Annotated in this window: 36 protein-coding genes, 1 tRNA gene and 3 pseudogenes; 24 read left to right on the forward strand and 16 right to left on the reverse strand. The window is 65.5% G+C overall.

Going from position 1 to position 44,233, the window contains the following annotated elements; all coding sequences use genetic code 11:
* Positions 1 to 187: 187 nt before the first annotated feature.
* On the forward strand, positions 188 to 538 hold the full coding sequence (locus MJ797_RS02690; RefSeq protein ID WP_239331475.1) for a rhodanese-like domain-containing protein: 351 nt from the start codon (positions 188 to 190) through the stop codon (positions 536 to 538).
* Positions 539 to 724: 186 nt separating this feature from the next.
* Positions 725 to 1,546 carry an HNH endonuclease family protein gene (locus MJ797_RS02695; RefSeq protein WP_239331477.1) on the forward strand — a complete coding sequence of 274 codons (822 nt, stop codon included), beginning with the start codon at positions 725 to 727 and terminating at the stop codon, positions 1,544 to 1,546.
* Between the two features lie 380 nt (positions 1,547 to 1,926).
* On the opposite strand, the gene MJ797_RS02700 is transcribed toward MJ797_RS02695, so the two are convergent.
* A tRNA-Leu gene (locus tag MJ797_RS02700) sits at positions 1,927 to 2,009 on the reverse strand.
* A 113-nt stretch (positions 2,010 to 2,122) separates the two neighbouring features.
* On the opposite strand from MJ797_RS02700, the gene MJ797_RS02705 reads away from it, so the two are divergent.
* The 7 genes from MJ797_RS02705 to pknB are packed head-to-tail and all read left to right on the forward strand — an operon-like array spanning position 2,123 to position 12,274.
* A complete protein-coding gene (locus MJ797_RS02705; protein ID WP_239331479.1) occupies positions 2,123 to 3,634 on the forward strand; it encodes an FhaA domain-containing protein in 1,512 nt (503 codons plus the stop codon).
* Between the two features lie 6 nt (positions 3,635 to 3,640).
* Positions 3,641 to 4,171, forward strand: a complete 531-nt coding sequence (locus MJ797_RS02710; protein ID WP_239331481.1) for an FHA domain-containing protein — start codon at positions 3,641 to 3,643, stop codon at positions 4,169 to 4,171.
* Entirely contained in the window at positions 4,168 to 5,607 is a 1,440-nt protein-coding gene (locus MJ797_RS02715) for a PP2C family serine/threonine-protein phosphatase (RefSeq protein WP_239331483.1), read from the forward strand. The genes MJ797_RS02710 and MJ797_RS02715 overlap by 4 nt, the downstream gene beginning before the upstream one ends.
* A 10-nt stretch (positions 5,608 to 5,617) precedes the next feature.
* Positions 5,618 to 7,099 (forward strand): FtsW/RodA/SpoVE family cell cycle protein, encoded by a 1,482-nt coding sequence (locus tag MJ797_RS02720; RefSeq protein ID WP_239331485.1) that lies wholly within the window; start codon positions 5,618 to 5,620, stop codon positions 7,097 to 7,099.
* Complete coding sequence (locus tag MJ797_RS02725) at positions 7,096 to 8,550, forward strand: penicillin-binding protein 2 (RefSeq protein ID WP_239331487.1); 1,455 nt, start codon at positions 7,096 to 7,098, stop codon at positions 8,548 to 8,550. Before MJ797_RS02720 ends, MJ797_RS02725 begins: the two co-directional genes overlap by 4 nt.
* Complete coding sequence (locus tag MJ797_RS02730; RefSeq protein ID WP_374581271.1) at positions 8,547 to 10,307, forward strand: serine/threonine-protein kinase; 1,761 nt, start codon at positions 8,547 to 8,549, stop codon at positions 10,305 to 10,307. The genes MJ797_RS02725 and MJ797_RS02730 overlap by 4 nt, the downstream gene beginning before the upstream one ends.
* Positions 10,295 to 12,274 carry a Stk1 family PASTA domain-containing Ser/Thr kinase gene (pknB, locus tag MJ797_RS02735; RefSeq protein WP_305039670.1) on the forward strand — a complete coding sequence of 660 codons (1,980 nt, stop codon included), beginning with the start codon at positions 10,295 to 10,297 and terminating at the stop codon, positions 12,272 to 12,274. The genes MJ797_RS02730 and pknB overlap by 13 nt, the downstream gene beginning before the upstream one ends.
* Before the next feature lie 19 nt (positions 12,275 to 12,293).
* On the opposite strand, the gene MJ797_RS02740 is transcribed toward pknB, so the two are convergent.
* Positions 12,294 to 12,941: an aminodeoxychorismate/anthranilate synthase component II gene (locus MJ797_RS02740; RefSeq protein ID WP_239331489.1), complete on the reverse strand. Its 648-nt coding sequence runs from the start codon at positions 12,939 to 12,941 to the stop codon at positions 12,294 to 12,296.
* Between the two features lie 263 nt (positions 12,942 to 13,204).
* A complete protein-coding gene (locus MJ797_RS02745) occupies positions 13,205 to 14,968 on the reverse strand; it encodes an AMP-binding protein (RefSeq protein ID WP_239331491.1) in 1,764 nt (587 codons plus the stop codon).
* 401 nt (positions 14,969 to 15,369) lie between these two features.
* On the opposite strand from MJ797_RS02745, the gene MJ797_RS02750 reads away from it, so the two are divergent.
* Both MJ797_RS02750 and MJ797_RS02755 read left to right on the forward strand, forming a co-directional pair.
* Complete coding sequence (locus tag MJ797_RS02750) at positions 15,370 to 15,678, forward strand: cell division protein CrgA (protein WP_239312503.1); 309 nt, start codon at positions 15,370 to 15,372, stop codon at positions 15,676 to 15,678.
* Positions 15,679 to 15,980: 302 nt separating this feature from the next.
* The gene (locus MJ797_RS02755; protein WP_239331493.1) at positions 15,981 to 16,466 is read left to right on the forward strand and encodes a PH domain-containing protein; all 486 of its coding nucleotides are present in this window, start codon (positions 15,981 to 15,983) and stop codon (positions 16,464 to 16,466) included.
* Between the two features lie 39 nt (positions 16,467 to 16,505).
* On the opposite strand, the gene MJ797_RS02760 is transcribed toward MJ797_RS02755, so the two are convergent.
* The 8 genes from MJ797_RS02760 to MJ797_RS02795 form a co-directional block, all read right to left on the reverse strand.
* Positions 16,506 to 17,288, reverse strand: coding sequence for a rhomboid family intramembrane serine protease (locus tag MJ797_RS02760; protein WP_239331495.1), 783 nt, complete (start codon positions 17,286 to 17,288; stop codon positions 16,506 to 16,508).
* A 274-nt stretch (positions 17,289 to 17,562) separates the two neighbouring features.
* Complete coding sequence (locus MJ797_RS02765; protein ID WP_239312497.1) at positions 17,563 to 18,087, reverse strand: peptidylprolyl isomerase; 525 nt, start codon at positions 18,085 to 18,087, stop codon at positions 17,563 to 17,565.
* Between the two features lie 369 nt (positions 18,088 to 18,456).
* Positions 18,457 to 20,223 (reverse strand): FAD-dependent oxidoreductase, encoded by a 1,767-nt coding sequence (locus MJ797_RS02770; protein ID WP_239331497.1) that lies wholly within the window; start codon positions 20,221 to 20,223, stop codon positions 18,457 to 18,459.
* Between the two features lie 132 nt (positions 20,224 to 20,355).
* The gene (locus MJ797_RS02775; protein ID WP_239331499.1) at positions 20,356 to 21,639 is read right to left on the reverse strand and encodes a helix-turn-helix domain-containing protein; all 1,284 of its coding nucleotides are present in this window, start codon (positions 21,637 to 21,639) and stop codon (positions 20,356 to 20,358) included.
* Between the two features lie 710 nt (positions 21,640 to 22,349).
* Positions 22,350 to 22,877 (reverse strand): methylated-DNA--[protein]-cysteine S-methyltransferase, encoded by a 528-nt coding sequence (locus MJ797_RS02780; protein ID WP_305039671.1) that lies wholly within the window; start codon positions 22,875 to 22,877, stop codon positions 22,350 to 22,352.
* A 141-nt stretch (positions 22,878 to 23,018) separates the two neighbouring features.
* Positions 23,019 to 24,092 carry a phosphotransferase enzyme family protein gene (locus tag MJ797_RS02785; RefSeq protein WP_239331501.1) on the reverse strand — a complete coding sequence of 358 codons (1,074 nt, stop codon included), beginning with the start codon at positions 24,090 to 24,092 and terminating at the stop codon, positions 23,019 to 23,021.
* 194 nt (positions 24,093 to 24,286) lie between these two features.
* Positions 24,287 to 25,477 (reverse strand): WXG100 family type VII secretion target, encoded by a 1,191-nt coding sequence (locus MJ797_RS02790; RefSeq protein ID WP_239331503.1) that lies wholly within the window; start codon positions 25,475 to 25,477, stop codon positions 24,287 to 24,289.
* Between the two features lie 481 nt (positions 25,478 to 25,958).
* Positions 25,959 to 27,002, reverse strand: coding sequence for a YncE family protein (locus tag MJ797_RS02795; RefSeq protein WP_239331505.1), 1,044 nt, complete (start codon positions 27,000 to 27,002; stop codon positions 25,959 to 25,961).
* Between the two features lie 448 nt (positions 27,003 to 27,450).
* Between MJ797_RS02795 and MJ797_RS02800 the strand changes: the two genes are divergently transcribed.
* Positions 27,451 to 28,038: an exonuclease domain-containing protein gene (locus MJ797_RS02800; protein ID WP_239331507.1), complete on the forward strand. Its 588-nt coding sequence runs from the start codon at positions 27,451 to 27,453 to the stop codon at positions 28,036 to 28,038.
* Positions 28,039 to 28,152: 114 nt separating this feature from the next.
* Here the strand turns inward: MJ797_RS02800 and MJ797_RS02805 are convergent, their stop codons facing one another.
* On the reverse strand, positions 28,153 to 28,857 hold the full coding sequence (locus MJ797_RS02805) for a GAP family protein (protein WP_239331509.1): 705 nt from the start codon (positions 28,855 to 28,857) through the stop codon (positions 28,153 to 28,155).
* A 270-nt stretch (positions 28,858 to 29,127) separates the two neighbouring features.
* On the opposite strand from MJ797_RS02805, the gene MJ797_RS02810 reads away from it, so the two are divergent.
* Positions 29,128 to 31,029: a glycoside hydrolase family 15 protein gene (locus MJ797_RS02810; protein WP_239331511.1), complete on the forward strand. Its 1,902-nt coding sequence runs from the start codon at positions 29,128 to 29,130 to the stop codon at positions 31,027 to 31,029.
* Between the two features lie 461 nt (positions 31,030 to 31,490).
* Positions 31,491 to 31,727, forward strand: coding sequence for a DUF397 domain-containing protein (locus MJ797_RS02815; RefSeq protein ID WP_239310288.1), 237 nt, complete (start codon positions 31,491 to 31,493; stop codon positions 31,725 to 31,727).
* 77 nt (positions 31,728 to 31,804) lie between these two features.
* On the opposite strand, the gene MJ797_RS02820 is transcribed toward MJ797_RS02815, so the two are convergent.
* The gene (locus MJ797_RS02820) at positions 31,805 to 32,671 is read right to left on the reverse strand and encodes a helix-turn-helix transcriptional regulator (protein WP_239331513.1); all 867 of its coding nucleotides are present in this window, start codon (positions 32,669 to 32,671) and stop codon (positions 31,805 to 31,807) included.
* Between the two features lie 553 nt (positions 32,672 to 33,224).
* Here MJ797_RS02820 and MJ797_RS02825 point away from each other — a divergent pair.
* A complete protein-coding gene (locus MJ797_RS02825) occupies positions 33,225 to 33,785 on the forward strand; it encodes an NUDIX domain-containing protein (protein ID WP_239331515.1) in 561 nt (186 codons plus the stop codon).
* Between the two features lie 93 nt (positions 33,786 to 33,878).
* On the opposite strand, the gene MJ797_RS02830 is transcribed toward MJ797_RS02825, so the two are convergent.
* Entirely contained in the window at positions 33,879 to 34,580 is a 702-nt protein-coding gene (locus MJ797_RS02830; RefSeq protein WP_239331517.1) for a DUF4232 domain-containing protein, read from the reverse strand.
* A gap of 104 nt (positions 34,581 to 34,684) precedes the next feature.
* On the opposite strand from MJ797_RS02830, the gene MJ797_RS02835 reads away from it, so the two are divergent.
* The gene (locus MJ797_RS02835) at positions 34,685 to 35,545 is read left to right on the forward strand and encodes a thioesterase family protein (RefSeq protein ID WP_239331519.1); all 861 of its coding nucleotides are present in this window, start codon (positions 34,685 to 34,687) and stop codon (positions 35,543 to 35,545) included.
* Between the two features lie 265 nt (positions 35,546 to 35,810).
* Complete coding sequence (locus MJ797_RS02840) at positions 35,811 to 36,014, forward strand: cold-shock protein (protein ID WP_239310293.1); 204 nt, start codon at positions 35,811 to 35,813, stop codon at positions 36,012 to 36,014.
* A 1,069-nt stretch (positions 36,015 to 37,083) separates the two neighbouring features.
* On the opposite strand, the gene MJ797_RS02845 is transcribed toward MJ797_RS02840, so the two are convergent.
* Complete coding sequence (locus tag MJ797_RS02845) at positions 37,084 to 37,929, reverse strand: Dam family site-specific DNA-(adenine-N6)-methyltransferase (RefSeq protein ID WP_239331521.1); 846 nt, start codon at positions 37,927 to 37,929, stop codon at positions 37,084 to 37,086.
* Positions 37,930 to 37,974: 45 nt separating this feature from the next.
* Here MJ797_RS02845 and MJ797_RS02850 point away from each other — a divergent pair, with 45 nt between their 5' ends.
* Together MJ797_RS02850 and MJ797_RS02855 are read left to right on the forward strand one after the other, a co-directional pair.
* Positions 37,975 to 38,199: a helix-turn-helix domain-containing protein gene (locus MJ797_RS02850; protein WP_239331523.1), complete on the forward strand. Its 225-nt coding sequence runs from the start codon at positions 37,975 to 37,977 to the stop codon at positions 38,197 to 38,199.
* On the forward strand, positions 38,196 to 39,083 hold the full coding sequence (locus tag MJ797_RS02855; protein WP_239331525.1) for a hypothetical protein: 888 nt from the start codon (positions 38,196 to 38,198) through the stop codon (positions 39,081 to 39,083). Before MJ797_RS02850 ends, MJ797_RS02855 begins: the two co-directional genes overlap by 4 nt.
* A gap of 186 nt (positions 39,084 to 39,269) precedes the next feature.
* Here MJ797_RS02855 and MJ797_RS27350 read toward each other — a convergent pair whose 3' ends face one another.
* A complete protein-coding gene (locus MJ797_RS27350) occupies positions 39,270 to 39,485 on the reverse strand; it encodes a hypothetical protein (RefSeq protein ID WP_374581282.1) in 216 nt (71 codons plus the stop codon).
* Positions 39,486 to 39,671: 186 nt separating this feature from the next.
* On the opposite strand from MJ797_RS27350, the pseudogene MJ797_RS27355 reads away from it, so the two are divergent.
* The 5 genes and pseudogenes from MJ797_RS27355 to MJ797_RS02880 form a co-directional block, all read left to right on the forward strand.
* Positions 39,672 to 39,965: pseudogene (locus tag MJ797_RS27355) on the forward strand (tyrosine-type recombinase/integrase); the annotation flags it as partial.
* 89 nt (positions 39,966 to 40,054) lie between these two features.
* Positions 40,055 to 40,255 carry a hypothetical protein gene (locus MJ797_RS02865; protein ID WP_239331529.1) on the forward strand — a complete coding sequence of 67 codons (201 nt, stop codon included), beginning with the start codon at positions 40,055 to 40,057 and terminating at the stop codon, positions 40,253 to 40,255.
* A gap of 393 nt (positions 40,256 to 40,648) precedes the next feature.
* A pseudogene (locus tag MJ797_RS02870) lies at positions 40,649 to 41,458 on the forward strand (integrase core domain-containing protein); the annotation flags it as partial.
* A gap of 204 nt (positions 41,459 to 41,662) precedes the next feature.
* Positions 41,663 to 43,192, forward strand: a complete 1,530-nt coding sequence (locus MJ797_RS02875) for a transposase (protein WP_239331533.1) — start codon at positions 41,663 to 41,665, stop codon at positions 43,190 to 43,192.
* 405 nt (positions 43,193 to 43,597) lie between these two features.
* Positions 43,598 to 44,233: pseudogene (locus MJ797_RS02880) on the forward strand (CHAT domain-containing protein); the annotation flags it as partial.

A 44,233-nucleotide genomic window follows, 5' to 3' on the forward strand; every position in this document is an offset into this window, starting at 1 on the left:
CGATAGAAAACAACCGGGCCGCTGTCTTTTGCGCCGCCAACAATCGGCCGCGGAATCAGCGGCCGGGCCCGGGAGGCATGTTGTGATCTTTGTCGCGCCAGTGAGCACACGTACCACCGGGCACCGGTGCGGAACCCGGCACGCCGAGGCTCCGGCTCACGACGGGGACAGCTGACAGGATGGGCGGATGGGCGCGGACGAGGTACCTTCAGTCACTATTGATCAGATTCCGGTCAACCTGTCACCAACCGCCGAAATCCTGCTCCTGGACGTCCGAGAGACCGCGGAGTGGGACGCCGGACATGTCTCCGGTGCGCTGCACATCCCCATGGGTGAGCTGCTCAAACGCCTCGACGAGGTGCCACGTGAACGGGATGTGGTGGTTGTCTGCCGGTCGGGGCAACGCTCGGCCGCAGTCACGGCTCACCTGCACCGAGGCGGCTGGCGGGCCCGCAACCTCAGCGGCGGGATGATCGCCTGGAATGCGGCGGGGCGCCCGATGGCAACCAACGCACCGCATCCGCCAGCGGTGATCTGACCGGTGCTACGGCTGGCCGCCGATGATGGTCGCCACGTCAGGGTCCCGCGCGGCGGGACTCAGTCCGCAGCCTTTCCGTCAAGGAGGCGGTCCTCGCTGTGGACAGGTCCACCGTATCCGCGATGCGCGGACCCGCGGCGGTGGATACCGCGCGATCAGCGCACGCGTGACGGGAGAATAGGCGTCATGAACCACGACGGTCCCGCCGTTTCGGCTACCGGCCCGCGGCCGTCCAGCGGCCGGAACCGAGATCTCCGCCGGACGCGAGAACCCCGCCCTCGCGGAGCCCCCGGCACCGCGAGGGCGCTGCTCGCGCTCTGCCTCGGACTCGTCTTCGTCGCGTCCGCCTGCGGCTCGGCCGGCGACGCCTCAGCCGCAAGCGCCGGAGCGGTCGGTGGCGCCGGCCAGGGCGGGCAGGCCGCCGCCGGAAGCGCCCTCGCGACGTTACGGTCGATGCCGGTCCACGCCGCGACGAACTCGCCGCCGTACCGGCGGGACAAGTTTGGTGATCCCTGGCAGGACGTCGACGGCAATGGTTGTGACACCCGGAACGACATCCTGCGCCGGGATCTGACGCTGGTGACCGTCAGGCAGGGGGACCCGTGTATCGTCCTGACCGGCGAACTAAAAGATCCATATACCAACCGGACCGTCCGTTTCAACAGGGCGCGGGACGCTGCGGCTGTCCAGATCGACCATGTCATCGCGTTGGCGGACTCCTGGCGCACCGGGGCCGCCTCCTGGCCATCGGACAAACTGGTCGCCTTCGCGAACGATCCGGAGAACTTGCTCGCGGTCGACGGCCCAACGAACCAGGACAAAAGCGACGACGACGCCGCCCAGTGGCTGCCGCCGAACCAGGCGTACCGGTGCCAGTATGTGGCCCGTCAGATCGGCGTGAAAGCCCGCTACGGGCTTTGGCTGGAGCCGGCCGAACGAGACGCCATGGCCAAAACGTTGGCCAAGTGCCCAGCTCAACCAGTACTCGGCGGCAACCGCAGGAATTGACCGATCATTTGACAGAAGCGGCCGCGGGCGTACCAGCGAGCGGCACACACAGACACAGCCCCACACTCGGGGTCACTCAACGGGCATATGCCGACAACAAAAAACTCAAGGAACACCACGCCAGCACATCTGAAACGAAGCTGAGAACGACCGGCAAGAAGGACGTAGATCAAGGAGCGGTGTCCAGGTGGATGGATCGCGAGGCTGCGGAGGGAGGCACGCTGATGCTGAGTGGCGACTTTCCAGATCATCGACCACGATTGATCAGGCATGCCCCAAAACCGAAGATCCAGGCATCAGGGGGCCAGGGAAGTGCCAGCGCATGGACACCACCACCGGTGAAGCCGCTCGAAGAGCGGCAAGCACCAAGAACCAGAACGTGGGCGAGGGGGGAGTTGAACCCCCACGTCCGTTAGGACACACGGACCTGAACCGTGCGCGTCTGCCATTCCGCCACTCGCCCGAGTGCGACTATCACGCTATCACGCGCTCCAGGCCGCCCGAGCCGTGGGCCGGGCGGAGATGGAAGCATACGATCTCAGGGCTGGGAGAAGGCCCAGAGGAGGGGAGGTCGGGATGGGCGTGCTACAACGCTTCGAGCGCCGCCTGGGCGGCCTCGTCGAGGGGGCGTTCGCCAAGGTCTTCAAGGGCGGCGTCGAACCGGTCGAGATCGCCAGTGCGCTGGCCCGGGAGACCGACGACCGGCGTGCGGCCAGCTCCAACCGGGTGCTCGTCCCCAACGAGTTCGCGGTCGAGCTCGCCGTCGGGGATTTCGCCCGGCTCGCTCCCTACACCCAAGCGCTCTGCGACGAGCTGGCCGAGATGGTCCGCGAACACGCAGCCGAGCAGCACTACACGTTTGTCGGTCCCGTCGGCGTACGCCTTGCCGAAGCCGATGATCTTGACGTCGGAGTGTTCCGCATCCGCAGCAGTGTCGCGGCGGCCGACCCCGGCGCCGTGACCGGTCGACGCGGGCCAGCACGCCCGCGCTCGAACGCCCCGGGAGCACCACGCCTGTTGATCTCCGTCAAGCCCGGCCCGAACGGGAGGGCAAGTGGAGACGAGCGCGAATATCCATTGGACAGCGAGACCACGGTCATCGGTCGCAGCGTAGAATGTGATATACGTCTCAACGACACAGGTGTTTCTCGCCGGCACGGCGAGGTCAGGCGGATGCAGGATGGCCAGTTCGTCTACATCGACCACGGCTCCACCAACGGCAGCATCGTCAATGGCCGAGCGGCCAGCCAGGTGCGGCTTGTCGACGGCGACCAGATCGAACTGGGCGCGACGATCCTCGCCTTCCGCCGGGAGGACCCGCGAGATGCTGGTGCGAACCGGGCCGCGCGGCGTGCTCCAGCCGGACCCGCGGGCGCGGCTGGAGCACCGGTCCCATACCCCGCCGCCACAATGCCGCCAGCCACCGCGCCAGCCGACACACGCGGCCGGCCGCCGGACCCCTACCGCGGCGCTCCCGGTGGATACCCGCCCCCACCAGCCGACCCCTATCGTGGGGGCCCATACCATGACGAGCCGAGGCGGGAAGACCCCTACCGGGGCAGCCCATACTATGACGAGCCAAGGCGGGAAGACCCCCGCCGGGGCGGTCAGTCAACCGGCTACCCACCACCGACGGATGCTTACCGGGGCGGCAGGCGGCCCGAAACCGGCCAGCCCATGGGGGGACGGCAGACTGCCCCGTATGAGGATCCGTATGGTGATCATCCTCGCTACAACGACCCTTACGCCGGGAGGGAGGGTCAGTACCGCGGTGGCGCAGACCCTCGTGACCAGCGTGCCGTCCGCATGCCCGGGCCGTCTCCGGAGCCTCAGGACGGGTATGGCCCAACCGTGGCTGGCTATGGAGCACCCGTTGATCATCGTCCGCCAAATGATCGTGGCTTTCCCTCGAGTCACGGCGACCCTCGGCGCGGCGTCCGGCCGGTTGGTCCCGACGACGGCGTCGATATGCATGAGCAGGAGACCTACCGTCCAGATCAGCCACACCCCGGCGCACGCCGGAACCCACCGGAACGTGGGCGTCCGGCCGGCGCGGCCGCGCCGCCTGAGCCCGATCGCGGCTGGTAGGCCGTTGTGAACGGCTCCGGACCGAGCAGTCTGGTGCTGCTTGTCGTTAAAATCAGTTTTCTGGCGCTACTGTGGGCATTTGTCCTGGCTGCCGTCCGCGCGGTCCGGCTGGACGTGTTCGGGCCGACAAAACGCCACCAGCAGCACATCCAGGCGGCAGCACGCCCGCCCCGCCCGGCACCGGCACCGGCACGTCAAGCCCCACCAGCACCATCGCAGAACAAGCCTCCCAGCCGACGTTCGCGAGCACCGAGCAAGCTTGTCGTTACGAAGGGTCAACTTGCAGGGACAACGCTTCCACTCGGGCCCATGCCTGTCACCATCGGACGGGCGCAGGACTCGACTCTGGTTCTGGAGGACGACTTCGCATCCGCGAGACATGCAAGACTCGTCCCCCACGACGGCCAGTGGTTCGTCGAAGATCTGGGCTCAACCAATGGCACATACCTCGACCGCACGAAGGTGACCAGTCCCATGCCGGTACCTCTCGGCGCGCCGGTCAGGATCGGGAAGACCGTCCTGGAGCTCCACCGGTGAGCCTTAGGCTTCACTACGCCGTTCGCTCGGACGTCGGCCATGTCCGAGAAGGCAACGAGGATTCCGCCTATGCGGGCGCACGCCTGGTAGCCGTCGCGGACGGCATGGGCGGGCACGCGGCCGGCGAAGTGGCCTCCTCTACCGTGATCTCCCAGCTGGCCGGGCTGGATGAGGATGCCAGCGCCGACGACATTCTGGATGCGCTGGCGGACTCGGTGGACCAGGCCAATGCCGCGCTGCGCGCGATGTCCAGCGAGGACGGATCGCTGGAGGGCATGGGTACCACGGTCACCGCGCTGCTGCTGTCAGGCAGCAGTCTCGGCGTGCTGCATGTCGGCGACTCACGCGCCTATCTGCTCCGCGATGGTGCCCTCAGCCAGGTGACCCATGACCACACGCTGGTCCAGGATCTGGTCGACCAGGGACGGATCACGGCCGAGCAGGCCGACACCCATCCACAGCGGTCCTTACTCATGCGCGCCCTCGACGGGCGCGACGTCGATCCGGATCTGTTCATCCAGAACGCGGTCATCGACGACCGCTACCTGCTCTGCACGGACGGCCTGTCCGGGGTCGTGACCGAAGTGACCATCCACGAGGCGCTACAGCTGACCAGCCCCCAGGAGGTCGTCGACCGGCTGGTCGAACTCGCGCTCAAGGGCGGTGGCCCCGACAACATCACGGTCGTTGTCGCCGACGTGGTGGAAGACAGTCACGAGGACGAGTACCGCCCGCTGATCGCCGGTGCCGCCGCGGAGAAACGGATCGTGCCGGGAGCCGCGGCGGCCCGTACCGGCCCGAACCCGCAGTTCCCCGACCAGGACTCACCGGCCGCCAAGGGAGCCCGGATCGGCCGGCACGGTACCCATCGCCGCGACCCGGAGCCGGACGACGTGCCCGATGACGTCTCAGCCCGGCGGTACGTCCCCCGGCCGCTGCTCGCTGGTCTGTGCGCCGTCGTGCTCCTCGGCGCCGCCGCGCTGGGTGCCTGGTTCTACATCCACAGGCAGTACTACGTCGGTGTGGACAACCAGCAGGTAGCAATCTTCGAAGGTGTCGATGGAAACTTCATCGGGATCTCCCTGCACACGTTCAAGGAGCCCGCACAGCCGGCCATAGCACTGACCGAGCTCAAGCCGATTGCCCGCGACACGGTGAAGCGCGGGTACCAGGTAGGCAGCCTCGGTGAGGCCCGCGACTTCATCAAGACCCTCCGGGAGCAGATGATGTCGGCCATCGCGGACCCCACCCCGAACAGCACGGCACCGGCCGTGACAGCCAGCGCGGCACCGACGCCCACCGCGGGTGCGGGCTCCACCGGGGGGGCGGAGCCCGTCGGGAGCCCCCAGACAGGCTCCGGTGGCGTTTCAGCCCAACTGCTCTGTGGCACCACGTCCTTGGCCAGCTGCGCCTCGTCGCTCGCCACACCAGGATGACGCCCGCAGGATGACAGCTCTCCCCCCGCTCCGCGGCAAAGCGGTCGACCTCACCGGAACCTTCGCACGGTACCCGGTCCCGGTCGGAGCGCAGTTGCCACCGTACCGTCGGCGGGAGCTGTGGCTGTTGCTGTTCGCGGGCCTGCTCGCGACCGCCGCGCTGGCGGCTGTGGTGCTGGCGATCGACGGGAGCCTCACCCTGTCGGTGTTCACCTACGGCCTCGGTTTCAGCGCGCTGTGGGGACTTGCCCATCTCGCGGTACGGCGGTTCGCACCGGCCGCCGACCCCATCCTGCTGCCATTGGTGGCGGCCCTCAACGGCCTCGGCCTGGTCATGATCTATCGACTGGACCTGGCCAAGGCCGCCGCCGCCGTCCGGGCGGGTAAACACGTCCCGCCTGGGACCGCCCAGCTCCAGCTGGTGTGGACGCTGCTCGCCCTCATCGTTTTCGTCCTGGTTCTGGCCATCGTCCGGGACCACCAGACGCTGTCGCGGTACGCGTACACCGCCGGCCTCGCCGGACTGGTCTTTCTGCTGCTGCCCGCCATGCCGCTGGTCGGCGCGACCATCAACGGCGCCCGGCTGTGGCTGCGGATCGGCCCGTTCACCTTCCAGCCCAGCGAAATATCGAAGATCATATTGATGATCTTCTTCGCCGGCTACCTGGTGAACAAACGCGACGTCCTCTCCGTGGTCTCCCGGTCCTTCCTCGGGATGCACTTCCCGCGCGCCCGCGATCTCGGACCGGTCCTCGTGGCATGGCTGGCGAGCCTTGGCGTCCTGGTCGTCGAGAAAGATCTCGGGTCATCCCTGCTGTTCTTCGGGATGTTCCTCGTCATCCTCTATGTCGCGACCGAGCGGGCGTCCTGGGTCGTCATCGGCCTCGCCCTGTTCATGCTCGGGGCGGTGCTGTCCTACAAGCTGTTCGGGCACGTCCAGGTCCGGGTGGACGGCTGGTTGCACGCCTTCGACGGGGACAACCCCACCAGCAAATCGTTCCAGCTGGTACAAGGCCTGTTCGGGTTCGCGGCTGGCGGGATCACCGGCACCGGGCTTGGGCAGGGCAGCCCTCAGCGGGTCCCCTTCGCCAACACCGACTTCATCGTCGCGAGCATCGGCGAGGAACTCGGCCTTGCCGGGATCATGGCGATCCTCGTCATCTACGGGCTGATCGTGACACGTGGCCTGCGAGCCGCCGTGGGCGCCCGTGACCCGTTCGGCAAGATGCTGGCGACCGGCCTGTCCGCGTCATTGGCCCTACAGGTCTTCGTGCAGGTCGGAGGCGTCATGCGGCTCATCCCGTTGACTGGTCTGACCCTGCCGTTCATCTCCTACGGAGGATCATCGATCGTTTCCAACGCCGCCATCATCGCGTTGTTGCTGCGGATCAGTGACTCCTACCGGCGCCCCGCGTCGGCCACGCCAGCCGCACCGCTGTTCGACCCGACCGCGGTGGCCGACAGCCCCACGCAGGTGGTAAAAACAACATGAACCCACCCATTCGCAAAGTCGCTATCGCGTGTCTGCTGCTGTTCAGCGCGCTGTTGATCAATGCCAACTGGCTACAGGCCAAGAACGCGGACACGCTGCGGCACAAGCCTGGCAACGCCCGCCAGATCACCGAACGGCTCGAGCGGGAGCGGGGTTCCATCGCCGTCGCGGGCGGCCAGGCAGTCGCGAGCTCGGTCCCGGTGGACGACGAGTACAAGTTCCAACGGCAGTACCCGGCCCCGACGCTCTACTCCAACATCATCGGCTACTACGGGCTGTACACCTCCGCGGGCCTGGAACGCTCCCAGAACGACTTCCTGTCCGGTGAGGACCAGCGGCTGTTCGTCTCCAAGGTCTCCGACCTGGTCACCGGCCGCGAACAGCGGGGTGGGAGCATTGTTACCACGTTGGTGCCGCAGATCCAGCAGGTGGCAACCACCGCGCTCGGCAACCGCAAGGGGGCGGTGGTGGCGCTCGACCCGAAGACCGGCGAAGTCCTTGCCATGGTGACAAACCCGACCTATGACCCGACCCCGCTGGCCAGTCACAATGAGACGACGGCCAGTAAGGCCGCTCAGGCGCTCAACACCGACCCCGACAAGCCCCTGCTCAACCGCGCGACTCAGGAGACCTACCCGCCGGGCTCGACGTTCAAGGTGATCGCCGCTGCGGCGGCGCTGGCCGCCGGCCACCACCTCGAGGAACGCATCGCGGCCCCCGACCAGCTCCAGCTGCCGCAGAGCAGAACCGTACTGCCGAACTTCGCTGGCGAACGCTGCGGTGACGGCCAGACCGACACCCTCATCCACGCCCTGACGATCTCCTGCAACACCGCGTTCGCCAAACTCGGCATCGACCTCGGCCACGACGCCCTGCGAGCGCAGGCCGAGGCCTTCGGCTTCAATTCGACCGTGCCGGACTTTCCCCTGGCACAGGTGGCGAGCGTCTATCCGACCGCATCGCTCGACGGTGCGCAGACCGCGCAGTCGGCTATCGGGCAGTTCGACGACAAGGTCACACCGCTGCAGATGGCCCAGGTGGCCGCGGCGATCGGTAACAACGGGGTCATGATGCGGCCCTACCTCGTGGCCGAACTGCTTGGCCCTGACCTGAAAGCGATCAGCCGGACCGAACCCGAGGTCTACAAACGACCGGTCAGCGCGGAGGTTGCCGCGAACCTGAACACCATGATGCAAAGTGTCGTCACCAGCGGCACCGGCACCAAGGCACAGATCCCCGGAGTCGCCGTCGCCGGCAAGACCGGCACCGCTGAGCACGGCGACAACGAGCCCCCGCACGCGTGGTTCATCGGCTTCGCCCCGGCGGTCAACCCGACCGTCGCCGTCGCGGTGATCGTCGAAAATGGTGGCGGCGAACTCAGCACCGGCGGCGCGGTGGCCGCTCCCGTGGCCCAACAGGTCATGAAAGCCGCATTGGGCATCCGCCGGTGACAGCCCCGACACCGCCGGGCTTCGGCGAACCGCGCCCCGATGCGGCGGTACCGGCCGGCCAGTCGGTGGCGGCACCGCCGGCCGCGCACCCCTTCGGCGGCTCGGCGAAGGGCACCCTCCTCGATGGCCGCTACCTGCTGGAAGGACGCATTGCCACCGGCGGTATGGGTGAGGTGTGGCGGGGCCTCGACCAGACCCTCGGCCGTCCCGTCGCCGTGAAACTGCTGCGCCCCGAGTACGCCAGCGACGAGTCGTTCCTCGTCCGTTTCCGCGGCGAGGCACGCCACGCCGCCCGGGTGTCGCACCCGGGCGTGGCTTCCGTTTACGACTACGGCGAGGTCATCGTCCAGGGTGACCATCCGACCGCGTACCTGGTGATGGAGCTGGTCGAGGGCGAACCGCTGTCCGCGCTGCTGCACCGGGAGAAACGGCTGTCCCCGGAGAAGACCCTCGATGTCCTCGGGCAGGCTGCGGACGCGCTGCAGGCGGCACACGCCCTGGGGGTGGTCCACCGTGACGTCAAACCCGGCAACCTGCTGCTGCGTACCGACGGTGCGATCAAGGTCACCGACTTCGGGATCGCCCGCGCGGTCGACGCGGCGCCGCTGACCGCGACCGGCATCATGATGGGCACCGCGTACTACGTCTCCCCAGAACAGGCGTCAGGGCGGCCGGTGACACCGGCGAGTGACGTGTACTCCCTGGGCGTGGTCGCCTACGAGTGCCTCGCGGGCCGACGTCCCTTCGACGACCGCAATCCGATTGTCGTCGTGATGGCCCACCAGCAGGACGAGCCTCCGCCGCTGCCGCCTGATGTACCCGAACCGGTCCGTGGGCTCGTTCAGGCCGCGATGGCGAAGGACCCGGCCCGCAGACCGGCGTCCGCTGGCGCGTTCGGACGCACCGCAGCCACCGTCCGCCGGAATTTGTGGAACGCCGACGCGACCCGCCGAGGCGTCGGCCCGGGGCCGGTATCCCGGTCGGGCTCGGACACCACCGCCAGGCGCCCGAGCCCGACCGGTGCCCATGGCGGATCGGACACCGCGACAAGGGCGCCCACCCGGGAGCGGCCACCGTCGTGGACCCGTCAGCCATCCTGGACCACCAGCTCCCCCGCGGAGATCCGTCCCCATTGGGACCCGCGGGCCGGCGGGGATGTGGCGTCCCCGAACAGCCAGGAGCCACACGCCTACGGCTCCGGTCACGCGCCGGGGGGCTCCGCGGCATCTCAGCGGGCTCCCGACAGCGGCGTGGGCCCCACAGGCGGGACAGCCGCCGCGCTCTGGGATGCCCAGACCCACCGTGCCTCCTCCGCCACCAGCCAGCCGGACGCCCGGCTGCCAGACATCCACGCCTGGCAGCCCTCACCGCCGAGCCGCACCGCCGGCTCGGCATTCGATGGGCGGGCAGCCAGACGGCGGGCCGGCGGTGACCGGGGCGGCTCCGCGGCTGTGGGGCGACAAAAAATGTCACTACCCGTCCTGATCCTCCTGCTGATCGTCACTGTCGTCGTCGTCGCGTTGATCACTCGGACGATCGCCGGAAGTAGCGGATCATCCACGAGCGCGCCGCCACCGACCTGGGCGGTGCACGTGCCGGGGAGCGGAGGTGGCATCGTCACCGGTGACAACGTGACCGGGAACGGCCGGATGGCGGGGGACCGGATTACCGCGGCGACCACAATCGCTGGACGTTCACGGCAGGTCCGCGGCTATCAGCCCGGAAAACGGAAGGGCGAGTACGGGTGGCAGGCGTGACTGAGGTGTTCGGGACCGAACCTCGCCTGGTGGGTCAGCGCTACGAGCTGGGTGAGATCCTCGGTTACGGTGGTATGGCCGAGGTTTACCGTGGTCGCGATGTGCGGCTCGGACGCGAGGTCGCGGTCAAGACGCTGCGCGCTGATCTCGCGCGTGATGAGACCTTCCTGGCCAGGTTCCGGCGCGAAGCGCAGTCGTCCGCGGCGCTCAACCATCCAGCCATCGTGTCCGTCTACGACACCGGCGAAGATCTGATCAACGGCATGACCATCCCGTATATCGTGATGGAGTACGTGGAGGGCCGTACCCTGCGTGACGTGCTCCAGCGCGAAGGCCGCTTCACCGAGCGCCGGGCCATGGAAATCACCTCCGACGTGTGCGCCGCGCTCGACTACAGCCACCGGATGGGGATCATCCACCGGGACATCAAGCCCGCGAACGTGATGCTCTGCCTGGACGGCTCGGTCAAGGTGATGGACTTCGGCATCGCTCGGGCGACCACCGCCACCACATCGCACATGACGCAGACCGCCGCGGTGATCGGCACCGCCCAGTACCTGTCACCGGAACAGGCGCGCGGGGTGCGGGTGGACGCCCGCAGCGACGTCTACTCGACCGGAGTGCTGCTCTACGAACTACTGACCGGGCTTCCGCCGTTCCGCGGCGACTCCCCGGTCGCTGTCGCCTATCAGCACGTACGGGAGAATCCGCAGCCACCGTCCACGCATGACCGCGACATCACGCCCGAGGCCGACGCGATCGTGTTCAAGGCGATGGAAAAGGATCCCGACCGCCGCTATGGCACGGCCGGAGAAATGCGTGACGATCTGGAACGTGCCCTTACCGGTCGGCGGATATACGCGCCACCGCTCATGGGTGACCAGCTCGCCACCCGGCTGAACCCACCCGGGCCGTCAACGGGGACACAGGTGATCTCGCGTGATCACGATGCCTACTACGGGGACGCCTACGGTGATCCCTACGGCCAGACCAGCGGCTACAACCGAGCCGGCTCCGATTACCTCGATCGGCCGGGCGACGGTGGCACCGGTCCGCTCGACGGCGGCCCGCTCGGTGCCGGGACCCCGCCGGAACCCGAGCGGCGTTCGGCAGCCTGGAAGTACATTCTGGCCGGGCTGTCGGTCGTGGTGGTGTTCGTTGTCGTCACGTTGATGGCGACCAGGTTCCTCGGGGGCGGCTCGTCCACCGGCGGCACCACAAACACCGCGAATATCCCGGCAAACATCGTCGGACAGTCCAAGACGGTGGCCACGAACAACCTCCAGAACGCCGGTTTCACCAACATCCACTCGAACACCGTCCAGAGCGACGCCCCCAAGGACCAGGTCACCGCGGTTGACCCGCCGTCAGGTACCAAAGCGGCCAAGACCGCTGTGGTCACCCTCAGCGTGTCGGCCGGAGCCGGACAGCTTGTCGTCCCGCCGGTGGTGGGTCTCACCCAGAACGATGCGATCACCCAGTTGAAGGCGGCCGGGCTCACGCCCAAGGTCGCCACGTTCACCGACGCGACCACGCAGAAGCCGGGCACCGTCCAGTCCGCCGACCCGGACGTCGGAACATCGGTGGCCGCTGGCGACACGGTCACCATCTACGTGGTCAGCCAGCAGATCACCGTCCCCGATGTGACAAACCAGCCTCTCGACGCGGCAAAGGCCACCTTGGAGGGATACGGCTTCAAGGTGAGCCAGCAGTCCACCGCGAGCAGTCAGCCGACCGGCACTGTGGTCGCCCAGACACCGAGGAACAGTTCCGTCAGCCGCGGCTCGACCGTGACGCTGTATGTGTCGCAGCAGACCGACAACACCACGATCCCAACCCAGACAACCGCCCCGACGCCGACCAAGACGGCGTCACCCTCCCCAAGCCCGACACCGTCACAATCCCCGACTGGGGCATCCCCAACAAGCTCACACACGCCACGACTCGGCAACGGATTGCTGCAGTAGCCCCGGGCCGGACGCCCAGTCAGGCAAAGGCGCTCTGTCGCAGGGTTTCGACCTCGGCCGACAGCTGGGGCGCTACCGACAGCGCTGCGTCGTCCCCACAGACCGACAGCCAGCGGGCCAGCAACAGGTGACCGCCCTGGGTCAGCACGGACTCGGGGTGGAACTGGACTCCTTCCAGCGGCAGAGACTGATGGCGCATTGCCATGACAACACCACTCTCGGTGCGCGCAGTCACCTTGATCTCGTCCGGCAGTGTCGCGGCATCCACCGCGAGCGAGTGATACCGCGTGGCGATGAACGGCGACGGCAGGTCCGCCAGCACGCCCGCGCCGGCGTGATGGACCACCGAGGTCTTTCCGTGCAGCAGCTCGGGCGCCCGACCGACCGTCGCCCCGAACGCCACCCCGAGTGCCTGATGGCCAAGGCACACCCCGAGCATGGGCACTTTGGCCACGGCGCACGCGCGCACCATCGGGACGCTCACTCCGGCCGCCTCCGGCGTGCCCGGCCCGGGTGAGAGCAGCACCCCAGCAACACCGTACGCAACAAGATCATCAACTTCGACCTCGTCGTTACGGCGAACGATGCTGCCCACGCCGAGTTGCCCCAGGTACTGCACCAGGTTGAACACGAATGAGTCGTAGTTGTCGATCACCAGGATCCGCATTGACCTCTCCTCTGCCTGGCACCGGCCGGATGCCCCAGCGGAACGCAACGGCGTCAGCCGACCTGGTGTCAGCTCGGTCGGCCTCACCTGATCTCAGCAGAACTGACATCATCTGGCCAGCCTGATGACCCGCCGTTACAAGCACAGAGTGGACACCGCCGGTTGTGCCCGGCACTAGAAAGAGCCCACGCGGGAAGCGGCCCATGCCCCGGCACAGACGGACACGAACCGGCTCGGACGCCCGCCGGATGGCGGGGGCCCGGTCAGCCCTCGGCGGCGTCCCGCTCAGAACCGCCCTGCCCCTCCCCAGCCCCGGCTTTTTCCTCATCCCGCAGCGCCCGGCGCAGGACCTTGCCGACTCCGACCTTCGGCAACGGCTTCGTCCGAAATTCGATGATTTTTGGGACTTTGTACGCGGACAGCCGCTTGGCCGCATACGCCCGCACCTCGTCGACGGTCAGGGATGCGCCAGGCCGCAGCACCAGGAAGGCCTTGACCGTCTCACCGCGGTAAGCGTCCGGGACGCCGATCACGGCGACCTCGGCGACCTCGGCGAGCCCCAACAGGACCTCCTCGATCTCAGTCGGGTAGATGTTGAAGCCACCCGCAATAATGATCTCCTTTTTCCGATCAACGATCTCGAACCAGCCGCCTGAATCCATCCGCGCGATGTCACCGGTGAGGATCCAGCCGTCCGCGGTCAGCGTGGCCTTGGTGGCCGCCGGGTTCTCCCAATAGCCGGCGAACACCTGCGGGCCCCGCACCATCAATTCACCGGACTCACCCACCGGCATCTCCTTGGTGCAGTCCTCACTGTCAACAATCTTCGCCTCGGTGGACGGGACGGGCAGGCCGATCCACCCTGGGCGGGTCGCGCCTCCCAACGGGCAGGCGTGGGTCAACGGTGCGGTCTCGGTCATGCCGTATCCCTCGACAAGCGGCATACCGGTCGCCGACTCCCAACGCTGTTGTAGATCGGCGGAAAGTTTCATCGCGCCGGACAGGCAGCCCCGGAGCGAGGTGAGGTCGGCGTTTCTCGCCCGCGGGCTGTCCAACAGCGCCTGGTAAATGGGTGGGACCCCCGGGAAAAGCGTCGGACGATGTTTGGCAATGGCGTCGAACACCATGGTCACATCAAACTTCGGCAACAGCACGACATGCGCCCCGAGCACCATTCCCTGAATCATGCACAGCGTCATCCCGTAGGCATGGAACATCGGCAGCACCGCAATGAGTACCTCGTGCCCCGGACGGGCTCCGACGATCCACGCCCGGCCCTGTTCACCGTTCACGACGAGATTACGATGGGTCAGCATCGCGCCTTTGGCCGTACCGGTCGTTCCAGTGGTGTACAGCAGGACGGCGACATCGGACGCCGCAGCCTGGACCGATGTGCTCACCGGCGTGGCCCGGCCGGTCCTCAGCACGTCGAGGAAGGCGTGCGCCCGGGCATCCGTGGGCAGCTCCGTCACAACTTCGGCGCGTTTCCTGCGCGCCTTGGCGATCGGCAACCGGAGCAACAGCTGGTCCTTTTTGGGCAGAAAATCCGGAATCGAGGTGGCAATGACCTCCCGAACTTTCGTCCGGCCGGATCGGCGAGCCGCCGCCACCGCCGGGTAAGTACGGTCGAGACAGATCACGTACTCCGCTCCGCAGTCGGCGAGCTGATGGGTCAGCTCGGTCTCGGTGTAGAGGGGATTCGCCTCGGCCACAATCGCGCCGAGCCGCAGCACCGCCTGAAAAGCGATCACATGTTGTGGGCAGTTCGGCAGGATCAACGCGACGCGATCGCCGGCCCGGACGCCCAGCTTCGCAAGACCCTCAGCAAATGCGCCGACCTGCTGGGAGAGCGCGCCATAGGTCAGCGTGGTACCAAAGAAAGAAATCGCTGGACTTTTCGGAAATCTGGCCACAATATTCTCGAACAACTGGCTCAGCGTGATATCAGGGATCTCAACGTCCGTGGGGACACCATCGACGTAGGATGATTGCCACGGCTTGTCAGCATAGGTAGTGGCTTTGGTCACAACACTCTCCCGCTCGGTCGTCGATCCACCTGGCATCGCGGGTACGCTCCTAGGCTCCCCAGGGCCTCCCAGTACACGAAAAAATCATCATCGCGTACTCTCCGGCCACTCGTCAGTTTGCGGTTGGGCATCATTCTGGCAAGAAAACGAACAAGAAACATCCTAGGCGGGCCGGTATAATGCGCCGACCACACGGGCGGGACCCTGGGCACTCCTCGCTATGGGAGCTACGGAGCCGCGCGCCGCAACCGCAACCAACCGGGCCGAACCAAGCCGCCAGCCCCGGCAGATCTGGGCGGACAGGTTCGGAATGGCACGTTCGGCGGGGCCTGGCGACGGGCCTGTCTACCCTGTGGGACAGCTGGTCCGCGGTATCCCCGGCCAATGCCCGCGGCGGGGGGATGGCGGCCAGCCCACGAAGCTCGTCACGGTCCTCAAGGAGCCCCGAAGTGCCCGTTTCCCGACGTCGCAAGAAGAAGTCGACTACCTCGCCGCCCCAGGCCCCCCAGGTCCGCAAGCGCAAGCCGCCGTCTCCGCCGTGGGTAGGCGCAACGATCATAGCACTCTTTGCAATCGGGATCATCTGGCTACTGATTTACTACTTTTCCAACGGTGGCGTCCCGGGAATGGACAGCCTGGGCGCCTGGAACATCCTGATTGGGTTCGGTTTTGTCGTAATTGGCCTTGGCGTGGCGACGCAGTGGAGGTAATGCGCACCGGTAGTTCTTCCGGAGAGTTCCACGGCTGTCATTCGTCCCCAACGGTTGTCCACAATGTGGATATCCCATGGCGGGAACCCGCTCCCCGCGCGGGCACCCCTCAATTATCACGGTGGGTATCCGAAGGGCAACCGTGAAGAGTACGCGACGCATGACGACCGCTCGACCGCCGACTAGATGATTATTTTCATGTGGCCGCCGGGCAACGGAACCGTGCTCACGCCGAGCAGGCCGAACGGGATCCTGCGCCCGGCCCGGACGGACGGTGAGCGCGATGTACTGTGCTGGGTGACATGCGTGACGACGAATTCGGTGCCCACGGAGTCGACGCCAGGGCCGCCGGCTCACGCGCCTGGTCGCCGTCGTGGCGGCGGGTGATCCTCTATGCGGCGGCCGGGATGATCGTGCTCGCGATCGCGGCCACCGGCTCACTCGCCTCCCGGTTGAGTTCACTGGACAACCCAGGCCGTCTCCTGATCGGGCTCAGCGGTGCCGGCCTGCTCGCGCTCGCTGTGCGGGACGCCGTCGCCCGGCCCGCGCTGCGGGTGGACGACGGCGGCATCGACCTGGTGGACGGGATCCACCGGCGGCGGCTGCCCTGGGCCGCTGTGCTGCGGGTACAGGCCAGCACCCTGACGCACAACCGTCGTGGCGTGCACATCCACGTTCTCATCGTCGAGACAATCGATGGCCCCGTGCTGCTCAGCCGTCGCCAGCTCGGCGCCGCACCCGAGCGGATCGCCGCGGTGGTGGAGGAGATCCGTCGCCGCCACGGCTGACATCCGCGACCGGGGTGGCACAACGCCGCCGGCCAGCCATCACGTGCTCAGGACCGCGGCTGCCAGCAACACGGCGAGAATGCCGCCCACGGCGACCGCCTGCAACCAGGTCCGGCGTGGCGGCACGTAGGCATACACCACGCCGACAGACAGGCCAGTCACGAGACCGCCGATATGACCCCATTTGTCGATCCCGCTGATGGTGAAACTGATGATCATATTGATGCCAACGACAACGAGGATCGCCGACGTATCCGCCCGCAGCCGTCTGGCGATCACGTAGTACGCCGCGAAGAACCCGAACACCGCGGTGGATGCGCCGACCGAGAAGGTGTTCCAGCCGTTGACCAAATAACTGAGCGTGTTCCCGCCGACGGCACACACCACGAACAGCGCAAGGTAGCGCACCCGGCCGAGAATCTGCTCCAGCTGGTATCCGAGCAGGTAGAGCGCATACATATTGAGCAGGATGTGCAAGATACCCGCATGCAGAAACGCCGCGGTCAGCAACCGGTAGTATTCACCATGGATCGCTATTGCCAGACCACTGAGCTCGAAGTCTCGGGTGAAGGCGTTGTCGGTACCGCCGCCGAGTCCCGGCAGCCCCTGTAGGATGTACGCGATCACGCACATCCCGATGAGCATCTGGGTGACCAGCCCGGGACGTCCCACCAGCTGCCCACCGAGCTGGCTGCCCGGCCGCCGGGAGAAGCCGCCGGAACGGCGGTCCTGCCTGCCGGCTTCGTCCGGGCAGTGGAACCCGACGGCCGCGGGACGCATGCAGTCCGGGCAGATCGGGCGGTCGCACCGCTGGCAGGACACATAGGTTTCGCGCTCTGGATGCCGATAGCAGCGCGGGACGAGCGCGGGTCCGCTCCCGCCTGCCGGCGGACCGCCCGCGGGCTGGGCGGGCGGCGTCCAGCCGTCAGGCGGAGCTGGCGGCCCGACCACGGGACGCCAGCCATCGGGTCCCGATGATTGTTGTCCAGCTGGCTGGCCGGGACCGACAGCTCCGCCGTCCGAAGCTGCGGCAGCACCGGCCGGCTCCGACCAAGGTGATTTCATCATGTCGGCCCCGACCTAAGCCCGAGCCGCCCTAGACCGTACGGCGTTCGATGACGACCTGCTGCACCACCACATCGGTGGTGGGACGGTCCTGGGCACCCGTCGGCGCTTTGCTGATCGCGTCCACGATCTCGGTGCCGCGCGTGACCTCACCGAAAATCGTGTGCTTGCGGTCCAACCAGGTCGTCGCCGCCACGGTGATGAAAAACTGGGAACCGTTGGTGCCCGGACCCGAGTTCGCCATCGCGAGCAGGTACGGCCGAGAGAAGCGCAGCTCCGGGTGGAACTCGTCGGCAAACTTGTAACCCGGGCCGCCACGGCCGCTGCCCAACGGGTCACCGCCCTGGATCATGAAATCCGGGATCACCCGATGAAAAATCGTCCCGTCGTACAAGGGAGTCGTTCGCTTCTCGCCCGTCCGCGGGTCGGTCCACTCCCGCGTGCCGGTGGCGAGACCGACGAAATTCGCGACCGTCTTCGGCGCCTGGTTTTCGAACAGCAGAATCTCAACGTCACCCTGAGTCGTCCTCAGTGTGGCGTACAGCTCCTCAGCCATGAGTCTTCTCTTCCGTCGTGTCGGTGGTGGCTGATCGCCGGTAGCGGCGGGTATCGCGTCGCGGGTCCAACGACCGCCGTGTCCTTGATGCTCCGCCGATCGTATGCGTCGGAGCACGGGCCAACACGGCGCGATGGCGGCTCCATCCGAACAGCGAGGCCGACATGAGGGCGACATGAGGACAACATGCGGCCGGCATGATGGCGACACGACGCCGGCAGCCGGCCGCCCCACGCTGCACCAGGCGATTCCCGTGCCGTCGAGGCCACTTCCGATCGCGGCCGAGCAGACCCGGTCGCCGGCCCGGCCACGGCGGCCGGTAGCGGAGGCTCAACGCTGCGTGCGACCGCACCAGCAGCGGACTCAGTGTCAATCCCGACGACGTTCAGGACCCTTTGCAAGGCCGATAGTGTAGGCAGCTGGCGCATGTTCAGGCACAACCGGATACAGCGGACTAATTGGTGCAATTCGCTTATAACGTGATCCGGCTGGTGGACGCTGGTCGGGCTCACCCTTGTTCGGCCACAGTGAGATCGCTCGTTCGGCCAACGCCGTGATCGTCAGCGACGGGTTGACGCCGAGATTAGCCGCGACCGCCGCACCGTCGACCACATGCAGGCCGTCATATCCGAAGATCCGGTGGTAGGGGTCGATGACCCCATTGGCCGGGGAGTCCCCGATCGGGGCACCACCGAGGATGTGCGCCGTCATAGGAATATCAAGAACCTCCGGGAGCGTGCCACCCGGAAAGCCATCGACATGCTTGGCGATTCGCCGAGTCGCGTCATTGCCAGCCGGAATCCAGGTTGGATTCGGCTGACCGTGGCCCCGCGTGCTGGTGAGCCTGTAACGACCGAGCAGGCCCCGCCGCCGGACGAGGGTGAGCGAATTATCCCGCGACTGCATGACCAGCGAAATCATGGTGCGTTCCGACCATCGCCACGGCAGCGGTGAGAACAGCAGCGGCAACGGATGCCGCAGCGCTGCGCCCACAAACACCAGCCAGCGGGGCAAACGATGATCACCATCAGTCATGAGCGTGGCCAACAGCGCCATGGCGTTACTACCCCGACCATAACGGACGGGTTCGATATGGGTGTCCGCCGCCGGATAAAAGGACGACGTAATCGCCACCCCGCGAGCGAGCCGCCGGTCCGGTCGGAATCTGGTGGTGCCGATAATGGACTCCGAATTCGTGCGGGTCAGCTCGCCGACCCGGGACGACAGCGCCGGTAGCACGCCGGTATCCCGCATGGCTAGCAGGAGGCGCACGGTACCGAGCACCCCACCCGCGAATACGACCTGGTCCGCATGCCACCTCCGCTGTCCTCCGCCGACCCAGGAACCGGTGCGGACCGTACTGACTTCATAACCTCCGGTCGCCAGCGGACGAACCGCCTCAGCCTGGGTGTCGGGAAAAACTCGGACACCCAGTTTCTCAGCCAGGTAAAGATAGTTGTAGTCGAGGGTGTTCTTCGCGTTCCAACGACAACCGGTCATGCATTCACCGCATTCACGGCAGCCGGTACGGGTCGGCCCGACACCTCCGAAATAGGGGTCCGCGACCTCGACACCGGGCTCCTTGTTACCGGACCGGCCGAAAAAAACACCCACGTCGGCCAAGCGGAATGTATCGCCGGCACCCATTTCCTCGGCGACCGCCCGGTACACCTCGTCAGTATAGGTGGTCGTCGGGTTGGGTACCATCCCAAGCATCCGCTCAGCCTGGTCGTAGTAGGGCGCAAGCTCCTGTCGCCAATCGGTGATATGACTCCACTGACGATTGGCGTAGAAAGCGTCCAGCGGACGGTAGAGTGTGTTCGCGTAAACAACCGAACCACCACCGACAGCCGCCCCGGAAAGAACGAGGAGACGGCCTATCATATTAATTTTCTGAAATCCGTGGCAACCAAGTCGAGGCGCCCACAAATAACGACTAATTCTCCAGTTCGTTCGAGGGAGAGCAGCCGGGGGGAATCGCCGGCCAGCCTCCAGGACAACGACACGGTAGCCTTTTTCCGCAAGCCGGAGAGCGGTAACGCTTCCGCCGAAGCCAGAGCCGATCACAATCACGTCGGCGGCCAGCTCCGCACTCTCGTCACGTGCGGAGGTACTCGGCCAGGGTCGCTGGGTCATCCTTGCCTCCGGCATGCCACTTCCCGTCTCCCGCAAACCGCCCCGTCCGGTGCGCTATCCGGGCCGACGACAACACCGCAGGACGCTTTCTGGGCATCGATCCGCACGATCGAACATCCATCAAACACGTACTTAGGCCGCGCCGCTGGCTCGCTCGGGGCGCATACGAGCCTGTGCGCTCCCGGCGGCAGCCGCCTGCTCAATCGCGGCAAGCCCTGGCACGACCACAGCCTCCTGTCCCGTGGCGGCAGGGGCCGGAGCCCGCTGTGTGGTGGCGGCCGGAGCCGCCACCCACGAACGGCATGATCTGCACAGGCATTCCGAGGATGACGCAGGCAAATGATCAAGGCGACGAAGCAAATGATCTACGGGGGCGTCAACCCGGCCAGCTCCGAGACTTGGTCCGATGGTGTCCACCAGATGCATGGCCAGTTCCGCCGCGCTCCACGAACCGACAGTGAGAATTCGGGCCAGCCGGTCACTGGCGGCGATGAGGGTTTCAGGATCGCGTCGTATCGCACGGGCCAGAGTTGCGACGACCTGTTTGGCGACGTCGGCAGCAAGATCCTTCGGCGTCACCGGCAGCGCCCGCTCGGGTCCGGTGACAGCGGGCGTGACAGCGGGCGTGACAGCGGGCGTGACAGCGGTGATCGGCGGCGCAAGCGGAGCGGGGGGCGCGGCGATAGAAGACTCTGCCGGCTCTCGCGTCGGTAGCAGGCCGGCTGCCACCGCCGAGGGGTTTCCGATCACTGTCAGGGCCCTGGCCATAGCCATACCGGTGACGCGGGCCCGGCGCCGGGCCGCGGCGCTCGGCCTGTCCGAGGAAGTCTGTGTGCCGCCCTGCCGCCGCAGCGGCCCAGTGCCGGTGGGTACGCCGCCAGCTATCGGGGCGGGGGTCCGCGATGCCGATCCGCCGACCAGGGCGGTTGGCTTGGTAGCTGGCTTGGCGGTTGATGCCCGCAGCGCAGGGGCCGGCTCCACGGACGCGGTCGCCCGGACCGAGTCGGACATGCTCAACGCAAAACTCGCGGGGCGGCGAACAGCCGGCCGGACCAGACCGATCAGCCAGCCGAGGCTACGCAACAGCCGGATCTGGCGTTGCACGTGGGTGCGGCTGTAACCGGTTTCAGTGGCCAGTGTCACAAGCCCGGGAGAACAGACCGCGGCGGGTCCGGGCAACGCCGGATTGGCCAGCTCGCAGCTCGGCACATCCACCGCGTGGCTGGCAAGAGCCAGTGCGACGAGCTTCGCGGCACGTGGGAGACACGAGCGCAGCACCGCACGCTGCCAGGCGGTCCGATCCGCCACTGGCGTCCCGGAGTCGGATATGGGCAGGAGTACCAGCGCGCCGGGAATCGCCAGCTGTGTCCCAGCGTGAGCGTTGGTGAGCAACGCCTGCTGGATGTCGTCGACCACATTCCTCCTTCCACAGTGGTGGTGCACGCGCCGCAGGGTAATGCACGCGGCGGGACCCGCGAGGCACCTGCCGGTGGCACCGAATTCCTTACCAGGAGCGTTCGTTGGCACGGTAAGAGGCTTCTCTGAGGACGTCGCCCAACCGCGTCCCAGCACGGTACCCCCTGGACACAGGGGACCATGCGCCCCTCAACCGCCATTGACACACGAAGACAACATGACTTCATGATGTCGTTGTGCCACCATTGGGTAATTGATCGTGTGTTGTAAGTAAAAATCACTGCCGCGGGCAACTGGCGGGAACAGCCGTCCCGGGCCTCCAGCGGAGAGCCAGCGGGACTCCCATAAGACGCCTGAACAGCGCGAGAAGACGTGCGAGCACCGTCTGGATCGCAGCGAACGACCGGCCGACGCGTCCACGCGGCCCAGCGGCAGCGGCAGAATCGGCCAAGGAACGGGCAGCGGCCAGAGTCCACCACCCGACACCCTGACGAGCCCACTGCGGACCCACATAGCTGCCGGCCCGTACACGGAACCGCCAACGACGCCGACCGCATCACATACTCACAAATAATTATGATTAATCAATGAAACGTTACGTGACGAAACACGAAATACATCACATCGATCATCCCTTACAGCCGACGCCCGACACCAGAGCGCGCCCCAGCCCCGCGACGCCGTGTCCCTATTGCCGGTCGCTCTTATTGTCAGGCGCTCTTGAACCGTTCCAGGCTCAGCTGCCCATCACGAGCAAGAGTCCGACGTTCAAGATCAAGAAGGTGCCGCTTGCGGCCGATCCCACCCGAGTAACCGGTCAGCGCTCCGCTGGAACCGATCACCCGATGGCAGGGAATGACGATGGGAAGCGGATTACGGCTGTTGGCGAGCCCGACCGCACGGAAGGCCGACGGCCGGCCGACAGCCGCGGCAATCTCGGCGTAGCTACGGGTTGCGCCATAAGGGATAGCCGCCACGGCTTCCCACACCGCCTGCTGGAACGGTGTGCCGACCGGACGCAACGGCACGTTGAAGGCGGTCCGATCACCCATGAAGTAGGCTTCGAGCTGCTCAATCGCGTCACGGAACGCAACTGGATCGGACTCAAGACCGTCCAGCCAGGGCGCGGCGGCATCCGGCTCGTTCATATGGATGGCACACAGCGCGACGCCATCACCGACAAGCAGCAACGGACCCAGCGGAGAAGTCATCTTGGCCTGTCGAGTGACGCTGTCCACGCGAGCTGACACTACCTTTCAAATACTACACAGAGAAACGATTCTGTCACAACACAGCATGAATAATCAGGCTGTGGGCCGAACAAGCTTGATCGTGTTCAGTCTGAAGGCAGCCACCTGATCACAATCACGAGTGGCGTATCAACGCCTTCCGCACAGGTAGTCATCAGCAAGATCACACGAGGCCACGGCGTACTCCTTCACGCTGTCAACCGCCTCAGCCTCCGGATGCGAGCCCAGCCAGGCCAGCAACAACAGCCGGCGCAGCAGGATGAAGGTCGCCACCATCGCCTCCTCCTCAGCCGACACCGACCGGTGTCGCCGGTAGGCGGTAAGCCACGCGTCCACCAGGTCACTAACCTCTGGCAGGTGTTCGATAAACGATAATGATGCAGCAAGATCATAAAGGTACCAGGTGAACCCGCAGTCGTCGAAATCGATAACTGTGAGCTCGTCCAGTCGTTCGTTGACCAGTAGATTCGCCAGCCTCATGTCAGCATGGACAAGCCCGAACCGATCAGCACCGCGGCCGAACCGGTCGATCCGACGGCGGATCTCGACAGCGGCCCGGGTCAGGAGCGCGACACAAGCCGGGTCAGCATCGGGCACGCTGCGCCGCCCGGTTCCATGCGGCTCGGTCCCGACAGCCGCACGCATACCGTCACGCCAGCTGCCCCACCGGCCGCCCGCCCCCAGCGTCGTTCGCCATGTCCACTCAAAACGGGTGAAGCCGCTTGGACGCCGCCACACCCGGGCATGTCGGTGGAGGAGTGCCGCGACCTCACCGAGTTCGGCAAACCTACGTATGAGGCCCACGGTGTCAGACTGCTTCGGCGAAGATCCTTCCACCCAGTCGAACAACACCGCGTAGCGCGGCTTCGCGCAGACAGCCGCAGCGGCCGGGCCAGGAGCGATCATGGCAACCAGATCACCACGACGAGTCGGCACGACTGACGGCGTGCGCACCACGCCATCATGCCGTAACGCCTGCGTCCAGAGCAGTTCGGAGTTGATCTCTTCAAAGTGAAGATATCCGGGACGATGCAGCCGCAGTGCCCAGCGACGGCCCGTTGAATGATCATCAATCTGGTAAGTGACGTTCTCCGAAACGCACAGGAAGCTCATGGTGGGCGAAAAACCACAATCATAATTGGCAAGAACGCCCTGGATCATTACATCCGCCTGACTTTGGTCAAACAGCACGAAATTTATCATAATCGCACCAGGCAATGCCCTGGGTAACAGGCCATGCGGCATGGCAAAAACGATCAATATGAGAACACGCGGAGGACCATACCCAGGCACCCGCTCAGGACGGCCCGTCTCGTGACGTCCAACGCGGCTGAACGGACAGCCGACCGGCCGCTGCTCCGGAACCTTCCGGACAGCAGGTAGCCAGTCTCCACGCGCTACTCACGCTCAGCGGCACCTCCCCCAGACCTCCGCCTTGCCCGGAGCGCCACCCTCCTCAGCTCATCGTGGGCACGGACCGCGCCGCCACGAGGCAGCTTCTTTTTGATCACTATGACCGTTTGAGCACAAACATCACGGAGACTCCCAGCCATCGTGGCCAGGAGCGCGCGCCCCGCGCCCAGCGAGATCGGAAGGAATGTCCGGCCTTCACGTAGAGACCGCCGGGCAGCCCGGACCGCTCGGGCGGCTCCGGCCGTCACAGCCAGCCCTACCGGAGCCGGGACACAGTCGGCCAAGGCAAACAGCACATCCCACAGGGAGGCTCGACCGCCGGCGTATTGGACGAGGGTGTCAGCGAGAACCACGAGCGCCGCGGCGAAGACAGCCCACGCCACGGGACCACCAACGACCAGTACCACGACGCCCAGGACGGCTACGGCGACTTTCGCGGCCTGAACGGCAGCATGCCAGAAGCGGCCGGCGTGTTCCAGCAGGCCTCCCCAGGAGCGCCAAGCCTTGTTTTTCAGGCCTGCTCGAGACGCGCTCCGGATCGAGCGCACGCAGGTTGCCGCCGCCTCCGCACGCATCTGGCTGGCGGTAAGAGCGAGCCGACGAGCCGCATCCAAATCGTCCTGAGCGGCATCAACGGTGCTTCTCGCCCGTTCCAGGCTGGCCCGCACGACGTCGTGGTCACGAATCGCCTGTGCCACCCGCGCCGGATCGGGCGGGGGAACCTCGACCGGGTGACGAGACGCCGGGATCAACTCCGAAAGAGCCGCCTCAGCGGTGATGAAGGCGATTCGCGCCGGGCCAACCAGAGCCTGGGCACGATCCCGGCGGGCGCGGGCGTCTCGGCCTCGGGCAAGCGCGCTGTCGGCTCGGGCCTGCGCGGCGTCCAGGTCCGGAGCGTAGGCACCCAGCGCGTCCCCGGCCATCCGATAGGAGTTCGCGAGCTTCCGTAACTGCCCTGGGAGCTCGTCTGACTCGTCGCGGAATGCCGCACCCGACCGTCCCTGCCACGATGTCGCAACATAATTGGCTGCTACCGCCGCCAGCTGCCCGTTGGCATGTTCCACGTCAGCGGCGAATTCCTGGAACCTCCGCGCCAGTTCCCGCAGCGAGAACGGATCTCCCGGCGTGGGATCGCCATACAGATCGAGGACATCCCAGTCCGTGGGACGGGTCATCGAACACACTCATGACGACAGTACGTACGCATTTTCGCTCCGGGCCGGGTCAGGGGTCTGGCCAGCCGAAAACAGCGCGACTACAGCTCCCTCCGCACTGCCGGAAGCCGAAGAGGCACCGGGCCGGATGGCCGATATGGACACATAAAAGATAACCCGGATACCCCGGCCGCACGCATGCCTCTCGCACCTTCAGTCGAGGAAAATATCAGGAGTCCCCGCTGAATGGTCGCGGTGCGGGACCGCGACGAGCGGAAATGCCGGTCGCTCCAAAGTTTTCCCGCCAGTCATGATCATGTCTTCCACGGGGCGGCGTCGTCTACGCCATCACGACGGCGCGGGCGGGGATGCCAGCCCGCATCGCGCTGACCGCCTTCATCTGCTGGCGGTCCTGGCCACAACGCCCTTGTGGCCAGCCGATACCTTGCGGCCAGCCGACCATGGCAGTACTCGTCGATCTGGAGCAAGCGGGCCGGACCGGTCAGCGGAGGATACCAGTATGACCGAGAGAGTAACGGCCAGGCTGGGGCCATACGCAGGCGCCGTGCGGACCCGGACCGACTTTGATGCGCGCGAGCAGGTTGCCGTCCTTTGTCGAGATCGCGTAGACCTCGCTGTTGTAACGGCCCGTCAGCCACAGGACCGACCCATCGGCTGACACCCCGCCCATATCCGGGCTGCCCCCACCGGGGATCGACCACTTGGTCCGGACCTGGCGAGTCCCGAAATCAACGACGGAGACAGAGCCCTCACCACGGTTCGACACGTACATCGTGGTTGCGTCGCGACTCGGATAGAGGCCGTGCGCGCCCGCGCCGGTCGACAAAAACCCGATCTTCGTAAAACGAATCGGGTCAACAAGGTAGAGGCCGCTGGCCATCATATCCGCCACATAGAGCACCTCACCACGCGGGTCGATCTTAATGTCCTGCGGCATGCCCCCGACGGTCAGGTACCCGACAACGGCCGGTGCGCGAAGGTCCACCTTGACCAGCTTGCCGGAGAACTCGCAGGTGGCAACAAGAAACGAAGCGTCAGCGGCAAAGTCGATATGGTCGACGCCTGGGCAGTCGACCCTGAGTTGCGTGCGCAACTGCCAGGTATGCGGATCGTAGAAGTCCAGTCGCTGCAACGCCTCGGCGACGACGACCGCGTACTTCCCGTCCGGGGTGAAGTACATGTTGTAGGGGTCGTCAACACGGATGTTCGGTCCTTTGATCTTCCCAGTGGTCGGGTCGATCGGGGTCAAGCTGTTGCCGTCGTTGTTGGTGACGTACAGCGTTGACAGATCCCACGACGGGACGACGTGCTGGGGCCGGGCGCCGGTCACATAGTGGTCGATCACCTTGAACGTCGCCGGATCGATCACGTCAACGGTATTGCTGTCGCTGTTCGGAACGTAAACGAGCGGCCTGGCGTCACGGACGGCCGGGCTGAACTGGTTCATCCCGTCGAACGCGTAGACATTCGGCGGCGCTGGTTGCGGGGCTTCCGGCGGCGGAGACACCGCGGAGGTGGAAGTCACCCGGACATCCCGCGCCGGTGAACTCGGCTGAACAGATGACGGTTTCGCCGACCCAGCGCTTCCGCCGCAGGCCGCCAGCAGAGGAGCACACATGGCGGCAAGCAGCACAAGGCGCGACACCCGCCGTGATCGATCACCGCGAAATATATACACAGATCCGCTCCGAGTCCCCAGCAAGCAACAATGACATCGAAGGGTAACAGTAAACACACCCCTTGAATGTGGGCGGTGGCGGCGAGGTGAGACGAGACTTTTTGATCATGAGTATCCCCGTTCGCATCATGATCAAAACATTTTGTAACCAGATCAGCACACCCGCGAGCAACCACGGCAATCCCAACTGGCCATCTGGCAGGCAAGGCCTTCATCAACACGCCAGCGCAAGAATTGTCTCTCTCATGTGCATATGGATGCGGTCCCGGCAGACTGGTCCGGCAAGATCCGTTCTGTGACAACCACCGTGCTCCCGGACCGTGAGTTCGCCGCCCTGTTCCCGCACCGGTACGCCGTCGTGGACGTCGAGACCTCGGGTCTGTCACCGCGAGTAGACCGCGTCCTGTCGGTCGCCGTCGTCCATGTTGCCGCGGACGGCACGGTCGAGCGCAGCTGGTCGACCTTGCTCGATCCGGGTTGTGACCCTGGGCCGGTCCACATTCACGGCCTCACCCGTGAACGACTCGCGGGCAGCCCGACGTTCGGCCAGATCGTCGATTCACTGACGTCCCTGCTTGCCGGCCGGGTGTTCGTCGCCCACAACGCGGTGTTCGACTGGCAAATGATCGCAGCCGAGGCTGGCCGGGCCGACCTACGGCTTCCGGTCGATCGACGGCTGTGTACGCGGATCCTCGCACGCCAACTCGGCCTCCAACTGCCCAATCTGAAGCTGGCGACCCTCGCGGCACACTGGGGAATACCCCAACGACGGGCGCACGAGGCCGGCGAGGACGCCGCCGTCCTCGCCGCTCTGCTGCCCAAGCTCCTACGCCTCGCCGCCAGCCAGGCCATAGACCTGCCGCTGGTGACCTGCAACGGCTGACCCGGGAATACAAACCACGCGATCGGCCGTCTCCTGCCCCCTGTCGCCGGGACTCCGCCGGATGCCAGAAGGAAAGTCAGCTCGGACGCTATCCCGACGCCGACCGCTGATCGGTCAGTCCAGGAGGGTCATGATCCCGCTAATGAGAACGTAGCCACCGCCAGCGGCGGCGAGCAGGATGAGAAGATCCTGTCCGTGCCGGTGCATCCATCCGTTGTAAGCGGCGAGGATCGCGCCTGTCCGCCCCGGAGCGACAATGCGCAAAATGATCGGAAGCTCCACCATCTGGAGCACGAAAACGGCACACAGCAACAGCAGCAGTGCGGTTTCGGTGTCGCTGCTGTGGGAATCCGCAAGGTCTTTGATCGCGCTGATGTAGAGCAGCGACGGCAGATACGTGACCACCCCCAGCAGGTAAACGCGACCGAGTCCAGGGTGCCGTCCAGGCGCGCCGTTCACTCCCGTGTCCTTGCCGGGTTCACCCGGTTCGTTCTGTGTATCCGGCCTGTCGGCATCCCTGCTGGCATCCCTGCCGGCACGCTTTCGCCGCCGGGTGAGGCGAACCGCTACGAACAGCAGCGCAACCCCGAGGAAAACCTGGATTCCACCGCCCGGCGCGGGATGCTGCCGTTCGGTCAGGCCCGAGCCGCGCAAGGCCAACAAAATTGCTACCCCCGCGACAAAGGTGACCGTCGCGGTGCCCGCCAGATAGGCGTACGCATGCCGCATCGAGGCGGGCTCTCCAAGGTAACGCAATACAATGGCCAGGCCCAGCGGATAAATGCCGGCGGCAAGCGCAAGGGGCAACGCGCTAGTCACCGCGCCGCCCCTTCACGGACCTGCCCCCACCAGAGCCACCGACGCCGTGTGATCCCCCAGCCGTCCCATGGTCACCTTCTTCGTTCCCGCTGCCGCCACAATATGCTCCCGCGCCTCGCCCCGCTCCACCCGAACTGGGTGAGCAGCACGGATGGGTGAGTCACTCATACGCTTCGTGAACGGACCGGCAACCTGGGTACACCGCTGGGGATACCGCTGCATCCACCGAAAACCGGTGGGTCCGGCACCCGCGGGAGCACAGGGAGAAAAATGGACTATCCGCTGATTGCCGATCACGGCTTGATCGGCGACCTACACACAGCCGCACTGGTTACGAAAGATGGCGAGATCGACTGGTTCTGCGCGCCACGGTTCGATTCACCGAGCATTTTCGCGGCGCTGCTCGACCGTGCGAAAGGAGGACATTTTCGCATTGCTCCAGCCGAACCAGGATACGTATCCAAACAGCTCTACTTTCCCGACAGCGCGATACTCATCACCCGTTTCATGACCGATGCTGGTGTGGGTGAAGTCGTTGACTTCATGCCGGTTGTGGACACGAAGCGCGCCACCGACAACCATCGGCTGGTCCGGCTGGTCCGGGTGGTACGCGGTGAGATGCGCTTCGCGTTCGACTGTATGCCGCGGTTCGACTACGGCCGCGCCACCCACACCCTGGATGTGACTGGCGCGGGAGCGGTCTTCCGGGCGAACGGTATACAGCTCACGATGCATCCAGCCCGAACGATCGGCTGGGCCTCGGCCGACCGCATCCGGAATCCGCGGGGTGACGGTATTCGAGGATCGGCGAACCTGCATGCGGGCGAGGTCGGCGCGGTGATGCTGGAAACCGGTGCAGCCGGACCACCACGCCAACTGGCCAGAGACGAAATTATCTCGATGTTCGACGAGACCGTCGCATTCTGGCGCGGTTGGCTGGGTCGGTCGACCTATCATGGCCGCTGGCGGGAACAGGTGTACCGCTCGGCCATGACGCTGAAGCTGATGACCTACGCACCCACCGGCGCGCTGGTGGCGGCGCCCACCGCGGGGCTACCCGAACAGGTGGGCGGGGAACGTAACTGGGACTACCGCTTCACCTGGATCCGCGACGCCTCGTTCTCGGTGTACGCACTGCTCGGGCTCGGGTATGTGGAAGAAGCCCGGATGTTCATCGGCTGGCTGTCCGACCGGGTGGAGGAACAAGCGGGCGACGGATCCGGACCGCTAAGGTTGATGTACCGCGTGGACGGGTCATCCGACCTGGACGAAGAGCTTCTCGAGCACCTTGAGGGGTATCGCGGCTCCCGACCGGTACGTATCGGCAACGGCGCTGCCGACCAGCTCCAGCTCGACATCTATGGCGAAGCGCTGGACTCCATCTATTTCGCCGATCATAAGGGCGTCAATCTCAGTCATTCAGGATGGATGCGGTTGCTCCGGATTCTCGACTGGCTGTGCAACCACTGGGACTCCCCGGAGGAGGGCATCTGGGAAACCCGCGGCGGACGGGCCGACTTCACCTACGGCCGGATCAACTCCTGGACGGCCTTCGATCGGGCCATCCGGCTCGCCGCCGAGCACGGCCGGCCCGGCGACCAGGAGCGGTGGGCACGCGAGCGCGAGCGGATCTACCAGCAGGTCATGGATCGTGGGTGGAACGAAAAGCGTGGGGCCTTCATCCAGCACTACGGCACCGAGGTGCTGGACGCCTCTCTCCTGCGCATGGTGCAGGTCGGCTTCGTCACGCCGGACGACCCGATGTGGCTGTCCACGCTCGACGCGATGAACTCCGAACTCGTCTCCGACAGCCTCGTCTACCGCTACAACACGGAGGCCTCACCGGACGGGCTGCGCGGCTCGGAGGGGACGTTCTCGCTGTGCACGTTCTGGTATGTCGACGCGCTTGCTCGCTCGGGCCGGCTCACCGAGGCACAGTTCATCTTCGAGAAGATGCAGACCTACGCCAACCATCTGGGGCTGTACTCCGAGGAGATCGGGCTCACCGGCGAGCAGCTGGGCAACTTCCCACAGGCGTTCACCCATCTCGCAATGATCAATGCCGCGATCAACCTGGACCGGCGGCTGAACCGTGCCGAGAGCGTCTCCCCGGCCGGGCGTGCCTTCACCACAGCTGGCCTCACCGGGCTGGTCGGCGATGGCAGCGCATGACCCGGGACATCGAGCGCAGACCAGTGATCGGCAGATCGATCCACGCATCGATGTGGATACACAACACCAAAAGTAACTATAAATAATCGATATACATCTCACCGTAACAATTCACCGGTGGTTGATAATTTTTGCATACAGTCTGCCATATTTTTGCTACTTAAAGTAATTTGCGTTTCCCTAATGCACGTGCGAATGACCGTGCTATATCCTGCGCAGGAAGTACGTGCATCTGCACGCACACCGAGGCTCCCGCCAAGCGGGAGGAGGTGAGTTCCGTCGGCGGGCCGCTCATGTTCATGTGCCTGTCCAGACGAGCGTGACCGCGTCCGTGCGAGCCACGCCCAGTAATGCGCACAAGACCGCGAAGCGAGTTCCGACATGCGCACCACCCCGCCACCGGTGCACAACTATGATCTTTTCGCGTCGCTGGCGGCCAACCGAAATCGAGGGAGACCACCATGCAGGAGATCTACAACGGAATATCCGCGACCGCGCTGCCGCAGGTCACGTGGCAGAAGAGCCAGCGGAGCAACTCACAGGGAAACTGCGTGGAGCTGGCCCGCCTCTCAGCGGACTCCATCGCGGTCCGCAACTCCAGGCACCCCGAAGGTCCCGCGCTGATCTATACCCGTGCCGAAATCGAAGCGCTCATCCTCGGCGCCAAGGACGGCGACTTTGACAACCTGATCCAGTAGAAACCTCACATGAGCCCGAGACCGCCAGCCTTCCACCGGCGCGAGGAACATCATGGTCCGGGTACGTCCAGCTCGTGTCAGGTGTCGCTGAGGATCCGGCTGAGAGCATCGGTGCTGTCAGCCGGCAGCAGACTGTCGAGACAGAGGCGGTTCATGACGTTCAGGTAGCGGTCAACCTCTTCTCGCCTGTCCAGGTAGACGGCACCGCCGAGCTGTTCCAGGTAAACTACGTCCGGTAGATCTTTTCCAGGGAAACGCAGGACGCTGAATGCACCGCCCTCAGCGGCGTGACCACCGAAATGGAACGGCATGATCTGAAAAGTGAGATTCGGTCGTTCCGCGAGCGCCATCAGGTGCTCAAGCTGGGCGCGCATCACCTCGGGTCCACCTATCGGACGCCGCAAGGCAGCCTCGTCCACAACTACCCATAACCTAGGATGATCTGGCTTCATCAGCAGCTTCTGCCGGTTCATCCGCACACTGATCCGACGCTCGACGGTTTCAGCCGGAATCCCCTTATAACCCTGAGTTATGATGGCACGAGCGTAGTCTTCGGTCTGGAGCAGGCCCGGAATGAACTGGATCTCGTAGGTTCGGATCAGTGCCGCGGCCTCCTCCAGCCCGATGTAGAACGGGAACCAGCCCGGCAGGACATCGCTGTGGCTGTGCCACCACCCAGGTCGGTTGGCTTCGCGAGCCAACGACAACAACGGCGTCCGCTCGGCTTCGTCCAGGACCCCGTAGAGCGTGAGTAGATCAGCAACGTCGCGCTCTTTGAAGCCGACCCGCCCCAGCTCCAGGCGACTGATCTTTGATTCGGATGCCCGGATGCTGTAAGCGGCATCCTCACGACTGATGCCGCTGTCCTCACGAAGCCGACGGAGCTGAGAGCCCAGGATGATCCGACACACGGTCGGACCGCCTCCAGCGTCAACGGTCGCCACGGTCGGCCCCCTCGGCATCAGTCAACGCAAGAGTACGTTATCCGATCTTCCGACGCCGCATCTGCGCTTCCACGCCTCTGCACGTGCACCCGAACCTTGCATCTGCACGCTATAAACGCCATGATGTGCAGGCACCCTCACTCATGCCGCGAAAGTGAGGATCCAGGAGGCCGTGATGACAACTCACGGCGCACGCTTGCCCTGTCTCGCGGCGCTGACGGCTCACGAGGGAGGGCTGTCGGCGGGGCAGAGCTTCCGACGAACGGCGGGTGGCGGGCTGGCGGTTGCCCGCTGCCGGAATTCCAGCAGAATGACTGCGGGAATGCACAGTAGGGACCGATTGGCAAACATGATGGTCGGGCAGCCGTGGTCAGCAATCGTCGGCACCACGGAACATCCCACCATCAGCTGGAACGCGGCTGACCGCTGGACGCCTGCCAGCTCGGATATCGAGCCGGTGTTTGACGGCGTCAACGGTGCAACCGGCCGGGCGCGGGGGGGCCAAGGGGATCGCATAGCGATCCCCTTGGAGTACGGTGCAGGGTTTCCGCACATGCGCGCCGCTGCTGGCAAGACCCCCGGAGGGGCTGTGGTGACAGGCAATGATGCCAATCGCACGGACACCGACCGTGGAGCCCAGCTACCGATCAATATCCATGTGCTGATGTGGCGCGCGGACGGGTCGGTTCTGCTGGGGCGTTCCGGTGAACCGGATTCACCCTGGCGGCTACCGTGGGGCGAGTTACACGGCGGTGAGCCAGCAATAGAGGCTGTGCTCCGGATCGCTGACGATACGGTATCGGTGATGGCCATGGCAGCGCATGTGTGGCTCGCGCACGTGGCACATCATTATTATGCCGATACCGGTGAACGGGTGGGGCTGTTCTTCCGGCTGACGCACTGGCGCGGGATGCCCTCGCCCGGCCAGGACCCACAAACAAACCAGCTTCAATGGCATCATCTAGACGCTCTGCCGGAGTCACTTACCGCCCTGGACCGGGAGGCGCTGGCCCGCTGGCAGGACAATGACATGTATTCAGAACTGGGCTGGAATCCCCGGGTGGATGCTGTCCCGCGGCTGCGCGGCATCGCGGGCTTCCGGGCGTCGTCATAGGACGATAGTCCCAGCGGCCATCCCAGCCGCGGTTGGGTGACATGCCAGCCCGGCATGGCCGACATGGCCGGGTGCCGTTTTCTGGGCTGGCGGTCAGTGTGCCCGTGCCCCAGTGGTTCCCGTGACCACGGGATGCACCTGGAATGCGTCACAGATAGTCGTCTGTCGATCGATGTGCTGACCGCCCCCTTGATTCGGTGGTGTGATCACGAAACTTGCGTACGGCAGACATGCGTCTTTTTCACCCGATTTGTCCGCGGCGCGGACTGCCGTCCACTCCACCCCGAAGGATGCGCTGTGCTGTGGCTGGAGGACAACTGTTCCGGGTGGGCTCACCCGGAACAGGCTGCCGCCCTCGGACCGAGCGGCGGGCCGTTCCTGGCGGCCTTCGCTGTTCAACGCGACCACGGCTGGATAGCCGATCAGCGAACATGGCCGGTCGGAGATATCGGTGAGGATGACGACGAATCCCTGACGTTCGGCGGACGCGGCAGTTGTCATCGGCCCGGCGTCAAGCCGTAACTCGGACTCACCGCACACGGGCGGTGATCCAGGCGCAGGAGTCAGCTGGCCACCGGCTACGGGCGACGGCCGCGGGGAGGAACCCTGGTCGCTGCCGGTCTGTGCCCTGATGCCCGCTTCGGCACCGAGCGGTGCCTGGATCTTCGTCGGGGTAGCGACGGACGCTGGCGTGGCACCGCCGGAACTGCATGCGCCAGCCACGGCGCAGAGAAGAAACAGCCCGGCTCCGATCGCGATGAGCCGGGCCGCAGCGGTCCGGGGTTTTTGCACCATAAACTGGAAGTCTCGCACTCCCTGGGAACGCCTCGAAAACGCCCACCGTAGCCAGCCCTCCATGGCTCGATGAAGCAGGCACGGCGACCTGCGAGCATGAGGACATGAGCATCGGAATCGAGGTAGAAGGTGCCGACCGGAGCACCGGAGGGAACACGCATGAGCTGCTCGGGCTGACTGTCGATGCCACAGCCAACAGCGGCAGCATCATGATCGGCCCACCGCTGCTCAACTCCGGCGGCACGTTGTGGGGCGGTTGTGGGCTGGCCGCGGCGATCGCGGTCAGCGAGAGCATCCTCGATCGAGGCTGTCTGTGGGCGACCGTTCAGTACATCTCCCCCATTGAGACCAGCGCGTGTCTCAGCCTTCACCTGGAGGTGGGCCAACACGGGCGGAGCCTGTCCCAAGCAGCTGTCCGCGGCACGATCAACGGCCGGCTCGCCATGCTGGCCACGGGCACCTTCGGGGGCACGACCAGTGACAGCCTGCAGTTTGGTGACCCGCCCGAGGGCATCTCCGCAGACCCACTCGACTGCCCGCCGCGGCTCCACACCAGCAGCGGCGGTGGCATTCAGGATGCGGGAGGCATGCTCGCCCGGATTGAACAGCGTTGGGCACGCCCCCCGCGGTCAACGCTCGACGGCAATCCGGGTTCAGGTCACTGCGCTCTGTGGGCACGGCTACCTCAGCCCATGGTGACCTCGCCGGCCTCGATCGCAATCCTCGCCGATCTGGCGCCGACCGCTGTCATCGACGCGGTGGGCAGGCCTTTCTACACGCTCAGCCTGGACAACAGCCTGCGGGTCGGGCGCATAGCCCAGACGGACTGGGTGCTGGTCGATGCCCGGGTCGAAGCCGTGATCCGCAGCGTGGCCCAGATCACCGCCAGAATATTCGACAAAAATGGACAACTGCTAGCAGTAGCGAGCCAATCAGCCAAGCTGCTCCCGCCTCGAACATCCTGACCCGCCCGGCGTACCGGCCAGGCCCACGCCCCCGCCACCTATCGCGGTGTCCACTGGATGTGCCCCTCGCTCGGCGCATCCCCGCCAAGCCTGGTAGGTTGACAGTGTTGCAGTTGGAGCTTCCTCGAACGTTCAAACGCCCCGGAGTCTGACAGCGGGCGTTTTTCGTTTCTCCGGTCTTTTCCGGCAGTGGGACGATCCCACCGCGGCAACCTAAGTATTCGCAGCGGGCGGGCTTGGTCCAGCCCCACGAAGGAGACGACACATGGCTCAGGGCACCGTGAAGTGGTTCAACGGCGAGAAGGGTTTCGGGTTCATCGCCCAGGACGGCGGCGGTCCCGACGTGTTCGTCCACTACTCGGCGATCGACAGTGCCGGCTACCGCAGCCTGGAAGAGAACCAGCGCGTCGAGTTCGAGGTTACGCAAGGTCAGAAGGGCCCGCAGGCGGAGCACGTCCGCCCTGTCTGAAGCCCTCGGTGTGGAGCGCTCGCCGACGGCGTGGGCGCTCCACACCGGCACGTCCAACAGATCGTGAAAACTCGTTCCTGGCGCTGCCGAAGCTCGGCACTGCTCCGGGGCGGCCAGCACACGGGGCGAGCGCCTTGACCGCGTAAGCCGAGATGAACGCTTCAGCCACCCCTCGCCAACGGAATCCCACCGAGAGCCCCCGGCTCCCACACCGCCAGGACTACGTAACAAAATTGCGCTGCGGACAGGATCCGCTGGAGCCCAGCACCAGGCGGATATCGGCTTTCATATCCGGGAAGAAAAGCTTCGGGTTCTCGACAGGCCGATGGCCAGCCCCGTCAGACAGCAACCTTGTCAGCTGGCACGTTCCCACCTTCGTGGACACTTCTTACCACGCCACGGATCTTGCCCTTCCGTCGCATTCGAATCCGGACTCTTCGGGCATGCGGTAGCTGATCGTGGAGTGGATCCACTGCCGGTTGCAGTAGACATCGTGGGATCGTGGCCGGCCTAACCTTCCTATTCGGCAATGGCGTTGGGGTGAGGCTGTGGGGTACCCGCGCACGTGGCCCCGTTCTCCGCCGCTGGTTCGAGGTGACCGCTCACCGTGTCCGTCCGGATTTCGGAGAGCAACCGTACATGGAACGAGGTCGTCGCCTACGTTCGACGGCATACCGACCCCGCGTCCGCAACCACCCCAACCATCTGATCCGTAGTTTGATCTGAATCTTCTGTGGACGTCCGTGGCTGTCCGACGACTTGGCTGTCAACTTGGCTGTCAGTCTGGCCGATCGGCGCCGGATCGCGACTTGGGGCGACTCGTGAGTGGAAAAGAGGGAGCGAGCTGTCCAACGACGTCCATACCGGGTCCGTACTGCTACTCTCTGAGCCGATCGCTAATATCCTCCTCCGCCGATGTCCAGAATTTCCTGTCGGCCTGGGGCGGTACACACAAGACACTCGTACAGTAAGTATTCGGTAAACCTGTGGGATCTTCGAGCCCACGCCCCGGCTGACCTGCGCAGACGTCCTGGCGCCCCACGGCATCACCGAATATTTACCTCGTACACTATAGCGATAGAGCTATCTGCCCGGAAACTGTGGGCTCGTAGTTAGTAAATACTAGGTCCCAACTACCGCGTTTGCTTGAAACTAGATTTATGTCACGGCGGGTTGCGAGTCGTGCCTCACGAAAATGTGCGCCGAAAAGTTCATGAACAAATTCAGTCTCGCTGTTAGTGAGGGTGACGAATGCTCCTTGGGAATCGGCGCGCCGCATAGCCTCACATAGACGAACGTGGTCATTTTCACCGAACTGGCCCGGCGTATACCGCTTGAAGTCCGCCCATCCTCCGAGCGGGACGTAGGGCGGATCTAGATATACCCAGTCGCCCGGCCCGGCTTGGTCTAGGGCAGTCTCAAAGTCGGCCTCTATAATCGTTGCGTTCGTGAGTGCCTTGGACGCGCGCAACAAAGTGTTTTGATTGTAGTAGGGGCGATCATATGCCCCGTATGGGGTGTTGAACTCGCCCTTTTTGTTTACTCGCCATAGTCCACGAAAGCTCGTCTTGTTGAGATAGATGACCCGCGCCGCTCGTTCAAGATCGGAGAGATCTGCAGGTTTTTGTCGGCGCACGCTCTCAAAATATTCTGGCGTATTTGGCATTGTGTCGAGCAAGCCCATGACTTCAAGCGGACTATCTCGGACCTGCCGAAAACATGTGATTAGCTCGCCGTTGGCGTCGCTCAGGGCCGAGGTCGCGGGCCGAAGTTCAAAATAGACGGCACCACTGCCCAAGAAGGGCTCTCGGTACGTTCCAGAGAAGTCGGGTGCAAGTGCCACCAAGGTGCTGGCGTAGCGCGTCTTCCCGCCCGCCCACTTCAGGAACGAGCGCTCGCTGGGGGTGAGACTCATAGGCTGTAGACGCATCGACTGCACGTCAAGGACGGTACCGGACGTGTGGGACAGGATCCGGTAGCAGCAGCCTTCGGCGAGCGCGTCCGGTCTGCACGGTTGGTCTTGGGCCTCTCTCAAGAGGACCTGGCCGACCGGGCGGGCTTGCACAGGACGTACGTGGGCAGCGCAGAGCGAGGGCTACGTAACGTCAGCCTTCAGAACATCATCCGACTTGCCAAGGCGCTGGAGGTAACCCCGGGCCAACTACTCGATGGGCTTGAGAAGTGAAGCGCCCACCCCAGTACCTGGACATTCGCTGGGATGATCCATTCTGGCACGTAGTTCGTTTGGTTGTTGATGAGATACCTCGACGGCGTAATAAGCCGCCGATTCTAACGGAAACGCAGATACTTCCAGCTTTGGAAAAAGCGGGAAGTGAGGTTACGGCCGGACTTGGTCGGTATCTCACCGCCAGAATGGAGCTTGTCCCGAAGATTGCCGCTTACCTCGAGTTTCGACATGAGGCTGCTATACAACTTCTGCTGAAAGCCCGCTCGGAAGACGAGGCGCTGATTGACTTCGCGAACCTTTCCAAGGAAATCGTGGCGCGATATGGCACCAGATCTAAAGATCATCATCAGTCCTCAAAAGTAATGGTCCAGACGGTGGATATCTTGACGCGAAAGGTTTGCCTTGATCGTGGTTTCACTGCAAATCTGAGCCCACAGAAGCGGGCCACGCTCATAGGTGAGCAGCATATTTGGGTATCGCCACGGCGCCTTGATGGAGCCTTGCCCTCGCTCGTAAATCCCGTGGGGCTATGGGAGATAAAAGAGTACTGGGGTGGAACTGCGGGTGGTAGCAAGATGTCAGACGTAATTTATGAATGCCAACTGGTTGGCACGGAGCTGCGGGCCTTCGCGGATCTACATGGGGCCAGTGCCAAGCACTATGCGGTGATGGACGGCGCAAATCAATGGCATAGTCGGGTCAGTGACCTTCGACGGGCTATCGATCTTCTCTGTTCGGGCATCCTTGACGAACTGGTTGTTGGTAGCGAGGTTCTTAGTGACTGGCCGCGGATCGTAAATGAACTTTGTGATCTGGCGTTGGAGATCCCACAGCAGGCGACAAGGAGTGGCGCGGCAGCGAATGCGCCACGGCTCTGGTAGCGGTGACATCAGCGGCGTCTAACTCGCGGGCGACGCGCCGGCGAGCATGGCGCGCCAGCGCCGCGCGGCGGCGCGTCTTTCTCTGGCGAATCTCTTGATCCTAAAACGACGAATTCGGCAGTCTGCTCGACTCAGGACAGTTCGGCTCGGGCTGCGGACAGCCGCTGCGCACCGGTCATGAGTGGTCTATTCGGAGTCGAAGTCGATGTGGTGGCGGATTGTCCACCGGTAGGCATGGCCTTCCCTGCGAAGCTCAAGAAGATCGACGCTGGCAACCGGAACGCTGATCGGCGGTGTCACACGCAGTCGGGTCAGGCGGTCGATGACCTCCCGTGCCGGCGGGTCGGCGTTGCAATAGGTGACGCTGATGTGGGGTTTGAACCAGGCGGGCTCGTCGGGCACGGCGGTCCGGTCCCAGGACCGCGGCGATACCGGCGCGGAGTCGTTCCCGAAGTGTGGCGATCGGTTGCCAGGGGGCGGCGCGTAGGAACGTGCCGCCGCTGTAGGCGCTGATCGGTCCGACCGTGAGCGTGAACGGTTCCAGATTGGTGCACCGGTCGGCGGCATCCCTGAGCTATCACGGAACGGATGGATCTGGTGAGCCGTAACGTCGCGAAGGCCGTCCGTCCACCAAGTCTTGCCTACGGGGAACACCACACGCTGACCACCGATGATGCGCGTCGTTTCCTGGCCCTGGCCGCAGACGATCGGCTCGAAGCGCTGTTCGTCCTGGCGCTCACGATGGGACTGCGCCGCGGTGAGCTGCTCGGCCTTCGCTGGGATGACATCGACCTCGACGCCCGGACGCTGTTGGTTCGCCGCTTCGTCCAACGGGTCGACGGCCAACTCCGGCTCGTCGAGCCGAAGACACACGGTTCACGGCGAACGGTGCCGATTCCGGCGCTCGCCGTCGATGCCCTGGAGCGCCAACACAAACGCCAGGAAGACGAATGGAACAAGGCCGGTGAGTCGTGGCGCAGGACAACGGGCTCGTCTTCGCCTCCACCGTCGGAGTCGGGACGCCGATGGAGCGGTACGGCCACGTGCTGCCCGAGCGGCTCCGCGCGGCGGCAACGGCGATGGACGGCATCCTTGCGGCAGAGGCCGACCCCGGTGCGCAACACGACAAGGAGCACGATGACGACACGGTGGAGGAGCAGGACGACAGATAGCGCGCCTTGGCTACACGGTTGGCTACATAACGATCATCGCTGCCCCGGCCAGGTCGGGCGAAGCCCGACGCCGGGGGTCCGGGGGTCGCCCCCCGGGAAGACATCGCGGCTGGTGGCGAAGCTGATCGAAGATCGGCGAGCAGCTCACATCAGTTCGTGGAGGTGAGGGGATGGAACTTGAACCCCGATCTTGCCCGCTACCTGCACAAACGCCAGCCGAGAGCGACGTAGGGGCCGGCCGCTCAGCCTGGATCGTCCGGCTGGCTGCTGCTCTACGTCCAGATTCGCTACCACCACAACCAAACACGGTCGCTTGCTCGTCGTCGCATCAGGCCTCGAAGATCGGCGGATGGTGACGCCGAGCACTGTCCACGAAAGCGGGACCTCTCCAGTCTGATCACACGGACATGGACCCATCCACGGCGGATGGGCCGGCCACCGATCAGCCCGGAGATCGTCACGCTGATCAAGCGGCTCGCGACCGAGAACACGACGTGGGGCTACCAGCGGATCCAGGGCGAGATCCTCACGCTCGGCCACCGGGTGAGCGCCTCCACGATCCGCCGGGTCCTGAAGGCCCTCGGGCTGCCACCGGCGCCCAGGCGGCAGACCGACACGACGTGGCGGCAGTTCCTGCGTACGCAGGCGTCGACGATGCTGGCCGTGGACGTCTTCCACGTGGACTGCGCGGTGACGCTGCGGCGTCTGTACTGCTTCTTCGTCATCGAGGTCGGTTCCCGCACCATCCACGTCCTCGGGGTCACCGCTCACCCGGGCGGATCGTGGACCACCCAACAGATCCGGAACCTCCTCGTGGACCTCGGTGACCGGGCGGTCGACGTCCGGTTCCTGGTCCGTGACCGCGCCGGCCCGTGCACCGCATCCTTCGACGTGGTCCTCGCCGACGCCGGCATCACCGCGGTCACGATTCCACCTCGGACTCCGCAGGCGAACGCTTATGCGGAACGGTTCGTCCGAACCGTCCGGACCGAGGTCACCGACCGGATGCCGATCTTCGGTGAGCGGCACCTGCGCGTTGTCTTGGCCGAGTACGTACGGCACTACAACGGACGACGACCCCACCGTGGTCGTGGTCTTCAACCAGCACGGCCGGACCACCCCGTCGCGGACCTGACCAAGAAACAGATCAAGCGTCAGCCCGTCCTCGGCGGCCTGATCAACGAATACGAACGAGCCGCCTAAACTTGGAATTTAAGGTCCGGAGTTGATCGGTTTGGTGACCTAACTGTCGGTCACTGCACGCCCTAACCCACCAGTCACTCAACGAACGGCCACTCCAGGCCGGTGACCTGCGCTTTCGGCCGGGCCGACGCCTGGGCAGCGGTACGGCCCTGGCACGATCGTGTGCGTTTACAGACCCACATGATCGGAACCAGAGCCGTGCTGATGAGTATGCCCGATACCGCTCCACCCCTCGGCGCTGGGGCCGGCGGGTCCTGCGCCGCCGACCTGTCGTCCGCCGCGGCGTTGGCCGACGCCGGGATCTCGGCGGCCGGGGAGCCGGCCGATGGGGCCGGCTTGGTGGCGTTCCGCCGCGAGCTACTGGGCTGCTTCACCCGCCGCGGTGACGCACTGCTCGGGTTGGCGGACGCGATGCTGTGTACCCGCGGGCCGGTCCTGTCCCCGGCGGAGCTCTCCCTCGAGCCCGAGTTCGACCGCGGCTACGGGTCGGCCTACGAAGGCCTGGCCGAGGGCCGCGTCGAGGAGGTCGCGTTCCGGCGGCTGCTGGCCGGGCGCATCGCGCCGGCCCGCCCCGCCGAACCGTTGATGTTCGCGGCCGACACCACCGCGTTGCCCCGCCCGGACGCCGCCTACGCCGACGAGCGCACGATGGTCCTGTCCCGCCGTACGGGCGGTGACGTGGTCCTGCCCGGCTGGAACTACAGCATCCTCGTCGGTGTCGGCTGGGGTGACTCGTCCTGGGTCGACCCCCTGGACGCCCGCCGGCTGCGCCCGGGTGAGGACCACACCGCGGTCACCCTTGGCCAGGTCCGCGCCCTGCTCGCCGACCTGGACGTCGCCGGCCGGCTGCCCGCTGCCGGCCCGCCCCCACTGTTCTTGTTCGACTCCGGCAACGACGCCAGCGCGCTGGCCTACGAGCTGGCCGGCGGCCGGGCCGGCCATCAGGCCCAGGTGCTGGTCCGGCTCAACCCCCGGCGCGTCTTCCGCGGCGACCCGGACCCTCGCCCGCTGGGCCGGCGGGGCCGCACGGCCCGGCACGGCCGGCGGCTGCCGCTGGCCACGGGCAAGGAGGCCGAACGCCCGGCCCCCGACGCCGAGCTCACCGCCACCTCGGACCGCCACGGCACGGTCCGGGTCCGGGCCTGGCACGCCATGCACCAGGAACTCGGGCGGGAGGGCCGCTGGGCCCGCTGGCCGGCCGGCCGGGAGCTACCGATCGTCCGGGGCAGCGTGATCCAGGTCAGTGTCGAGCGGCTGCCCGGTGGTCGCAAGCCCCACCAGGACATGTGGCTGTTCCACGCGGCCCCGGCCGGGGCCGAACCCGACCTCGACCTGCTCTGGAAGGCGTACCTGCGTAGGTTCGACCAGGAGCATTTTCACCGTTTTGTAAAGGTTTATCTCGGTTTGGGGTCGGCTCATCTGGCCTCGGCGCAGGCAAGCGACCGGTGGGTACAGCTCGTCATGGCGGCCTACGCGCAACTACGCATGGCCTCCGCCCTTACCGACGACATGCGCAGGCCCTGGCAGCCCAAGCTCCCCGATGGCGCGGTGCCCAGTCCCTACCGGACCCGGCTGGCATTTCGCCGACTACGCGCCACGATCGGTTCGCCCGCCCGGCCGGCGAAATTCAGCCGGCCCGGACCGGGGCGGCCCAAGGGATCGAAGAACCGGCCGAAGGCCCCCTGCCCGCCTTACCGAAAGACCACCAAACCGGATGTCAGTCACACGGAGTAACCTTAAATCCCAAGCTAAAAGCCCAGGTCAACGCTGGTAGCCGGGTTCTGGCACCCCACAGGCATCCCGGCCACCAGCGCCGTTCCCTGGTAGGCGACCGCGAACTCCGCTTCGAGTACGCCTGATCGATGGGGGTCCCCAACAGCCGCGCGAGAATCGGCGTTAGTTAAGAAATTAATTTGTTGCGCCCAGATGTGGCCTCGGCGCACCGGCTGCACTCCCGGACTGTGGCCCGCCCGATGTGCCCGTACACGCGGTGACCGCAGCTCCCCGTGAGCTGCCAGCGCCCTTCGGTCGCATACTCGTCCGAGATAGCATGAACGCCGCTGTTCATGCCGGATCCGTGTGAGCAGGGGTACGCGTCGCCGCGGGCGGCGACAAGGTCGCTACAGGGGGACCACGGAGATGCGGGAACGTCAGCTCGCACGGGTGCGGGCCAGGCTGGACCGGTTCCTCCACGACCAGAATCCGACCATGGTTGTGGACCCGGAGGCGGTCGCCGAGGTTCAGGCGCTGGTCGCGACGGTCCCCGACCCGACCACCGACCTCGAGGTAGCCCTCGCGGCAGGCCAGCTGCACTGGGCACGTTGCCTCGTCCTTGGCGCCGACGACGGCCAGCAGGATCTCGAGGCCGCGCTGGCCTGGTTCGCCTCGGTGTATCAGAGCCACCCCAACGCGGTCCCCGACCAGGTTCGTGCCTATTTCGACCGGGACCGGTCCGCTTTACCCGAAGCGTGGGCAGATCACGCTGTCACGCTGCTGGGTGTGGTGATGCGTACCGATGATCGTGCCGCGCTGAGCACCGCGATCGGCTTCCTGCGACAGGCTGTGGCGGCTACCCCCACCGGCCACCCCGACTGCGCCGGGATGCTGTCCAACCTCGGCCTCACCCTGCGGATCCGGTTCGAGCGGACCGGCAATCTGGCCGACCTCAACGACGCCATCACCACCACCCGGGCCGCCGTGGTCGCCACCCCCGCCGGCCACCCCAACCGCGCCCTGTACCTGTCCAATCTCGGCATCGCCCTACAAACCCGGTTC

It is taken from the genome of Protofrankia sp. CiP3, assembly GCF_917627345.1.
Classification (GTDB): domain Bacteria; phylum Actinomycetota; class Actinomycetes; order Frankiales; family Frankiaceae; genus Protofrankia.

Excerpts from the sequence above, each read along its gene's own strand:
- MJ797_RS02725 (WP_239331487.1), top strand. The coding sequence starts at position 7,096 with ATGAACCCACCCATTCGCAAAGTCGCTATCGCGTGTCTGCTGCTGTTC.
- MJ797_RS02825 (WP_239331515.1), top strand. The coding sequence starts at position 33,225 with ATGCGCGCCGCTGCTGGCAAGACCCCCGGAGGGGCTGTGGTGACAGGC.
- MJ797_RS02690 (WP_239331475.1), top strand. The coding sequence starts at position 188 with ATGGGCGCGGACGAGGTACCTTCAGTCACTATTGATCAGATTCCGGTC.
- MJ797_RS02840 (WP_239310293.1), top strand. The coding sequence starts at position 35,811 with ATGGCTCAGGGCACCGTGAAGTGGTTCAACGGCGAGAAGGGTTTCGGG.
- MJ797_RS02750 (WP_239312503.1), top strand. The coding sequence starts at position 15,370 with ATGGCGGCCAGCCCACGAAGCTCGTCACGGTCCTCAAGGAGCCCCGAA.
- MJ797_RS02875 (WP_239331533.1), top strand. The coding sequence starts at position 41,663 with ATGAGTATGCCCGATACCGCTCCACCCCTCGGCGCTGGGGCCGGCGGG.
- MJ797_RS02845 (WP_239331521.1), bottom strand. The coding sequence starts at position 37,929 with ATGAGTCTCACCCCCAGCGAGCGCTCGTTCCTGAAGTGGGCGGGCGGG.
- MJ797_RS02830 (WP_239331517.1), bottom strand. The coding sequence starts at position 34,580 with ATGGTGCAAAAACCCCGGACCGCTGCGGCCCGGCTCATCGCGATCGGA.
- MJ797_RS02815 (WP_239310288.1), top strand. The coding sequence starts at position 31,491 with ATGCAGGAGATCTACAACGGAATATCCGCGACCGCGCTGCCGCAGGTC.
- MJ797_RS02765 (WP_239312497.1), bottom strand. The coding sequence starts at position 18,087 with ATGGCTGAGGAGCTGTACGCCACACTGAGGACGACTCAGGGTGACGTT.
- MJ797_RS02755 (WP_239331493.1), top strand. The coding sequence starts at position 15,981 with ATGCGTGACGACGAATTCGGTGCCCACGGAGTCGACGCCAGGGCCGCC.
- MJ797_RS02770 (WP_239331497.1), bottom strand. The coding sequence starts at position 20,223 with ATGACCCAGCGACCCTGGCCGAGTACCTCCGCACGTGACGAGAGTGCG.
- MJ797_RS02705 (WP_239331479.1), top strand. The coding sequence starts at position 2,123 with ATGGGCGTGCTACAACGCTTCGAGCGCCGCCTGGGCGGCCTCGTCGAG.
- MJ797_RS02835 (WP_239331519.1), top strand. The coding sequence starts at position 34,685 with ATGAGCATCGGAATCGAGGTAGAAGGTGCCGACCGGAGCACCGGAGGG.
- MJ797_RS02740 (WP_239331489.1), bottom strand. The coding sequence starts at position 12,941 with ATGCGGATCCTGGTGATCGACAACTACGACTCATTCGTGTTCAACCTG.
- MJ797_RS02695 (WP_239331477.1), top strand. The coding sequence starts at position 725 with ATGAACCACGACGGTCCCGCCGTTTCGGCTACCGGCCCGCGGCCGTCC.
- MJ797_RS02790 (WP_239331503.1), bottom strand. The coding sequence starts at position 25,477 with ATGACCCGTCCCACGGACTGGGATGTCCTCGATCTGTATGGCGATCCC.
- MJ797_RS02785 (WP_239331501.1), bottom strand. The coding sequence starts at position 24,092 with ATGATAAATTTCGTGCTGTTTGACCAAAGTCAGGCGGATGTAATGATC.
- MJ797_RS02810 (WP_239331511.1), top strand. The coding sequence starts at position 29,128 with ATGGACTATCCGCTGATTGCCGATCACGGCTTGATCGGCGACCTACAC.
- MJ797_RS02720 (WP_239331485.1), top strand. The coding sequence starts at position 5,618 with ATGACAGCTCTCCCCCCGCTCCGCGGCAAAGCGGTCGACCTCACCGGA.